Genomic DNA, 57671 nt, shown 5'->3' with positions numbered 1-57671 from the left:
CGAACAGGCCACCTATGGCTGCACCCACCCGGTGACCACCATCAACTGGCCGACCCTGGACCCATTGGCCCATCCGTCGGAGTCCACCTATGAGGAGGGGCTCATCCGCCAGGGCTTCCAGGTGAACGTGGACGTCTGCAACGAGGACGAGGACGTGGAGACGTTCGATCCCGCGCGCATCGTCTCACGGCAGGGGGCGGGGTTCTTTGCCACCTATCACGTCTATCCCTACTATCCCGACTTTCTCAACAACGACTTCCTGGATGTCGACAATCCCTACCGGGAGTATCTGACGCGGCTCAGGCGTCACCATGGCCGGCAGCCCATCGTTATCGCCGAGTTCGGGGTGCCGTCGAGCCGCGAAGCGACCCACTGGCAGCGTGACGGCTGGCACCACGGCGGCCATGACGAGGAGTCGCAGGGAAGAATCAACGGCCTCATGATGGAGGCTATCCGCGACGCGGGCCTGGCCGGTGGGATGCTCTTCAGTTGGTTTGACGAGTGGTTCAAGCGGAACTGGGTCTTTCTCCCCTATGAACTCCCGGCCGAACGCAATCCCTTTTGGTTCAATCACCAGGATGCCGAGCAGACCTACGGTCTCATGGCCGCCTATCCCGGTTATCCCGGCAAGGTCGTGACCCTGGCCGGGCGACGTGAAGAATGGCATGACGCCACGCTTCTCCAGGAGAAAAGGGGAGGCGCCCCCCTGCACCGCTTCGGCGACGGCCGCGACGGGGCGCGGACCCTCGTGCGGCTTTCAGCACGGCATGACGAAGGATATCTCTATCTCTGCCTCGAAACGGCCGAACCGGTCGATTTCAGCGCGGCCCACTACCTGATCGGACTCGATACCTGTGGGGCAAAGGCGGGAGAGACGCTTCTCCCCTTTGCCACCAACGCCCGGAGCCCGCTGGGGCTCACCTTCCTGATCCATCTGGCCGGCGAGGGCACGAGCCGCATCCTGGTGAGCCGTTTCTACGACAAATATCTCAATGAGGGGCTGCCGGTCCGCCCCGTGCCGTCCGACACGGGGGAGTGGGTCGTCATGCAGAACATCACCAACCACCGCCGCATCAGCAAGGACGGCACCCGGTTCTACCCCTCCCGGGTCTTCTCCATGAGCGGGCTGCGCTTCGGCAGTCTCGACCCGCGGAGTTCCCGCTTCGACTCCCTGGCCGACTGGCATGTCTCGGGTACCCTGGTGGAGCTTCGGCTGCCCTGGGGGCTCCTGAACGTCACCGATCCCAGTTCCCGGCAGGTCCTCTGGATGGCGGAACAAGGGACCAAGACCCGCACCACCGACGGCGTCGCCGCCATCGCCTGCTCCTATCGCCCGTCGGGTGAGGGGCTCTCTGCCCTTCCCACGGGCGGGCGAACCAATCTGGCCGACGCCCTGCCCGCCGGTCTCGGCCCGGATGCCATTCGGCGCTATCAATGGGAGGGGTGGAACCACCCCCTGTACCACACCTATCTCAAGCGGAGCTACTACCTCTACCGGGACGTGCTCGGCCGGATGCCGGAGTGATGCCGTGAACGTCAGCCGCAGGCAATTTCTGATCATCGGGGGCGCGGCGCTGGCCGCCATGGCCGTGCCACTGCCGGTGTCGGCCCGGAAGGAGACGGTGGTGCCGGTGCTCATGTACCATGATGTCTCCAACCATTTTCGCGACCCCTTCACCATTTCTCCAGCGCTCTTTGCCGCTCACATGGAATGGCTCCATGCAGCCGGCTACCGGGCCGTGACAGTGGGGGAAGCCCTGGCCGCACGGGGAGCAACTGCCGACAGAATGGTGGTTATCACGTTTGACGACGGCTATGCCTCGTTCCTGGACTATGTCCATCCGCTTCTGCTTCAGTATGGCTTCTCGGCCGCCATCTCGGTCATCGGCAGTCATGTGGGGACCTGGCTGGAGCGGGATGGACGCCGGCCCATGCTGAGTTGGGACGAGTACCGTTATCTTGCGGCACGGGGTGTGGAGGTGGGGTGCCATGCCCATCACCTCCATGCCATCGAGCGACTGCGGCGTGCCTCGGCCAGCGAGCTGGCAGCAGACCTGGAACTTTTCCAGCAGACCGTGGCGCGCGAGATGGGCCGGCGGGCCACGATCCTTGCCTGGCCCTACGGCATTTATACGGCCGAGCGGATTCACATTGCCCGGCAGGCAGGATTTGTGCACATTCTCACCTCCAACGAGGGGTATGTGGACGGCGGCACCGATCCGGCGGCGATCCCGCGGCTCAATGTCGACAATCGGCTCGACCTGGTTTCGTTCAGTAACTATCTCAGGGGGGAGTGAAGAATGATGAAGAGGATCATCCCGGCTGTCATGCTCGTGGCGATGCCCTGCACGGCACTGGCCACGGCGCCGGCCGACCTGTTCCGCGGCGGAAAGGTGGACGAGGCGGTGACGGCCTACCGCGTCGCCATGGGCCAGACCTCAGCGGCCCGGGAAAAGGCGCTGCTCCACAAGGAGTTGGGCGATCTCTATGCGGAAAAGGATCAGTACGCCGAAGCAGCCGATGAGTACGTCGCGGCCCTGGCGCTCGACCGCGGTATCCCCGTGACGGAGCGGATCAGGATGGCAGTGGCCGTCTCCTGGGCCAACCGGCTCGACGATGCGATCTTCGCGCTGCGCGCCGTGGTTGCCGACGAGCCGGACAACACCGCAGCCCGGACCCACCTGGCCCGAACCCTATCCTGGCGCGGCGACCAGCCCGATGCCATCACCGAGGCCGACCGTGTCCTGGCCGCCCGGCCCGGAGACCGGGATGCGCTCCTGGTCAAGGCCAACGCCCTCCGTTGGCAGGGCAACAGCAGCCAGGCCCTGCCGCTCTATCAACAGATTCTGGCGGGGAGTGACGACTTCGATGCCCGCCTGGGCCTTGCCTTTGCCCAACTCCAGACCGGCAACAAACAGGAGGCGGCCGCCAATGCCGCCATCCTCAAACCCCGCTTTCCCTACCAGGAGCGGGACCTTAAGAGGCTCCGGGAGGAAATCGAAAACACCACCGCCAATACGGTCGAGGCGTCCTACACCCGCTATGGCGATTCGGACGACAACAAGGCGGACCGTTTCGGCGTTGCCTACACCTATCGCCAGGGTGACTGGAGCCTTTCCGGCTCCTACCGCCACTTCACGGTAAACGATACCATCGGCGACACCTATGCCGACATCCTCGATGCGGGCGGCTATCTGCGCCTGGCCGGCCGCTACGGTGTCGGCGCCGGTATCGGCGTGGCCCGTTTGGACGGCGGCTCATCCGACATGAACCTGACCTGGCGCCTCAACGCCGATGCCGATGTGGCGCGGGGCGGTGTAAGTCTTTCCCTGCGCAGGGATGTTCTCACCGACACCGCATCCCTGGTGGAGAACCGGATCAGATACCTCTCCGCCGGCATCAGCGCCAGCCAGCGCATCACCCAGCGCGTTACCCTGTTCGGCGGTTACTCCTGGCGCGACTACTCCGACGACAACAGCGCCCATGACCTGCTTATCGCTCCGTCCTATACCCTTTACGCCGGCGACCCCACGGTGCGGACCGGCTATCGCTTCCGATACCTCACTTTCGACCGCCAGAGCTTTGGCGGCTATTTTGATCCGAACGACTTCATATCTCACCAACTCTTCGTCTCTGTCGACTGGCAACTCGACCGCATCTTCCTCTATGCGGAGCCCTACGGCGGGTTCCAGTCCTTCGACCGCTACGGCGATCACACCGACGATATCTTCGGCGGCTTCAGCGGCACCCTCGGCTACCGCTTCACCAAGCGCCTCACGGGTGAGGTGAACGGAGAGCTCGGCAACTACGCCCTCGGCGCCACCTCCGGTTTCGAGTACTACTCCGTCGGAACCCGCTTCGCCTATTCTTTCTGATCAGCCGGTTGGACATGCCCCGTTCGGACCTCCGGACGGGGCACGATTTCTTGACTTTTCGCCGACTGTCCGGCTACTATGCCCCGTTATGAAAGCCAAGACGAGACAGATCCGGGTGGGGAACGTACCGGTGGGCGGCGATGCCCCCTGCGCGGTGCAATCCATGTGCAACACCGATACGCGGGATGCGGCCGCCACCTTGGCCCAGATCGACGCCCTGGCGGCTGCGGGCTGTGAAATCGTCCGCTGCGCCGTCCCCGACATGGCAGCCGCCGAGGCCCTGGGCGCCATCAAGCGCCAAAGCCCCATCCCAGTCATTGCCGACATCCACTTCGACTACAAACTCGCCCTGAAGGTGCTGGAGGGGGGAATTGACGGCCTGCGCCTCAATCCCGGCAATATCGGTGAACGGTGGAAGGTGGAAGAGGTGGTGGCAGCGGCCCGGGAACGGCTGGTACCCATCCGCATCGGCGTCAACGCCGGTTCCCTGGAAAAGGAGCTTCTCCAGAAATACGGCCACCCGACCGCCGAGGCCATGGTCGAGTCGGCCCTCGGCCACGTGCGCATCCTCGAAGAACTCGGCTACGATCAGATCAAGATCTCCCTCAAGGCATCGGATGTACCCAAGACCGTGGCGGCTTACCGGCTCCTGGCCCAGCGGGTCGACTACCCGCTCCACATCGGCATTACCGAGGCGGGCACTATGTTCTCCGGGACCATCAAGTCAGCCGTGGGGCTCGGTATCCTGCTCGCCGACGGCATCGGCGACACCATGCGGGTATCCCTGACCGGCGATCCGGTGGACGAGGTGCGGGTCGGTTTCGAGATCCTCAAGGCGCTCAATCTGAGGCAAAAGGGGATCAATCTCGTTTCCTGCCCCACCTGCGGCCGCTGCCAGATCAACCTCATCGGGGTGGCCGAAGAGGTTGAGAAGCGTCTCGCCGGCATCGACGCACACCTCACCGTAGCGGTCATGGGATGCGTCGTGAACGGACCCGGCGAGGCCCGCGAGGCCGATGTGGGGGTAGCCGGCGGACGGGGCGAGGGGCTCCTGTTCCGCAACGGGGAAATCGTCCGCAAGGTGCCGGAGGCCGACATGGCCGATGCACTGATTGCGGAAGTCGAAAAGATTATCGCTGAAAAACACTAATTTTCGAGGTTAGTCGATGCGTTACACCAACTGCTTCATCCCCACCCTCAAGGAGACCCCGTCCGACGCCGAGGTGGTCTCCCACCAGCTCATGCTCCGTGCCGGCATGATCCGTAAGCTGGCTGCGGGCATTTACAATTATCTGCCGCTGGGGCTGCGTTCCATTCGCAAAGTGGAAACGATCGTGCGCGAGGAGATGGACCGCGCCGGCGCCATCGAGCTGCTGATGCCGAGCGTACAGCCGGCCGAGCTCTGGCAGGAATCCACCCGGTGGGAACAGTATGGCAAGGAACTTCTCCGCTTCAAGGACCGCAAGGACGCGGAATTCTGCCTCGGACCCACCCATGAGGAAGTGGTCACCGACATTGTCCGCCGCGAGGTCAAAAGCTACCGGCAGATGCCCTTCAACCTCTACCAGATCCAGACCAAGTTCCGGGACGAGATCCGCCCCCGGTTCGGCCTCATGCGCGGGCGCGAGTTCATCATGAAGGACGCCTATTCCTTCGACGTCGACAGCTCCGCTTCGGATCTTTCCTATGACAAGATGTACCAGGCCTATCGCCGGATTTTCCAGCGCTGTGGCCTCAGATTCAGGGCAGTGGAGGCAGATACCGGCTCCATCGGCGGCTCGTCGTCCCACGAATTCATGGTACTCGCCGATTCGGGCGAGGATGCCATTGTCTCGTGCACCCAATGCGAGTATGCCGCCAACGTGGAAAAGGCCGAGGCCCGTCCCGCCCCTGCCGAGCATGCCGAGCCGCGCCCTCTGGAAAAGGTGGAGACACCGGCCAAGCGGAGCGTCGAAGAGGTGACCGCCTTCCTCGGCATACCCTCGTCCGCCCTGGTGAAGACGCTGCTGGTGGTGGCAGACGGCACGCCCGTGGCCGCTCTCGTGCGCGGCGATCACGACCTGAACGAGATCAAGCTCAAACACCTGCTGGGGTGCGAGACTCTGGAAATGGCCAACGAGGAAATGGTGACCAGGGTGACCGGCGCTCCCGTGGGCTTTGCCGGCCCGGTGGGGCTGAACATCAAAATCGTTGCCGATCTGGCCGTCCAGGGGATGAAGAACTTCGTTACCGGAGCCAATGCCGGCGATCTGCACCTGAAAAACGTCACCATCGGCCGTGACGTTACCCCGACCCAGTATGCCGACATCCGCAACGTGGTCCACGGCGACCCGTGCCCCCGTTGCGAGGCGGGGCACCTCGAACTGTGGCGAGGCATCGAAGTGGGGCACGTCTTCAAGCTGGGCACCAAGTATTCTGAGGCCCTGCGCGCCACCTACCTGGACGCCGACGGCAAGGAGCAGACCATCTTCATGGGATGCTACGGCATCGGCATCAGCCGGACCGTGGCCGCCTGCATCGAGCAGAACCATGATGCCGACGGCATCATTTTCCCCATTCCCATTGCCCCGTTCCACTGCATCGTCTCGGCGGTCAACACCAAGGACGCCGAGGTCATGGCCGCCTGCGAATCGCTCTATCGCGACCTGGGCGCCGCAGGGGTGGAGGTGCTCTTCGACGACCGCGACGAGCGTCCCGGCATCAAGTTCAAGGACGCCGATCTCATCGGCATACCTTTGCGCCTGGTGGTCGGCTCCAAGAATTTGGCCGACGGCAAGGTGGAGCTCAAGACCCGCAGGACCGGCGAAGTGGAGTTGCTTCCGCTGGCTGACGCGGTGGAGAAGATTCGGAGCATCGTGGCCGAAGCCCTCGGCCGGTAACCGTTCAAGGAGATATCACCAGTCATGACAAGAGATCAAGCGCGGGAGAAGGTCATCTTCGCCCTCGATTCCAACGAATTCGCCCATGTCCAGTACTGGGCCGAAACCCTGTCCGACCGGGTGGGCATGTTCAAGGTCGGCAAACAGCTTTTTACCGCCTGTGGGCCTGCCACGGTCCGGATGATCCAGAAGTTCGGCGGAGAGGTCTTTCTGGACCTCAAGTTCCACGACATTCCCAACACCGTTGCCATGGCCTCACTTGAGGCAGCCCGCCTGGGAGTAAAGCTCTTCAATCTCCATGCCCTGGGTGGGTACGAGATGATGGCCCGCACGGTGGAGGCGCTGGACAAGGAATTCAAGGGTGGTGAGAGAGCGAAGGTGCTGGCCGTTACCATCCTCACCTCTTCGACCGAAGAGACCCTGCGTCAGGTGGGGATCGAATCGCCGGTGGAGGAGATGGTCGTGCGGCTCGCCACCCTGGCCAGAAAGGCCGGCATCGACGGCGTGGTCGCTTCGCCGCGGGAGATCCCTCTCATCCGCGAGGCGTGCGGTCCTGATTTCCTCATCGTCACGCCGGGGGTACGCCCGGCTTTTGCCGCCCTCAACGACCAGAAGCGGGTCATGACTCCCGCCGAAGCGGTCAGGGCAGGGGGTGATTACCTCGTTATCGGCCGCCCCATCGGCGACGCCCCTGACCCGGCCGGCGCAGCCGAAATGATTCTCGACGAGATCATGGCCGGCTGAGGGAAAAAGGAACCACAGCGTGAAAGAAGAAATTCTGTACGGAATCAACAGTGTGATGGAGGCCCTGCGCGGATCGCGGAGGGCCTTCGAACTTTTCGTTTCCCGGGAGACCCACGACCGGCGCACGGAGAAACTGCTCGCGTTTGCCGCTGAAAGGGGGGTGCCGGTCCGAACGCGCGACAAGCGCGACCTTGCCCGTCTCTGCGGTACAGACCACCATCAGGGTGTTGCCCTGCGGGTCGAAGGGTTTGCGTACGCCGCTCTGGAAGACATTATCGCCTCATGGCGATCCTCTGGGGAGCCGGGACTCATCCTTGTGCTGGATGGCATTCAGGACCCGCACAATCTGGGCGCGCTCATCCGAAGCGCCGCCTGTGCCGGAGCCCATGGCGTCATTATCCCCAAGGACCGGGCAGCCGGCGTAACCGCTTCGGTTGAAAAGATTTCTGCCGGCGCAACAGAGACGATTCCGGTGGCCCAGGTGACGAATGTCGTCCAGGCGCTGGAAACTCTCAAAGAAGAAGGGCTCTGGGCATTCGGCACTGCCGACAGTGCGGCCTCGTCACTCTACAGCCATGACTTGACCGGCAATGTCGTCATCGTAATCGGCGGTGAAGGAGAGGGGGTCAGGCCCCTTGTGCGGAAGAAATGCGATTTTCTCGTGGCCATTCCCCTGAAAGGAGGGGTCAGCTCGCTCAATGCCTCAGTGGCAGGAGGGGTAGTCCTCTTCGAAGTGGTGAGACAGCGCCAGTCCTGACGCTGTGTGTGCGTGCCTGAACGGGAAAAGGGTTTGTGTTAAATTGTGTCAATTCGGCTGTGGATAAGGTTGTGGATAAAAAAAGGGCTCCCCATCGGGAAGCCCCTATTGTAGCTGGTGCCGGAGGTCGGAATCGAACCGACATGGGGTTGCCCCCGGCGGATTTTGAATCCGCTGCGTCTACCAGTTTCACCACTCCGGCAAAAGTGTCCGGATTATAGATGCAAGGTCGGTGGAGCGTCAAGGGGAAATGCCCTCTGCCCGGGCGATAAAAAAATATGTTGACACCCCGTGGCCTGTTTGGTATAAGTCAGGTCTCTTTTGAACGGGGCTGTAGCTCAGCTGGGAGAGCGCTTGAATGGCATTCAAGAGGTCGTCAGTTCGATCCTGATCAGCTCCACCAAAAAACAGAAGGGGTTGGCCGAAAGGCCAACCCCTTTTTGCGTTTTGTCGTGCATTTCAATGAGCTTTTCCTCGTGTGTCCGCAGTCTATTATTCCTTGAAGAAGATTCGCGCTTTCAGTATACTTGTCCGGTTTTTCAAGTGACGAGACAGGAGGTTTTTACCGATGACCGATATGCTTGGCGACTGGAAACGATCTCACCTCTGTGGAACCCTGACCAAAGCCGATGTGGGCAAACAGGTGACGCTCATGGGCTGGGTGATGCGCCGTCGTGACCACGGCGGACTCATTTTTGTCGATCTTCGCGACCGGGAAGGGCTTGCCCAGGTTGTTTTCGATCCCGCCCGGGCGCCGGAGGCCCATCGGGAGGCCGAGACCGTCCGCAACGAGTATGTCGTGGCCGTCAAGGGCGAGGTCATTCCGCGCCCCGAGGGAACCGTCAATCCGAACATGAAAACGGGCGAAGTGGAGGTTCTCGTCACGGAATGCAAGGTGCTGAACCGTTCCAAGGCCCTTCCCTTTACGCTGGATGATTATGTCGATGTGGCCGAGAACCTGCGCCTCAAGCATCGCTATCTCGATCTGCGCCGTACTCCACTTCAGCAAAACCTGATCCTTCGTTCCCGGGTCAGCCAGGTTACCCGTCAGTATCTGACCGAAAACGGTTTTCTGGAGATTGAAACACCATTCCTCACCAAGTCGACCCCCGAAGGTGCCAGGGACTTCCTCGTGCCGTCCCGGATCAATCAAGGCAACTTTTACGCTCTCCCCCAATCGCCCCAGATCTTCAAGCAGATTCTCATGATTTCTGGTTTTGATCGCTACTTCCAGGTCGTGCGCTGCTTCCGGGACGAAGACCTGCGGGCCGATCGTCAGCCTGAGTTTACGCAGATCGACTGTGAGCTTTCCTTTGTTGACCGCGATGATGTCATTGCCGTGATGGAGGGCTTGATCGCTCGGATTTTCATGGAGGCCAAGGGGGTTGACGTCCAGCTTCCGATCCCGCGCATGACCTATGCCGAGGCGATCCGCCGCTACGGAGTTGATAACCCCGATGTCCGTTTCGGCCTTGAATTGGTGGAGCTGACCGACATCGTCAAGGGTTCCGGCTTCAAGGTGTTCGCCGATGTGGCCGCTGGCGGGGGCATCATCAAGGGGCTCAACGCCAAGGGATGCGCACGCTTCTCCCGCAAGGAGATCGACGATCTCACCGAATTCGTCAAGATTTACGGGGCCAAGGGACTCGCCTATGTCAAAATTGAAGGGGGAGAGTGGCATTCTCCCATTGCCAAGTTCTTTACCGCTCAGGAAATTGCCGACATGAACGCGGCTTTCGGTGCCGAGGAGGGGGATCTGCTCCTCTTTGTGGCCGACAAGCCGAAGGTCGTCAATGATTCGCTGGGCAAGCTTCGCAATCAACTGGCCCAGATTCTCGGTCTCGTTGACAAGAATACCTTCAAGTTTGTCTGGATTACCGACTTCCCGCTGCTGGAGTGGGACGAGGAGGAGAAGCGCTGGGCCGCTGTTCATCACCCCTTCACCGCTCCCATGGACGAGGATCTCGACAAGGTCGAGTCAGATCCTGGAGCCTGCCGTGCCAAGGCCTACGACCTGGTTCTCAACGGCAACGAGATCGGCGGCGGCAGTATCAGGATCCATCAGCAGCACATCCAGTCGCTGATGTTCAGGATGCTCGGCCTGTCCGAGGAAGAGGCCCGCGCTAAATTCGGCTTCCTTCTGGATGCCCTTGAATTCGGCACACCTCCGCACGGAGGCATAGCGTTCGGCATGGACCGTCTCATCATGCTCCTTACCGGCAGCGACTCCATCCGCGACGTTATTGCGTTCCCCAAAACGCAGAAGGGGGCTTGTCTCATGTCTGACGCACCGTCGCCGGTTGATTCGAAGCAGCTCAGGGAGTTGGCCATCAAGGTGACGGTCAAGCAGTGATCGGGGATTTCCTATGAAGGTCCGTGCCGGTATCGCCGCACTAGTGACCATTGCAGTTCTTGCGGGGTGTGCCTCTCGTCTGCCGGTCCACCGGGTTGACGCACTCACCAGATTTTCTGCGGTAAGGATGATGGGGGCGGAGAAGTATGCAGCTCCGGAATTGGCTAGTCTCCAGCAGGCCATTGAGGCGGGAGACGCGCTCATGCAGAGTGGTGAGCATGAGATGGCCGACAGCTATTATCTGCTGGCCATTCGCAAAAGCGAGGTCGTGGAGCGGAGTATCGCCCGTGAGCGTGAACGGGAACGGGAGATGCAGGTGCAGAGTGAGAATGAGCGGCTTGCTCACGAGCGCCAAAAGGCACTTGAAGTGCTGAAACGGGAGATTGCCGAGAAGGAACGGGAAGAGAAAAAGCGGACCGAAAAGACACCTCAGCCTGTCCGCGACAAGGAAAAGGAAAAAGAGGCAAGGTCATTGCCGCTGCACCATACGGTAAAGCGTGGAGAAAGCCTTCCTCAGATTGCCGCACAACCTGACGTTTACGGCGATGCAGCTCTCTGGCCTCTCTTGTACCGTGCCAACCGTGATCAGATCCGTGACCCCGGCAGGATATGGCCGGGCCAAGTCCTTAGAATCCCTCGAAATATTTCGCGTGACGACTTGGCGGAAGCGAGGCGTTACGCGCAGGAGCGGCCAACACCCTGATCACATGCGAAGAGACAGAAAGCCGGGATTTTCCCGGCTTTTTTGCATCTAGTCCGGGGGCTTTTCCGGCGCATCCTAAAAAGGATTTTTTCTTGACAGCAACTAACGCTTTGTATACTGTATACAAACTGATTTTGGAGTAAGTTAGGTTTGCTTCATGTAGGCTGGTTGAGCTGGCAGGGCTGTAGATCGCTGCGTATGGATGTAAGGCTGTGGCGGCTGAATTGGCCATGGTGGAAATCTGTGGATGGTTTGTCATTAGGCCTCAGGCGATGTTAGTAAAAAAACCAAGGAGAGAACATGGCAACGCACAAGATTATCTGGACTGAAATTGATGAAGCGCCCGCACTGGCAACGTACTCATTGCTCCCGATTGTTCAGGCATTCACCAAGGGAACGGGTGTAGAGGTTGAAACCAGGGACATCTCTCTTGCAGGCAGAATCATTGCCAACTTCCCGGAAAGTCTGACCGACGCGCAAAAAATTCCCGATTACCTGACGCAATTGGGTGATCTTACCCAGAGCCCGGAAGCGAACATTATCAAACTTCCCAATATCAGTGCCTCCGTTCCCCAGCTTAAAGAGGCCATCAAGGAGTTGCAGGATCAAGGGTACAATGTTCCTGATTATCCGGAAGATCCCAAGAACGATGCGGAAAAGGAGATCAAGGAGCGCTACGCCAAGGTGTTGGGCAGCGCCGTCAACCCCGTTCTGCGTGAAGGTAACTCCGATCGGCGCGCCCCGCTTTCGGTCAAGAATTTCTCCAAGAAAAATCCGCACAAGCTGTCCCCTTGGAGTTCCGATTCCACGGCCCATGTGGCTCACATGACCGACGGCGATTTCTATGGCAATGAAAAATCTGTGACCGTGGAAAACGGCGGTGATTTCAAGATCGAGTTTGTCGACAAGAATGGGAAGGTGACCGCGTTCAAGGAAAAGCTGACCGCCTCCAAGGGTGAAATCCTTGATGGCACTTTCATGAGCAAAAAGGCTCTGCGTCAGTTTTACGCCGAGCAGATTGAAGACGCCAAGAATAAGGACCTGCTGCTCTCCCTGCACCTGAAGGCCACCATGATGAAGGTGTCCGACCCCATCATGTTCGGTCACGCTGTCTCCGTGTTCTACAAGGACGTGTTCGAGAAGCACGCAGACACCTTCAAGCAACTGGGTGTCAATCCCAATATGGGTCTTGGTGATCTTTACAAGAAAATCGAGTCCCTGCCGGAGGCCAAGCGGGCCGAGATCGAAGCCGATATCGCCGCTGTGTACGGCAAGCGTCCGAAACTGGCGATGGTTGACTCCGACAAAGGTATTACCAACCTGCATGTGCCTAACGACATTATTGTCGATGCGTCCATGCCGGTCGTGGTGCGCGACGGCGGCAAGATGTGGGGCCCCGACGGCCAACTGCATGATACCAAGGCCATGATTCCGGACCGTTGCTACGCCACGATGTATCGTGAAATTGTCGAAGACTGCCAGAAGCATGGCGCCTTCAATCCCGCCACCATGGGTTCGGTGCCCAACGTCGGCCTTATGGCCCAGAAGGCGGAAGAGTACGGGTCACACCCCACCACCTTTGAAATTCCCGCCGACGGAACGGTCCGCGTAGTCACTGCCGACGGCACGCTGCTGATGGAGCACCAGGTGGAAGAGGGTGACATCTGGCGGATGTCCCGTGTGAAAGATATCCCGATTCAGGACTGGGTCAAGCTGGCCGTGAACCGCGCCCGCGCCACCGGTGCACATGCCGTTTTCTGGCTGGACAAAAACCGGGCTCACGATGCACAGGTCATTGCGAAGGTTGAGAAGTATCTCAAGAATCACGACACGGCCGGACTTGAGATCAAGATCCTGCCGCCGGTTGAAGCCATGCGTTATTCGCTGGAGCGCATCCGCAAGGGTCTGGACACCATTTCCGTTACCGGTAACGTTCTTCGGGACTACCTGACCGACCTCTTCCCCATTCTTGAACTCGGCACCAGTGCCAAAATGCTTTCCATCGTGCCTCTGCTGGCGGGCGGCGGTCTGTTCGAAACCGGCGCGGGGGGCTCGGCTCCGAAGCACGTTCAGCAGTTCGTCAAGGAAGGGTACCTGCGGTGGGATTCTCTTGGTGAATTCTCGGCCCTTACTGCCTCCCTCGAGCATATCGGCGCCACCTTCAAGAACGACAAGTCCCTCGTGCTGGCCGAAACCCTTGATCAGGCCATCGCCAAGTTCCTTGACAACAACAAGTCGCCTGCCCGCAAGGTCGGTCAGATCGACAACCGCGGCAGCCACTTCTATCTCGCCATGTACTGGGCGGAGGCTTTGGCTGCTCAGACCAAGGATGCGGAACTCCAGGCTAAATTCGCTCCCATTGCGAAGCAGCTCCAGGAGAACGAGACCAAGATCAACGAGGAACTGATCGGCGCCCAGGGCAAGCCGGTCGATATGGGCGGCTACTATCACCCGGATGCAGCGAAGGTGGCCAGGGCTATGCGTCCGAGTGCCACCCTCAATGCGATTATCGACGCTATCTAGTGACGTAGGAAGTACACAATACCTGCTAAAGGAGGAAGATCAGTATGGCACGTAAGAAGATTGCTCTCATTGGTGGTGGCCAGATCGGTGGTGTGCTTGCTCAGCTCTGCGCTCTCCGTGAACTTGGCGACGTCGTCCTGTTCGATATCGTTGAAGGCCTTCCCCAGGGGAAATGCCTGGATATCGCCGAAGCTTCTCCTGTTGACGGTTTCGACGTCTGCCTGAAGGGTACCAACAGCTACGAAGACATTGCCGGAGCCGATGTTGTCATCGTGACAGCGGGCCTTCCCCGTAAGCCCGGCATGAGCCGCGACGACCTCATCGAAGTCAACTCCAAGATCATGACGTCGGTTGCCGAAGGGATCAAGCAGTACGCACCCAATGCCTTCGTGATCGTAATCTCCAACCCTCTGGACGCCATGGTTACCCTCTGCCAGAAGGTTACCGGTTTCCCCTACAGCCGCGTTATCGGTCAGGCCGGAGTACTCGACTCCGCCCGCTTTGCCACCTTCATCGCCTGGGAACTGGGCGTGTCCGTAAAGGACGTCACCGCCATGACTCTCGGCGGCCACGGGGACGACATGGTGCCGCTGGTTCGCTACGCCAGTGTCAACGGCATCCCGGTCATGGAACTCCTTGAGCGCAAGTATGGCAGCAAGGAGAAGGCCAAGGAAGTTATGGACGCCATGGTTAACCGCACGCGTCTGGCAGGCGGCGAAGTCGTTGCCCTCCTCAAGACCGGCTCCGCCTTCTACAGCCCCGCATCCAGCGCCATTGCCATGGCCGAGTCGATCCTCAAGGACCAGAAGCGGGTTCTCCCGACCTGCGCCTACCTCCAGGGCGAGTTCGGCGTCAATGGCTACTATGTTGGCGTCCCCTGTGTGCTCGGTGAGAAGGGTATCGAGAAGATCATCGAGTTCTCTCTCGATGCCGAAGAGCAGGCGATGATGGACAAGTCTGTCGCAGCGGTCAAGAGCCTCGTCGACAGTCTCAAGTAAGGCTTGGCACCCATTGATGCAGCAAGGCAAAGAAGGGCCCTGTGCCCTTCTTTTGCCTTATGGGGAGATGTTTGTGCATTCAGGCCGATTCCCCGTAGCAAGATAGATATGAAGAGTTGAAGTCGTATACGGTGTATGTTATATACGTATGAATTTTGTGCCGGTAACGGCCCCACTTCAGTAAAGGAGCGTATCTAGATGGAAAAACAGCTTCCAACGATTGAGATCATTGAGAAGTACTGCAAGGGGTGTCACATCTGTGTTGAATTTTGCCCCACAAAGGTACTGGAGATGAAAGGGTTCGTCGTGGCGGTAAAGAACCTTGAAGCTTGCATCAAGTGCATGCAGTGCGAACTGCGGTGTCCCGATTTCGCCATTAAGGTGACCCCTTAACTATTCTCGAGGAGGTAAGTGACGTGGCAAAAAAAGTAGCATTTCTACAGGGTAACGAAGCGGCCGCGCATGGCGCCATATACGCTGGGTGCAAATTCTTCGGTGGTTACCCGATCACTCCGTCGACCGAGGTCGCCGAGGTGATGTCGGCAGAACTTCCTAAAGTGGGTGGCAAGTTCATTCAGATGGAAGACGAAATCGGAGCCATGGCCGCCGTGATCGGCGCCTCCCTGACCGGTGTCAAGGTACTCACTGCAACTTCGGGTCCCGGTCTCTCCCTCAAGCAGGAGAACATCGGTTATGCATGCATTACCGAAGTACCCTGCGTCATCATTGACGTTATGCGTGGCGGTCCCTCCACCGGTATGCCTACCGGTCCTTCCCAGTCGGACATCATGTGTGCCAAATGGGGAACACACGGAGACCATGCCACCATCGCGCTCATGCCCGCTTCGGTTCAGGAGTGCTTTGAAATGACCGTCAAGGCATTCAACCTTGCCGAAAAATACCGCGTACCCGTTTTCGTCATGCCCGATGAGATCGTTGGTCACATGCGCGAGCGTATTGAGTTCCCCGAGCCGGGCGAACTGGAGGTGATTGACCGCGCTGCCCCGACCGTGCCGCCCGAGCAGTACAAGCCCTACGATACCCAGTTCGGCGATGTTCCTCCCCTGGCTGCGTTTGGGTCCGACTATCGCTTCCACGTGACCGGTCTCAACAAGATGGCTGATGGTTTCCCCACCACCAAGGCTTCTATCGTTCAGGCCGAGGAAGAGCGCCAGGTGCGCAAGGTTGAAGCAAACAAGAACGAAATCATGGAGTGGGAAGAGTTCATGTGTGATGACGCAGACGTGATCGTCGTCGCCTTCGGCTCAACCTCCCGGTCCGCACGTTTCGCCGTGAACGAGGCACGTAAGGAAGGCATCAAGGCAGGTCTTTTCCGCCTCAAGACCTTCTGGCCGTTCCCCGAGGAGCGGTTGCTCGAACTTTCCAAAAAGGTAAAGGCCTTCATTACTCCCGAGATGAGCCTTGGCATGTGCAATGGCGTCGTCAAGGGGTGCATCGAAGGCAACGCTCCTGTCCTCGGCATCTACCATGTGGATGGCGAACCGGTCAATCCCGGCGAAATCCTCAGCAAGATTAAGGAGGTCAAGTAATAATGGCTTTCAATTATGAGAAATACATCCGTCCGGGGAAACTGCCTCACATCTGGTGTCCCGGCTGTGGTCACGGCATCGTCATGAAGGGCCTCATCAGGGCCATGGATACACTCGGTCTCGATAAGAACAATACGGCGATCGTTTCCGGTATCGGTTGCGCTTCCCGTCTTCCCGGCTACATGGATTGCTGCACCCTCCACACCGCCCATGGCCGTGCTGCGGCATTTGCCACCGGCGTAAAGATGTCCAAGCCGGAAATGACCGTCTTCTGCGTTGGCGGCGACGGCGACGGCGTTGCCATCGGCGGCAACCACTTCATCCATGCCTGCCGTCGTAACATTGACATGACGTATATTCTGATGAACAACAAAATTTACGGCATGACCGGCGGGCAGTTCTCGCCGGCCACTCCGCACATGGCGAAAGCTTCCACCACCCCCTACGGCAACCCCGACCCGTCTTTCGACATCGCCAAGCTTGCCATCGGTGCCGGTGCAACCTTCGTGGCCCGCGGTACCGCGTTCCACGCCAACCAAATCGACAAGCTGATTGTCGAAGCCGTACAGCACAAGGGGATGTCGGTCGTTGAAATCCTCGACGACTGCCCCACCTGCTTCGGCCGTCGGAACAAGTACCGGTCGGTTGTCGAGATGATGAACCACCTCAAGGAAGTTGCCGTACCGGTCAAGGCCGCTGAGAAGATGACGCCCGAGCAGCTTCAGGGCAAGGTTCTCACGGGCGTTCTGTACAAGGAAGACAAACCCGAGTACTGCGAAGAGTATCGGAAAGTCATCGAGCGCGCCCAGGGCGGTGCCAAGTAAACCGAGCATAAAAGGAGATAGATACATGTCTGGAAGATATGAAATCAGGTTTTCCGGTGCCGGCGGCCAAGGGCTCATTCTTGCCGGGGTGATCATGGCCGAGGCGGCCTCCATCTACGACGGCAAGCAGGCTGTCCAGTCCCAGAGCTATGGCCCTGAGGCACGGGGAGGCGCTTCCAAGTCTGAAGTCATCATCTCGGATGGTCCGGTCGACTATCCGAAGGCTACGAAGTGCGATGCTCTGCTGGCTCTTACCCAGGAGGCATGTGACAAGTACTCCGCCGACCTTAAGGAAGGTGGGGTTCTTCTGATAGATTCCGACCTCGTCACCAAGCTGCCGCCGGGCAACTATCAAACGACTGCGTTCAATATCATCAATACTGCAAAGAACGATGTCGGTCGTGAAATCGTTGCCAATATCGTTGCTCTGGGCGCCATGGTTGCCCTGACCGGCGTCGTGTCCAAGGAAGCGGCCGAGAAGGCTGTTCTCTCGCGTGTTCCCGAGGCCTTTGTCGAGCTGAACAGAAAAGCGTTCCAGTTGGGCTTTGAGAAGGCACTGTCTGCAAAAAAATAGTATTTGTCCATGAGTGAACGACAAAGGCCCGGCGCGCGCGTCGGGCCTTTGTCGTTCATGGTCAAATCCCCATAATCCCTTGCGGGGCAAGACATTATGAGGTATAACGTACGCTAAATGACGGCGCGTTGACCTTTCTTGCCAGGAGTCCTCCATGACGCTGGAACTCTGCCGATTGTCGTTGCAGCAGACGCAGGAGCTCCTGAGACTCACTGATGCCACGCTCAAGGACATATGCTGCCGCAGGTTTTCCGGGGAAGAGCTCTACTCGGAGGCGATACGTCGGGTTCTCGGTGGCGGCGGCAAGCGCGGGCCGGAACGTATCTTTCTCCTCCTCGCCGGTTTTGGCGGCACGAGCCGAGGCTGGATATTTCAGCTTCAAGCCGGTGAGCTGGTAAGAACCTCCGATGAAATTCTCATGGACGCCGACTCGGTTTATTCACTGGGCCGCCTCGGTAGCGAGGTTCTCGTGTCGAACTGGCGCGAGAGCTTCGAATCGATTGAGCGCTATCAGGTAATCTTTCATCCCGACATTGTCAAGCGTATAGCCAAGCCCATCAGGAACTTTGTCGCGTGCCAGATCAGCGGTGAAAGCAATGGTGCGCTCTTTGCATTTAATTATGCCGGGGAAGCCACTGAGTACGACGGTGATGTGCTCCGCGGACTGTCGGTTGTCATCGGCTCCCTTGTCACGCTGTCGGCGATGGTCCGCGAAACCGAGCACGCCTTCATTTATACCATCGAGGCACTGGCGCGGGCATGCGAGGCGGCTGAGGAGAGTACGGGCGATCATATCGTGCGCGTGAATCGCTATGCTGGAGCCCTTGCCGCCCATATGGATCTTTCCCCCGACTTTGTTGAAGTGATTTCCTATTCGGCCCAGATGCACGACGTGGGAAAGATTCGGGTTCCGACGGCAATTCTTCTCAAACCCGGTCCCCTCGATGAGGCTGAGGAGCGCGTTATGCGGCTCCATCCGGAATTCGGGGAGCAGATTCTCGGTGATTCTCCCCGCTTGAGCGTGGCACGGGAGATTGCCCTGACTCACCATGAGAATTGGGACGGCAGCGGGTATCCCGGGGGCTTGCGCGGCGAAGCCATCCCGCTGGCCGGGCGAATCGTGAAGCTTGCGGATGTCTATGATGCACTCCGTTCCAGGCGCAGTTACAAAAATGCCTTAACCCACGCAGAAGCACGCAGTGTCTTCTTGAACGGCGATGAACGGATCACGCCGCGTAGTCATTTCGACCCGCGGGTTCTTGAGACGTTTTTCCGCATAGAGCATCTCTTTGAGCGAATCTACGAGAGTTCGCGCGACCCGCAAGCATAGGTTGCGCTGTTATTAACGTAACGCCGCACGTGCGTTTCTGGACCTCGAAACTTTAGCACGACAAAGGAGATCGGAATGTTTCTTCTTCCCAAAGGGAATCCGTTGTACGAGAACATTGCGGCGTCCAAGGTCAAGATTCCCGACATGTTTGAGAAGCTGAAAGGCAGCTCTTTTACCGGCTATCTCAATTTCACGTTTCCTTCTTCCATTGCCATTCTTTTTTTCGAGGCCGGAAAGCTGATCAGTGCCATGCTTGAGCAGGATGGGAAGAGACTCACCGGCTTCGAAGCCATTGCCGGCGTGTGCAACCAGATTTTCGGCGGCGGCGGCTCCTTGAGCGTGTATAAGCTCTCCAGGGATCTCACCATGTGTCTCCATGCGATGCTCCATGGAGATGTGCTGTACCAGGGGCAGGAGCTCAAGCTGATCGACATCAAGGGCTTGCTCGAAAAGATGAAGGCACAGCGTCTCAACGGTTGTTTGAGGATCTATACCGAGGACCGGACCGCCCTTATCTTTTACAAGGAGGGGGCGCCCCTCGGTTTTTTCCACGATGGTTCCCATGATATCGAGACATCCGCTTCCGAGTCACAGAAAATCGCCGGCCTGCCCGGGGCAAAGATTGATGTGTTGTCGACCAAGAGTGCTGAAGAGCTCATGCATTACGACCTTCTGGAAATGGTCAACATAGCCAAGCTCTGGGAATCGACCACTGCCCGTTTTTCATCCGAGCGGGAAAAGATCCGGAAAGAAGCGGAGGTTGTCGGTCAGCAGCATGCGGATGACGCGTTGAAGGAACTTGAAGACGATCTCAAGGAAGTGGCCATGGCCTACGTTGGCAAAATGGGGGCTTCGCTCGTGGAGAAGGAATTGAATGACCGCGGCGGACGCCGCGCCCTCACGGACGGTTCCCGGGCCGGTGCATTTCTTGCCGGCGTTGAAAAAGGGGCAAAGCTTCTGACCAGCATATCCAAGACCAGGGAGATGCTGGAGACCATGAAGAACGAGATCGCGGAACGGACGAAATCACTGCTGTGACAAGGCAATCGTTGGAGCGCTCGAGAGGGAACGATGGCAAACATATCAACCGTTGACCTGGTTCAGATCATCTTCTGGCTTCTGGCTGGATGCGTCAGCTTTTACTTCAGCATCGACAATGCCCGGGTCTGGACCAGTATCTCCATGGGCTTTTTCCTCATTTTCCTGAGCCAGCTCTATGTGGTCGAGAAGGCGCTGGATGCTCCCTGGACAGCGTATACCCAGTTGGAGGCAATCCATTATATCATCGGTACCGTCGCCATCATGGTCATGACCCATGGGTTTCAGGAGTATTATATCTTCAGCCGGACCCTTGAATTGGGAGGGAGCAAGCATGTCGTCTACCTGTCCATTCTCGGCGTACTCGCGGGATCGGTGGCCTTTGTCCTCATCAACCCCGAACCCCAGTATCCGGTGCTGCGCAACATCGCCATGATCGAAAACAGCACGTGGGTCTTCCTGTCGCTGGTAAATATCGACATGATCCGCAAGATTTACCTGCAGATTCGCGATTCGGTGATTGCCAACGGTTTTATCGCCTTTGGCGTTGTCTTTGCCGCACTCTTTCTGTGGAAGGGATCCGAATTGTACCTGCAGGTCTACAACTGGGACTATGACTGGCAGATCATCATGCAGAACCTGGGCATCACGTTGCCGGAGCAATTCATGGGGCGCCGCCAGTTTTCCCTGATGGTTCATGATGCGGCAGGGCTTGTCTCGGGGCTGACTGCCGGCGGCACGTTTTTGTACCTTCTCAGGCTGTTGCGCTGATCGTTGCTTCTGGCATTACCTGGAGAAAAGGGCTGGCAAAGCCCTTTTTTCTTGTGCGGGCAGCGTTACGGCGCGGGAATGCATGATACACTCCTCTCGGAGGCTGCGTGCAGGAATTCCTCGGCCAATACCTGGCAACCTACGGTTACGGAGTGCTCTTTGTCTGGACCTTCCTTGAGGGCGAGGCAGGGCTCATTCTTGCGGGCTTTCTTGCGTTCCAGGGGTATCTGGATATCGGGGGCGTCATCCTGACCGCCCTTGGGGGCGCGTTTGCCGGGGATCAGTTCTACTTTTACCTGGGGCGCTGGAAAGGGCCCTGGCTGTTGAAGGCGTTCACCCTAATCGCCCGCAAGTTCCGCAAGGCCCTCCGGCTCATTGAGCGCTACGGTACCTTTGTTGCCTTTGTTTCGCGTTACACCTACGGCTTCAGGATCATCCTGCCGATCATCCTCGGCATGACCACGTTTCCCGCCCGGCGGTTCCTCTGGCTGAACCTCTGCAGTGCTTCTCTCTGGGCCGTTGTATTTTCCTTGGCGGGTTATTTTTTCGGCAAGAGCGCTTCGCTCTTCGTGGAGGATGTGAGCCGGTATGAGTCGCATCTGCTGGCACTTCTGGCAGGGTTTGTCTTCTGCATGTGGCTGTTTCATCTGATCCATGCCCGCATGAGAAGAAGACCCGCCCGTGAACGGCTCAGGCGAATGAGGCAACGGGAGCTCGATTGATGGGAGGAATGAAGAACGATGTCGGATCATGAAGTGACCGGGGGCGTTTCCCTGAAAGAGCGGGTCGCCATAGTACTGGTGGAGCCGCAGAGCCCCGGCAATGTGGGTATGGTATGTCGCGCCATGAAGAACATGGGGCTCGGTGAGTTGCGTATCGTAAAGGGGTGTCGTCTCGATCACCCGGAAGCACTCAAGTTTGCCGTTTCCGCCCGGGACCTGCTGGAGCGGGCCAGAGTGTTCGAGTCCCTTGAGGATGCCCTCTCCGATACGGAACTGTCCGTGGCCACGACCCGCCGCCACGGCAAATACCGCCAGGAGATCTTTTCACCCAAGGAGATCGTGTCGAAGTTTGGCGCCAATCTTGCGGGGAACCGCGCCGCCCTCGTCTTCGGCCGGGAAGATAACGGCCTGACCACCGACGAGCTTTCCCTGTGCCGCTGGCACGCCACGATTCCCTCGTCAGAGGAGTACGGCTCCCTGAATCTGTCCCAGGCCGTGATGGTATTCTGCTACGAACTGTTCACCTCCCTGGGGGGCCGGACAGCGGTCGGCGAAGACCGTCCCCTTGCGGGGTTGGCCGAAACGGAACCCCTGTTCGAGCACATGGAGCGCACCCTGATGCGCATCGGGTATCTCAATCCCCAGAATCCCGCCCACCTGATGCGTTCACTGCGGCGCATCTTTGCGCGCTCCGAGCTGGATAGCCGCGAGGTGGCCATCCTGCGCGGGATGATGACCCAGATCGACTGGGCGGCCGACCAGTTCAAGGGAAAGAAGGGGGCATGACTGTCACGACCCTGCTTGGACTTACGGCGGGAATCCTCACGAGCGTGGCCGCCATCCCCCAGGTGATCAGAGCTTTCAGGACCAAACGGGTGCGCGACATTTCGATCTGGCAACCGGTGCTTCTTGTTACCGGCCTGTTCCTGTGGCTCGGGTATGGTCTGCTCCTGCGCGATCTCCCGCTCATTGCCGCCAATATCGTTTCGATCATCTGCAACAGCGCCGTGATCGTCATGAAAATGAGCTATGGGGGGGATGACAACCGGCCGGCTGATGATTATCCTTGAGAGTGGCATTATTCCAGGATGGTGGAGGACCCATGAAACGACTGGTGATGATGGTGACAGCGCTGCTCGGATTGTCGCTGCTTTCGGGCTGCGGCTACAACGTGATGCAGGCCAACGAAGAGGCGGTATTTGCCGCGTGGGGCGACGTGGAGGCGGCGTACCAGCGGCGGGCCGATCTCATTCCCAATCTGGTGGAGGTGGTCAAGGGGTACGCGAAGCATGAAGCTGAAACCCTGACGGCGGTGACCGAAGCCCGGGCCAAGGTCGGGTCCATGCAGGTGACCCGTGATGCCGTGAACAATCCGGAAACCCTGGCCAGGTTCCAGCAGGCCCAGGGGGAGCTCTCCAGCGCGCTCTCGCGGCTCATGGTCGTGGTGGAACGGTATCCGGACCTGAAGGCCAACCAGAATTTCCTCGATCTCCAGAACCAGCTCGAGGGTACCGAGAACCGGATCAATGTAGCCCGGACCCGCTACAACAAGGCGGTACAGGACTTCAATACCAGCATCAGAACCTTCCCCAACAGTCTTACGAACAAGCTGCTGCTCCACCTGGAGCGCAAGGAGCCGTTCAAAGCCGACGAAGGCGCCAAGGCCGCGCCTAAAGTGAAATTTTGACGAGGTCCCGGATCTCCGGTCTGAACATGAAGCGCCTGCTTCTCGCCATATGCATCATTCTGTTCCCGACGCTCGTTGCAGCACGCGACGTGCCGCAACTGCGCGGGTACGTGAACGATTACGCCGGACTCCTGTCTCCGCAGGGAGCACAACGGGTGGAGCAGATCCTGGCCGATCTCGAACGGAGCGATTCGACCCAGATCGTCGTGCTGACGGTACCCTCCCTGGAGGGCGACAACCTTGAGGAATTTTCCATCCGGGTGGCGGATGCCTGGCGGATCGGACAGAAAGGTACGGACAATGGTGCCATTCTTCTGGTTGCCCGGGCCGAGCGGAAGGTGAGGATCGAGGTGGGGCGGGGGCTCGAAGGGCGCCTGACCGACCTTGTCTCCGGACGGATCATCCGGGGCGAGATTACTCCCTATTTCAGACAAGGGGATTACGACGGCGGAATTCTGGCCGGCGTGTCCGCCATGGCAGCCGCGGTGAAGGGGGAGTATGCCGACGTTCCGCGCGACCTCAGGCAGGGGAAGAGGAGTGCTCCACCCATCATGGGACTGCTCATTTTCGTGGGGGTTGCCTGCGTCTTTCTCGGAGCGTTTTCCCGTATCCTCGGCGGTCTTGCCGGAGCTGTCGGGTTGCCGCTGGTTACCCTGCTTACCGTGCCGGGGCTTGGCCTTGTCTTGCTTGCCGGCCTTGCGGTGGCAGGATTCGTGGCAGGCCTCGCGCTCACCTCGCTGTTCGGCGGCGGTGGCAGGGGCGGAGGAGGCTTTGGCGGCGGCCCGTACCTCGGAGGTGGCTTTGGGGGAGGGTATGGCGGAGGCTGGTCGTCGGGGGGCGGTTTTTCCGGCGGCGGTGGCGGATTCGGCGGCGGCGGAGCATCGGGCGACTGGTGACGCGGGGTAATCAGGCATGAAGGCTGAAACGTTTTTTACGTCCGAGGAAAAGGAGCGAATCCGCCACGCCGTGGCATCAGCGGAAGCGGCCACCTCAGGCGAAATTGCGACCATGGTGGCGACTGACAGCGACAGCTACCGTGAGGCGGAAACACTTGGCGCAGTCCTTCTGGCCGGACTGGTGTCGATTGCCGTTGCCATGGGGCTCCACCATGTAACCATCTGGACGTATATCCCCCTTGTTTTCATTCTGTTTCCGGCTGCTCGGGCAGTCATGCGCCGGATACCGCGCCTGAAACTTCCCTTTGTCGGCAGGGCCCGCCTTGCCGAGGCCGTGCGTGAGCGGGCCGTGCGCGCGTTCTATGAGCGCGGGCTCTACCGGACCCGGGAAGAAACCGGCATCCTCATTTTCATATCGCTCCTCGAACGCAAGGTCTGGATCCTGGGAGACCGGGGGATCAACGCAAAGATACCGCCGGGCTTCTGGGAGGGGCTGGCCGCTGAATTGGCCCGGGGGATACGGCAGGGAAGGGGCTGTGATGCCCTCTGCGCCGCTGTTGCCGGGTGCGGGGCCGAACTGGCCCGGCATTTCCCGCGCCGGGCCGATGATGTGAACGAACTGGCGGATGACCTGATGACGTGAGGGTGGTCAAAGCATCTCCGCGGATTCGCCCGTGTGGCGCGGGCGCCGCAGAAGCAGCAGGAAAGGGATCACGCTGAGAAAGGCGATCCCCACGATCCAGAAGATCCGGTTGTAGGCCAGCATCCCCGCCTGTTTCTGAATCACACCGTAGAGTGCCCCAAGAGCAGCTTTCCCGGCGCTCACCCCATCCATTCCCCGGAGTTTCATCCCCTCCGTCAACATGCTGAGCCGTTGCTGTGCCGCAGGATTGTACGGTGTTACCTGTTCCACCAGGACGTTCTGGTAAAACTGGTGATACCGGGCGATGAGGGTGGCGGCAACGGCGATGCCCACGCTGCCGCCGATGTTGCGCATCAGGTTGAGCATGCCGGTGGCGTTGCCCATCTCTTCCCTGGGAATCGGCATGAGGGTCACGGTATTGAGGGGGACGAACAGCATGGCGAGCCCCACGCCGAGGACCACGCGCGGCCAGACGAAGTCCCAGTAGGATGCCTCCAGGGTGAACCGCTGCATGAGGAACATGGCGGTTGCTCCGATCAGAAGCCCTGCCAGAACCACCTTCCGGCCGTCGTAGCGTGAGATGACCGCCCCCACGAACGGCATGGTCAGCAGGGTGGCCACCCCGCCCGGGGCCAGGACCATCCCCGCCAGGGTTGCATCGTAGCCCATGAGCGTCTGGAGGAAGAGCGGGATCAGCATGATGGAGCTGTAGAGGCAGAACCCGATCATGAACATGATGAGATTGCCGGCGGAAAAGGAAATGTCCTTGAACAGGCGCAGGTTGACGATGGGGTGCTCGTGCCTGAGCTCCACATAGACGAGGAGCAACAGCGCACCTGCCGAGACGATGGATGCGCCGGTGATGAAGGATGAGTTGAACCAGTCGTCCTGCTGCCCCTTGTCGAGCACGATCTGCAGCGCCCCGAGCCCGACGGTCAGCAACCCCAGCCCCCACCAGTCGATGGACAGCTTCGAGCGGCGGAGATAGGGAGGGTCGAAGATGAAGTAGACCGCCATGATCACCGCCAGGATGCCGATGGGGATGTTGATGTAGAAGATCCAGCGCCAGTTCAGGTTGTCGGTGATCCAGCCCCCCAGGGCCGGGCCGATGATGGGGCCGAACATGGCGCCGATGCCGAAGATGGCATTGGCCATTCCCCGTTCCCTGGGCGGGAATGTTTCCATGAGAATCGCCTGGCTGCTTGGGATCAGGGCTCCACCCGCAGCGCCCTGGACTATCCTGAAGAAGATGAGGCTTGCCAGGTTGGGCGCGGCGCCGCAGAGAAACGAGGCAATGGTGAAGAGGGTGATGCAGGAGATGAGGAACCGCTTCCTGCCGAAGAGTCGCGAGAACCAGCCGGTCATGGGGAGGACCACGGCGTTGCTCACCAGGTAGGAGGTGAGCACCCAGGTGATTTCGTCGGTGCCGGCATTGAGGCTCCCCTGCATGTGGGGAAGCGCCACGTTCGCCACGGAGGTGTCGACGATCTCCATGATGGTCGGCAGCATCACCGTGATGGTGATGAGCCACTTGTTGACGGTTTTCGTGTCCGGTTCCACGTCTCCTGCCTTCTAGAACGGCCAGAGTCCGTGGAGGATGTCGCCCAGGGAGCGCTCCACATCCACCGACGGCACCACGCTCATGCCCACCCGCAACAGGTGGCCGGGATCGCTTGCCCTGTCCACGGCGATCTTGACCGGAACCCGCTGGACGACCTTCACGTAGTTGCCCGTGGCATTTTCAGGCGGCAAGAGCGAGAAGGCCGCGCCGGTTCCGGCCATGATGCTGTCGATCCTGCCCGAGAAGGTGCGGCCGGGATAGGCGTCAACCGTAAAGGTCACCTTCTGGCCCGGCTTCATGTGGGTAAGCTGGCTCTCCTTGTAGTTGGCAGTGATCCAGACGTCATCCAGGTCGACCACGGCCATGAGGGGCTGGCCCGCCTGGATCGTGTTGCCCGGCTCCACTGATTTGCGCGTGACGTAACCGTTGGCGGGCGCCAGGATTTTCGTGTAGGAAAGGTTGAGGGACGCCGTGGCGAGCTGGGCATCGCGCAGCGCCACCCGGGCTTCACGGCTGCCGTTCCCGGACAGGCCGATTTCGGCCTGTGCCTTGCGCATCTGCTCCTCTGCCTCGCGCACCTGGGCCGCCGCCACCCGCTTCGCCGTTTCGAGCCGGTCGAACTGTTCGCGGGGGATGACCTCCTTTGCCAGCAAAGCCGTGCCGCGTGTCAGGTCCAAGTCGGCCTGGGCCAGGCGCGCCCGGGCATGGTCGACCGCGGCACGCGCCGCTTCCACCTGGGCATAGTCGCCCGAGGTCTCGTTGCGGGCCATGGCAAGGGCTGCCGTGGCCTCGCTGACCCGGGTCCGGTAGTCGCTGGGATCCAGTTCCGCAAGGATATCTCCTTTTTTCACGGCCTGGTTGTCAGTGACATACACCACGGCGACCGTACCCGGCACCCGGGAGGACACCGCATGGATGTGGGATTCCACGAAGGCGTTGTCCGTGGCTAGGTACGTCATGCCGTGGACGAGCCAGCGCAGGCCGATCACCGCTCCAACCACGAACAGTATGAGCAGGACAATGCCCGCCCGTCTCCGCTTGCCGCCGCTCCCCTTGCTCTGTGGCGCCGGCTGGGCCGACGGGATTTCCCGGGTTTCTCCCCGGTCCGGTAGTTCCTGTTCCGTTGTCATGCCTACAGTTCTCCCATTGCTTTGCTGACACGGGCCTTGGCGACCTGGAAGTCGAAGACGGCCCGGTGATAATCGGTCTTGATCTGGGTAAGCAGTGTCTGGGCGTCGAGCACATCGGTGGCCGTGCCGACCTGGGCCTGGTAGCGGTCCCGGTTGATCCTCAGGTTTTCTTCTCCTTGGCGGATTGCCGTTTCAACGCTCTTGATCCGCTGTTCCGCCACCCGGGCATCGTTCAGGGCAGTGGCAAGCTCGAGCCGGACCTGTTCCCGCGCCAGTCGCAACGCATCGCGGCTTCTGGTGAGGCGTTCGACTGACTGCCGGTGTCTGGATTCCGTGGAGAACCCTTCGAAGAGGTTGATCTTCAGCCCCACGGTTGCGGCATAGATTGCCTGTTCGCGCACCTTGCTGTTCTCCACGTAGTCGATGCCCGCCTTGGCATAGAGCTCGGGGTAGTAACCGCTCCTGGCCTCGGAAACTTCCGCATCGGCGGCGTCCGCGCTTCGCGCCAGGGCAGCCAGTTCGGGACGGGTGGCAAAGGCGCGTTCCTCGGCCCCGGCAGTATCGGGCATGGCGGATTCGGTCCCCTCCTCAAGCTCGTCCCGCCGGTCGAGCGGTCTTCCGGTCAGGTGATTGAGGTACATCCAGCGGTTTTCGAGCCGGTTGGCCGCCACCAGGCGCTTCTGGGTGCTTTCCGCCAGTCTGACCTGGGCCTGGAGGAGGTCGTTGCGGGTGACCACCCCCTGTTCAAAGAGATTGGTGGCGATCCGCAAATGATCGGTGCGCTGGGCCACTTCCTCCTCGGCGGTGCCGAGGAGGCGCCGTGCTTCGAGGATGCCGAAATAGGCCTCGACAACCTGGAGGAATACGTCTTTTTCGGCCCCGGCGTACTGCTGGACAGCCGCCTCGTGGAGGAGGGACGCCCGCTGCCGGCGCGAGGCGGTGCGGCCGAAGTCATAGATGGTCTGGGTCACGGAGAGGTTGAAGAATCCATAGGTTCCGTCCTGGGTCTCGATGCTGCCCCTCTCGCCGAAATTGACCGCCTGGGGCTTTGCCTGGAGGGTGTACCCGCCCTGGAAGTCCACGCGCGGGAGGAAGCCGCTCCGGGCCTGGGTGATCGCCTCCTGCGCGATGAGGCGGTCGGAGGCCGTTACGGCCAGGGAGTAGTTGTCGGCCGCGGCCAGATTCAGGCATTCCGTGAGTGAAAGCGCGCCGGCCGTGCCCGGAGTCGCTGTCCAGAGCGCAAGGATCAGGAGAGGAATGCTACGGATTGGTAGTGGTTTCATGGCGATTCTCCGGGGCGGTCCTGATTTTTTCCAGGAGATGATGCAGACTGTTCCGTTCGTCTTCCGATAGGGGAGCGAGAAAGAGGGCAAGCACCTCCGCCGCAGTGGCGCAGAGTTCGCGTTCGAGTGTCATGCCCCGTTGGGTGAGGCAGATGCGATAGGCGCGGCGGTCTTCGGGGTGGGGCTGCCGCTTGACCAGACCGAGCTTTTCGAGCCGGTCAACGAGACCGCCGATGGTGGTCCGGTCAATGAGGGTCTTCTGGGACAGGGCCGTCTGGGATTGGCCATCTTCTTTCCAGAGAAAGGCAAGGACGCTGAACTGCGGAGGGGTCAGGCCGTAGGGATCCAGTTGGTCCTTGAACAACGCAAAGCCCCGCTGATAAGCCTTGGCAAGGTGGAAGCCGATACTGTTCTCAATGTCGTACATGCTGGCATCCGATCGCTGCGTACAATGACAATCATTGTACAGATAATCAGTATACTGTCAATGCGTGCCTGGGCTGTCGATGTCTGCTTGGCAGTGCAGGGGAAGGCTGTTAAGGCTGTTGCCGAACCGGTGCAGTCAGGGCTGAGGCTTCGGGTGGGCTGGCCAGTGCCGCAGTTGGCGGCGCATTATTGGTCGGGGCTGGTTGGGGCGGTTCCGGTGCGCTGACCGGGGGAAGAAGTGCAAGGGCCGGTGCGGCAGGACGGTAGAGCCTGCGGTATATCTCCGCAAATGTCAGGACTTTTTTTACGTACTCGCGGGTTTCGTAGTAGGGAATGTTCTCGATGAATTCGTCTTCGCGCAGGCCGGCAAGGGAGCGCCGCCACCGGTCCACCGGCCTGGAGCCCGCATTGTAGGCCGCCACGGCGGAAACCACATTGCCGTTGTACTGCTTGAGCAGGTCTTTCAGGTGTCTGACTCCGAGGCCGACATTGAAGGCTGGGTCGGTGAGGCGCAGGGAAATACCGGTGGAGGTGGACGAACCATTGACCATGCCCTTGGCAGTGGACGGCATGAGCTGCATGAGTCCCACCGCGCCGACCGGCGAGAGGGCAACGGGAGAGAAGCCGCTTTCGGCCTTGATGAGACCGAAGATCAATTCTTCAGGGATAGTGTGGCGGTTTGCCTCGGCTGCGACCGACTCACTGAAGCCGCGGGGGTAGAGCAGCCCCCAGGTGGTCGCCGTATCGCCGTCCATGCGGCGGGGCTGCTCCCCGCGCAGGGCCGCTGCCGCGGACGAATAATCATCCATCTCCAGGTAGAGGCGGGCGATGCCCAGGAGCCCCTTGCCCCGCAACGAGCCGTTTTTGCGGGCAATGGAGAGTTCGCTCCTGGCCTGATCATGGAGTCCCATGGCGATAAGTGCTCGTGCCCGTTCGTGTCCGGCAGGCGGGGCGATGATCTGGCGCGGGTCGTGCACTATCAGGGGCATTGCCTCTTCCTGCGGTGCCGGGGCGGTCGCCGTGAAGGTGTAAAAGGAAAAGGGGAATTCCTCTGCAAGCATGGCAAGACTTTGCCGGGCCACGGCCTCTTCGCCCATGCGCTGCAGGGAACGTCCGTGCCAGTAGAGTGCCCGTTCGCGGTAGTCGGCAGAGGCGGTCAGAAGCCGGAATGACTCCGCGGCGGAGCGATAGTCTCCGGTATTGTAGCGGGCCCAGGCAGCTTCCCACAATGCCCGCGGCTTGAGTTTCGTCCCGGGGTAGGTTGTCAGCAGTTTTTCCAGGACTGCCAGTTGATCGGCGTACCGCCCCTGGAATTTGCGGACAAATGCCGCCTCCAGCAGCGCATTGTCCGCAAACTCCGACGAGGGGGCCGACTCCGTCAGCTTGAGAAAGCCGAGAAATGCCTCGTCATCGTTACCGGCTTTGTCCTGGGCCCGGGCGAGCAGGAAACGGGCTTCGTCGGCAATCTCCCGTTTCGGCTCGCGCTCGATGAGGCCGGAGAACGTGCGTGCAGCATCTTTGTACCGTCTCAGTTTCAAGAGAGTCTCACCCGTCTTCAGTGCCACGCGGTCGTTGAAAGCGGCGGGCTGCTCCTTGGAGGGGATGGCACTGAAGACGGCAAGGGCGCGTTCGTACTTGCCGAGATTGTAGAGCGTAGTCCCCCGCTTGAGGAGTTCGTCGGGCGTTGGCGGAACGGCAGGGAATCCGAGCGCTTCGAGTCGCTTGAGTTCCTGTTCCGCGGTTTCAGCCACGGGCGATGCCGGATAGGCAAGCCAGATGGCGCGCAACTCCTGGACCGCCCGGCGTGGGTCGTCAAGTCCTTCGCGGCACAGGGCCGCTTTCAGGGTGGCGGTGACTGAGTCGGTTCCCGATGGGTACAGCTCAATGAATCGTATATACGAGGCAAGGGCCTGCCGGTACTCTTTGCGGGCGAACAGGGCATCCGCGAGGAGCATCCGCGCCTTCCGCAGGGTCGGGCTTTCGGGCCAGGTGCCCACGAGCCGTTGCAGCGCTTCTCCTGCCTCGTCGTAGCGGGCCGCGGCCATGAGCGCCTCCGCCTGCCAGAACAGTGCGTAATCGGCCAGCAGTGGAAGATCCTGTGCCGCAGCGCCAAGAAGTTCCGAGGCTTCGGGCCACTGTTCCAGACGACGGGCTGCCACGCCGTCCAGGAAGGTCCGCTCGGGTGATGGCGGGACGGTGCGCAGCTCGTCGCGCACACCGCGATAATCTTTATCCTTCATGCGAAGTGCTGCATTGCGGAGCGGTGCATCAGGGGCCGGAGCCATTGGTTGCGCAAAAGCTGACACCGCTAATACGAGACAAGCGAGGGGAGCAATAAGGAGTCTGGTGTACATATCCTGCAAACCTCGTGGGGCACGGCGGACAGGTGGCGCCACGCCGGTGAGTGGCATGAAAAACGCCGGCCCCGAACCGCCGGCCGGCGTCAACGGATTAAATAGTACCCGCAAGGGGGCGGAAAATGCAAAGGGTTTTTCAGTGATTGCGCCCGTATACGGATTGACTTTGCCGTGAAACTGCATGCATAGTAGCCGTGGCGTACAGCCCGGAGAGGGGACGGATGATGAAACGGAAACGGGAGGAGGTCCTCGCGTTCATCCGCGAGCAGGGGGGCAGCACCCCCTTCAGGGACATGATGCAGGCCTTCGGCGTGACCAAGGCCCATCGGCTGGGATTCAAGCAGTTCGTGGACCAACTGGTGTCGGCGGGCGATCTGGTGAAACAGCGCGGCAACCGCTACGCCGTACCGTCGGAGGAAACCGTCGTCCGGGGGCGCCTCGTCACCCACCGCGAGGGATACGGCTTCGTGGCCCCCGAGGGGGGAGGAGACGACGTCTACGTCCCGGCCCGATACCTGGGGGGAAACCTCCACGGGGATGTGGTTGAAGTCCGGGTTGAATCCTTTAAGCGTGGAGGGAAGAAGGAAGGGCGGATTATCCGGACCATCGAACGGGGACTCAAGCGGATCGTCGGCCGATTCGACACCGCCGGCGGGGTGGGGTTCGTTCAGCCGGACGACACCCGCATTACCCGGGATATCGCGGTTCCCCAAAAAGCATGGGCAGGAGCCCGTAGTGGGCAGGTGGTAGTGGCGGAGCTTACGGCCTGGCCCACGGAGCGGAAAAAAGCGGAGGGGCGCATCGTGGAGGTGTTGGGCTTTCCCGACGACCCCGAGGTGGAGGTCCTCACCATCATCCGCAAGCATGACCTTCCCTTTGAATTTCCCGTAGACGTACTGACCGAGGCCCGTTCCACGCCCCAGCAGGTGCGCAGGGGGGACCTGGCCAAACGGGTGGATCTGCGGGAGCGGCTTACCGTCACCATTGACGGTGAAACGGCCCGGGATTTCGACGACGCGGTATCCGTGCAGCGGGAAAAGGGGGGCGACATCCGGCTCTGGGTCTCCATCGCCGATGTGTCCCACTACGTGAAACCGGGATCTGCCCTGGACCGTGAAGCCTACCTGCGGGGAACCTCTGTCTATTTCCCGGACCGCTGTATCCCCATGCTGCCCGAGGAACTTTCCAACGGCATCTGTTCGCTCAATCCCCAGGTGGAGCGCCTGACGCTCACGGCCGAGATGCTGTTTACCCGCAACGGGGCCATGAAAGCTTCGTCGTTCTACCCGAGCGTGGTCAGGAGCGCCGCACGGCTCACCTATACGACGGTCCGCAAGGTGCTCGTGGACGGCGATCCGGAGGCAATCAGGGCCAACCGCCACCTGGTAGACGACCTGGAAGTAATGAAGGAGTTGGCGCTACGCCTCATGGAAAAGCGGAAGAAACGCGGCAGCATTGATTTCGATCTGCCCGAGCCGCAGATCGTCCTGGATCTCCAGGGGGAGATGGTGGATATCGTCCGGTCCGAGCGCAACCTGGCCCACCGGATCATTGAAGAGTTCATGCTGGCGGCCAACGAGGCGGTGGCGTCCCATATCGAGGAGCGGGGTGTTCCCTCCCTCTATCGGGTTCACGAGCCGCCCGACCCGGCCAAGCTGACCGATTTCCAGGAGTTCATCTTCAATTTCGGCTATGTCTTCCGGATGGATGGCGACCGGGTCGACCCCCACGAACTCCAGCGGCTCATCGACGAAGCCGAAGGAAAGCCCGAGGAGCGGATGATCAACGAGGTGCTCCTGCGGTGCATGAAGCAGGCCCGCTACAGCCACGAAAACCTGGGGCATTTCGGCTTGGCGGCCCGTTGCTACACCCATTTCACCTCCCCCATCCGCCGTTATCCCGATCTGGTTGTGCACCGCATTCTCAAGGACATTCTCGCCGGGGCCGTGACTGAGAAGGAACAGGAACGCCTGGCCGCCGCCCTGCCGGAGACGGCCGAGCAGACGAGTCGCCGGGAGCGTCTCGCCATGGAGGCTGAGCGGGAGATCGTGGCGCTCAAGAAGGCCCAGTTCATGAAAGAGCGGGTCGGCGAAACCTTTGAGGGCTATATCACCGGGGTGAGTTCCTTCGGATTTTTCGTAGAACTGATCGATCTGTTTGTCGAGGGGATGGTTCATGTCTCTACCCTGGCCAACGACTTTTACCGTTACGAGGAGAAACGGCATTCGCTGGTGGGGGAACGGACAAAGGAGACCTTCCGGATCGGCGACAGGGTAAGTGTTCTGGTGGCCGCGGTGAGCATTGAGCGGCGGCAGGTGGAGTTCGTTCTCGCGGGGCTGCACGAAGCCCGGCCGGGCTCGGCGGCAAGGGCGCCGGCAACGGAGGAGTATCCACGGATACCGGTCAGGGGGAAGCGGCCCAAGGCCGGTCAGGTTTCCCGGGGCTCGGGGGGGGCGGCCGGCCGTGGCGCCGGGGAGAAGCGTACCGGGGGCAAAGGCGGACGGCGCAAGCGGTGACATTTCCCGGACATGCCATCCGTCCGCTTTACTCACGTTGTCACGCTGTGCTACTGTCTATCGGTTACACCACGCACGTCAAGGTAGAGGTGACATGTCAGAAGATAATCAGAAGGTCCTGCCGTTCCTCGAGCATCTGGTGGAACTGCGCAAGCGGCTTATCATCATCATTGTGGCGGTTGTGGTGGGCATGGGGTTCGCCTGGAACCTCTCGAACGGCCTCCTCCATTTTGTTACAAAGCCGATCACCGGCGAAACCTACCTGACCGATATCAAGAAGCAGGTTTATCAGGAGGTGGGCAAGCGTTTTCCGGCCGCATACAAGCAGTTCGAGCTGGAAAAGGCGATGAACGCGGCACCCAAGGAGCGCAAGCTCAATTACAGCGCCCCCCTTGAGCCCTTTTTCGTCCAGTGCAAGATATCGGTTATTGCCGGATTCATCCTTGCGCTACCCGTTGTGTTTTACCAGCTCTGGCTTTTCATCGCACCGGGGCTCACCCGGAAGGAAAAGCGGATGGTGGTGCCCTTCGTGACCGTAAGTACGGTGAGTTTCTGCGTGGGAGCGCTCTTTTTCCTGGTGGTCATCTGGCCGGTCATCATCAATTTTTCCCTGTCCTATGAAGCGGAGGGGCTCAACAGCCTCTTCAACATGAGCGCGTACATCAACTTCTGCCTCCGGCTGATCCTGATGTTCGGCCTCATCTTCGAGTTGCCGATCCTGATGCTGCTTCTGTCGCGCTTCGGGGTCGTCACCTATGCGTTCCTTGCCCGCAACCGCCGCTACGCCCTTCTGGCAAGCTCCATTGTGGCCGCCTTCCACGCCGACCTCATCACCATGTTCGTCATCATGGTGCCTCTCTACCTGATGTATGAAATCAGCGTCTGGCTCGTTCTTCTCTTCGGCAAGAAAAAGCCGGTGGAGGCAGTGGCCGGCGAGGGGCCGACCGGCGCCGCATCATGAAGATCTTCCGGAGCATTGACGAAATTCACGCGTCACTGCCGAACCCGGTGGTGACCATTGGCAACTTCGACGGCGTTCACCTCGGGCACCGCGAGATATTCCGGCGGGTCAAGCGTGAGGCTGCGCGGCTGGGCGGGGTTTCCATGGTGATCACCTTTACTCCCCACCCCCTCAAGGTCCTGGGACTCCGGAAAGAACTGCGCCTCATCAATACCTATGCCGAGAAGGAGCTTCTCATCGAAGCGTCAGGGATCGATTGTCTTCTGACGATCCCCTTTACCGCCGAATTCGCCGCCATCAGCGCCGAACGGTTCGTGGGCGAAATCCTCGTGGGACGGATCGGGGTGAAGAAGCTCGTCATCGGCTATGATTATGCCTTTGGCAGGAACCGTGAAGGCGATGTGGCCATGCTCCGGAGGATGGGCGAAGCGCACGGCTTCGAGGTGGACGTGCTCGATCAGATCGCCAGCGGCGGGACGGTATACAGCAGCAGCGCCGTACGGCGCGTGATCGCGGCGGGCAATGTCCGTGAGGTGGTCAGCCTGATCGGCCGGCACTATTCAGTGGGAGGAACGGTGGTTCACGGCCGCCGGCGCGGGAAGGACCTGGGGTTCCCCACGGCCAATCTCCTGACCGAAAAGGAATTGATCCCCGCCGCCGGGGTCTACGCCGTCAAGGTGCGAGTGGACGATACCATCCGGGACGGGGCCTGCAACATCGGCAATAATCCCACCTTCGGCAATGAAGAGGTGACCATCGAGGTTCATATCCTCGACTTCGACGGCGACCTCTACGGCAAGGAAATCCGCGTGTATTTCGTGGATCGGGTCCGTGAGGAGCTGCGCTATCCCGATCTCAATGCCCTCAAGGAGGGAATCAGCAGGGATGTGGCCCGGTGTCGCGAGATCCTGGCCGGCGTCTCCATCATCGAATACCGCGACTATCTCGGCGGTGATGCGGCGTGAGAAGGGTGCCGGGCGACCGACGTTTCTGGCTCGGAATCGGGATCAGTGTGTTTTTTGTGGCGCTGCTGGTGCGCTCGGTGGATGGGCATGAGCTTCTGCGTGCGTTCCGGGGCATCCATGCCGGCTACGTGGTCGCGGCGGTGGCCGTTACGCTCCTGAGCTACCTCGTCCGTGCCCTGCGCTGGAAGTATCTCCTCTCTCCCCTGGGCGAAACCCGCTTCGCCAACCTGTGTTCCGCCACCCTCATCGGTTACATGGCCAACAACCTGCTGCCGGCGCGACTGGGAGAGTTCATCCGGGCCTGGGTGCTGGCCAGGCGTGAGGAAATGGAGCCGGGATCGGTGTTCGCCACCCTGGTTCTCGATCGCCTGACGGATGGCTTCACGGTGCTTCTCTTTCTGCTCGCAACCCTGTTCACGCTTCAGCTTCCGGCGGGAAGCGAGGCAATCGGGCAGGGGCTCGTGATCGGCGGGTACATGATGCTCGGCCTGTACGCTGTGGTGGTTGTGGCGCTCGTGCTGCTCAAAAGGAAGACCGCGGCATCGCTCCGGTTTCTCGAGCGACTGCTCCGCCCCTTTCCGGCACGGTTGGCGGAACGGGTCATTCCGCTGGTCGGCTCCTTTCTCGGCGGGGTAAGGATTTCGCCCCGTCCGCGGGAGTGGTGGGCGGTGGGGAGCACATCCGTGGCCATCTGGGTCCTGGCGGTAATCCCCGTGGACCTGGTCCTGCGAGCCTTCGGCTTTTCCTTCCCGTTCGCCGTTTCCCTGTTCATCCTGGTCCTGCTGGTCTTTGCGGTCATGGTGCCGGCGTCGCCGGGATATGTGGGAACGTACCACGCCGCGTGCGTCTATGGCCTGCTGGCCTTCGGAGTTCCCCGCGAGACGGCCTTGAGCGCGGCCATCGTGATTCACGGCATCAACTATGTTCCGGTCATTGCCGTGGGTATTGCCTTTCTCTGGAGGGAAGGCCTTTCCCTCAAGGCGCTGCGGTGCAGTGGGCCCTTGCCGGGGGCCGGGACCCCTTCAGGGGGGAAATGAGATTCATGGAGAGGTTCTGATGCGCGCATCCCAATCCGCCATTTTTCGTCGGATCGACCCCTTTGCCGTCCTGTCGTTCACCATACCTCTTGCCGTTTATTTGCTGACTCTCGCCCCGTCAGTGACGTTTTTTGACAGCGGCGAGTTCATAACGGCCATCCATTCCCTGGGCACGGCCCATTCGCCCGGCTATCCCCTGTTCGTCAATTACGGCAAACCATTCACCTGGCTTCCCTTCGGCACTATCGCTTTCCGGGTCAATATCGCCACGGCCGTTTCCGCGTCAGCGGCCTGCTTTGCCGTCTATTTCCTTACGCGTCATCTGCTGAAGCGGGAAGAGCTGGTTCCGGATCTGCGTTTTTCGGATACCTTTGCCAGGGGGTGCGCACTGGCCGCGGCCCTTGCCTTTGCCTTTTCCGCGCGGCTCTGGCTCCAGTCGAACCACGACAAGCCCTATCCCCTGGTTGCCTTCATGGCAGCCATGGTCTTTTATCTTCTCGTCACCTGGCGCGAGCGCTACGATGAGGGAGAGATGCGGCCGTCCCACATCTACCTGGGGGCATTCATCTGCGGTCTCGCCACGGGCGCCCATCAGACCATAGTGCTCATGCTGCCGGCCTATGCGTGGCTGATCCTTTCCAAAAACTGGCGTTTGGCGGCAAGGGTGAAGGAGCTTGCTCTCACGGTCGCCTTTGGTCTCATGGGGTTTGCCATTCAGCTCCACATGCCGATCCGTGCCCTGCGCAACCCCCTGCTCAACTGGGGAGATCCCCGGACTCTCGACCTGTTTCTCTGGAATTTTCTCCGCAAGGGATATCCGGTGGAGCCGCCGGCCCGGAACTTGGCCCTTGCCTGGCAGCAGCTTTCCGCTTTCAACCTCCCGCGGGAGTTCACGTGGGTCGGGCTTGCGCTGTTGCTGGTGGGGCTTTTTGCCTTTCTCATGCGGCGCCGGGACGAAATCATCGCCTACCTGCTCGCCATTGCCTGTTCGCTGCTGGTTATTGTCGGCTATTTCAATACGCCCGGCGATCTCATCTTTCTCACCGAGGAGTTCTTCACCCCGATCTACCTCCTTTCGGCCGTGTTCATCGGCCTGGGGCTCTTTACGCTGCTGCGGCTGGCGCTCAGGAACAATCCGGTGGAGAAACTGCGATCGGTGCCGATAAAGCTTATGGCGGGACTGCTGCTCCTTGTGCTCCCCTCGGCCATCTGCGCCATGAACTACTACGAGAACGATCAGCACGAGAATTATGTGGCCTTCGATTACGCCACCAATACCCTGCGCTCCCTCTCGCCGGACGCGGTTCTCTTCACATGGGGCGACAGCGGTGCCTTTCCCCTCTGGTACCTTCAGGGAGTGGAGCGGATGCGCGAGGATCTGGACCTCCTGCACACGCCCCACCTGGTTTTTGATTGGTATCTTGACGCCTTTCCCCACCTGTTCGGCAGGAGCGTGCTCCGGACCGTGCCGGAGGGAAAGCAGTCGGCTGAAGCGGCTCTCAAGCTGGCCGTGGCGGAACAGATTGCCAGCAGGCCGATATTTATAGATTTTTCAACGCGTTACTCCCTGCCGTTTGCCGAATACGGCCTGAAGCAGCGCGGCATCTGTTATCAACTGATCAATGACGGCGGATCCGTCCTCCGGCCGCCCGATCTGTCAGTGTGGAGGCTCTATGCCTCACGGGGATACACGAGCCAGATGGGCTTCAGGGACCTGGACACGGGCAAGGCGATCCTCATTTACGCCAGTTGCCGCATGGAGGCCGGAGAAATACTGCTACGCATGGGCTACCGCCAACAGGGAGCGGAGGAGTTGCGGGCCGCCGCGGCCATAGCCCCCGAGTTGCGGGCACAGGTGGAACAGGTGCTTGCGGCCTATGGAGCGAGGTAATCATGCCATTTACGGGTGCTACCAGGGTACTGGGGATTATCGGTCGGCCGGTGTCCCATTCGCTTTCGCCTCTCATGCAGAATGCGGCGCTGCAAGCCATGGGGCTCGATTACGCCTACGTTCCCTTTGCCGTTGAGGAGGACCGCCTGGCCGACGCGGTGAGGGGATTGGCGGCACTGGGCGTTGTCGGCTTCAACGTGACCATTCCCCACAAATCAGCCATCCTGCCGTTGTTGAACCGGCTCTCGCCGGAAGCCGGGCTGATCGGCGCCGTCAATGTCGTAAAACGCGAAGGGAGCGAGCTGGTCGGATACAACACCGACGGAACGGGCTTTATTCACTCCCTGCGCCAGGATCTCGGTTTTGATCCGGCCGGGTGTCGGATTCTCGTCATGGGGGCAGGTGGCGCCGCCCGGGCCGCAGTTGCATCGTTGGCCGGTGCAGGGGCGGCATCGGTGGTTATCGCCAACCGGAGCATCGCCAGGGGGGAAGAACTGGCGGAGGCGTTCGGGCGGCACTTTGTCGGCACACAATTTGCTGCAATTTCCCTCGACCCTGAGAACCTGAATCGGTGCGTTCAAAATTTTGACCTGCTGGTGAATACCTCTTCCGTGGGCATGGGGGGGACCGCTTTCCCGGGCATGGATCTCTCCCGCATGGGTTCCCACGGTGCCGTGTACGACATGGTCTATGTCCCCGCTGTCACCCCCCTGCTCGCCGAGGCTGAGCGTTGCGGCATACGCTGCGCCAACGGCATCGGCATGCTGGCGTCCCAGGGGGAGTGCGCACTGGAAATCTGGACCGGAGTGCGGCCTCCCGAGGGGCTCATGAAAGGGTGTCTCATGGCGGCGTTGATGGACTAACTACTTATTGACATTGGATTTTTAACGACCTATGATAGTTTTTTTGCCAATGTGCCGGAGAGTCTATGCAGGCTAGCAGACTGGGAGAACTCCTGGTTCGAAATAACATCATCACCAAGGAACAACTTGCCAAGGCACTGGACGAGCAGCGAACCTCCGGCGGCCAGCAGCGCCTTGGTTCCATCCTCGTCAAGAACGGCCTTGTCACCGAGCCCGATCTCACCACGTTTCTCTCCAAGCAGTACGGCGTTCCCTCCATAAACCTGAGCGAATTCGAAGCCGACATGGCAGTGGTGAAGATCATCCCCGCTGACGTGGCCCAGAAGTATCAGATCGTCCCGGTGAACAGGGCCGGCTCGACCCTGATCATCGCCATGGCTGACCCGTCGAACATCTTTGCCATCGACGACATCAAGTTCATGACCGGCTACAACGTGGAGGTGGTCGTCGCTTCCGAGTCGTCCATCAAGACCGCCATCGACAAGCACTATGACCAGTCCGCGTCCCTGGCGGACGTCATGAGCGACCTGGAGATGGACGATCTGGAGGTCGTCGGCGAAGACGAGGAGGTGGACGTCTCCTCCCTCGAACGGGCCACCGAGGATGCGCCGGTCGTAAAGCTCGTGAACCTGATCCTCACCGACGCGATCAAGAAGAAGGCGAGCGATATCCATATCGAGCCCTACGAGCGGACCTTCCGGGTGCGCTACCGGATCGACGGCGTCCTCTACGAAGTCATGAAGCCCCCCCTGAAGCTGAAGAACGCCATCACGTCGCGGATCAAGATCATGGCCGATCTGGATATCGCCGAACGGCGGCTTCCCCAGGACGGCCGCATCAAGATCAAAATGGGTGGCGGACAGGACATGGACTACCGGGTGTCGGTCCTGCCGACCCTGTTCGGTGAGAAAGTGGTTCTGCGGCTCCTGGACAAGTCGAACCTCCAGCTCGACATGACCAAGCTGGGCTACGAGCCCACCGCGCTGAGCTACTTCAAGGATGCGATTCACAAGCCCTTCGGCATGGTGCTGGTGACCGGACCCACGGGGAGCGGCAAGACGGTTTCTCTCTATTCGGCGCTTGCCGAACTCAACAAGACCACTGAGAACATCTCCACTGCCGAGGACCCGGTGGAGTTCAACTTCGCCGGCATCAACCAGGTGCAGATGCACGAAGATATCGGTCTCACCTTTGCCGCCGCGCTCCGCTCGTTCCTGCGCCAGGACCCGGACATCATCATGATCGGAGAGATCCGGGACTTCGAAACGGCCGAGATCGCCATCAAGGCAGCTCTCACCGGCCACCTGGTCCTCTCGACCCTCCACACCAACGACGCCCCGGCCACCATCAACCGGCTGTTGAACATGGGGGTCGAGCCGTTTCTGGTGGCCTCGGCGGTGAACCTGATTACCGCCCAGCGCCTCGCCCGTCGGGTCTGCTCCGAGTGCAAGGCGGTGGAGGAGATTCCGGTTCAGGCCCTGATCGATGCGGGCGTTCCTCCCGAGGAAGCTCCCGAATACGTCTGCTATCACGGCGCCGGTTGTGCCAAGTGCAACAACACCGGCTACAAGGGACGTGTCGGTTTCTATCAGGTCATGCCCATGCTGGAGGAAATCAGGGAGCTGATTCTCAACGGTGCCAACACGGCCGAGATCAAACGCGAATCCATGCGCCTGGGCATCAAGACCATGCGCCAATCGGGTCTTACCAAGCTCAAGGAGGGGGTCACCTCCTTCGAAGAGGTGCTGCGGGTTACCGTGGCCGACGATTAGGAGACTTCACGATGGCCAATATGCATCAACTGCTGACCGAACTGGTCGGCCGTGGGGGCTCGGACCTTCACATCACCACCAATTCGCCTCCCCAGATCCGGGTCGACGGTCAGTTGATCCCCCTCGAGATGCCGCCGCTCAATGCAGTGGACACCAAACAGCTCTGCTACAGCATCCTCACCGAGCAGCAGAAGCACAAATTCGAGGAAGCCAACGAGCTTGACCTTTCCTTCGGCATCAAGGGGCTTTCCCGTTTCCGGGGGAACGTGTTCATTCAACGGGGGGCCGTTGCCGGCGTGTTCCGGGTGATCCCTTACAAAATTCTCACCTTTGAGGAACTGGGTCTGCCGCCAGTGGTGAAGGAACTGGCGGAGAAGCCGCGGGGGCTGATCCTCGTTACCGGCCCCACCGGCAGCGGCAAGTCGACCACCCTGGCCGCCATCATCGACAAGATCAACACCGAGCGGCACGATCATATCGTGACCATCGAGGATCCCATCGAGTACCTCCATCCCCACAAGAGTTGCGTGGTGAACCAGCGCGAGGTGGGGGCCGACACCAAAAGCTTCAAGAACGCCCTGAAATACATCCTGCGCCAGGACCCGGACGTGGTCCTCGTGGGCGAGCTCCGGGACCTGGAAACCATCGAGGCGGCCCTGACCCTTGCCGAAACCGGGCACCTCTGCCTTGCCACACTCCATACGAACTCGGCGGTGCAGACCATAAACCGGATCGTGGACGTATTCCCCCCCTACCAGCAGCCCCAGGTTCGCGCCCAGCTTTCCTTCGTCCTGGAGGGGGTCATATCCCAGACCCTGCTCCCGAACGTGTCGGGCAAGGGGAGGGTGCTGGCCCTGGAGGTGATGGTGCCCAATCCGGCCATCCGCAACCTGATCCGCGAGGACAAGATCCACCAGATCTATTCCCAGATGCAGGTGGGGCAGGAAAAGTTCGGCATGCAGACCATGAACCAGTCCCTGTTCAGTCTGCTGCAGAAGCGACGGATCTCGCTTGACGTGGGCATGGCCCGTTCGTCCGATCCCGACGAGCTCAAGCAGATGCTGGCCAGCGGCCAGCGGCCGTCGGGTCCGCGCCCTCAAATGAGGTAACCGCCGTCGGGTCGATCCGTACACAGGAGGAGAAAGATGCCCAAGTTCAACTGGGAAGCGAGAAGCAGGACCGGCACCGTCCAGAAGGGGGTCATGGAGGCGGCCAGCGCCGCCGCCGTGGAGGCCCAGCTCAAAAAATACGGGTTCGGCAGCATTTCCGTGAAGGAGGAGGGGAAAGGCCTCTCCATGGAGATCAAGCTTCCCGGCTTTGCCCCCAAGGTGGAAACCAAGGATCTCGTGGTATTCACGCGGCAGTTCGCCACCATGATCGACTCTGGCCTGCCCCTGGTGCAATGCCTCGACATCCTCTCCAGCCAGCAGGAAAATAAAACCTTCAAGGACGTTCTCATCAGGGTGAAGGAGTCGGTGGAGGGGGGGTCCACCTTTGCCGATGCCCTGTCCAAGCATCCCAAGGTCTTTGACCAGCTCTACGTGAACCTGGTTGCAGCCGGCGAGGTCGGCGGCATCCTCGACACGATCCTGAACCGTCTTGCCGCCTATATCGAAAAAGCGATGAAACTCAGGAAGCAGGTCAAGGGGGCCATGGTCTATCCGACAACGATCATGGCAATTGCCGTTATCGTTGTCGGCGTCATTCTGGTGTTCGTCATTCCGACCTTTGCCAAGATGTTCCAGGAATTCGGCGGAGATCTGCCGGGACCAACCAAATTCGTCATCAATCTCAGTAACTTTGTGGTTAAATACATTCTCTTGATCATAGGCCTTGTCTTTGCCCTTGTGATTGGCTTCAAAAAGTACTACGCAACGGTAGGCGGCAGAAAAAAGATAGACGCTCTTGCCCTCAAGGCGCCCGTTGCCGGACCAATCATCAAAAAGGTGGCCGTTGCCCGGTTCACCCGAACCCTGGGGACCCTCATCTCCAGCGGGGTGCCGATCATGGACGGGCTGGAGATCGTTGCCAAGACCGCCGGCAACAAGGTGGTGGAGGAGGCGGTGTTCAAGGTTCGTCAGGCCATCTCCGAAGGCAAGACCATGGCCGAGCCGCTCCAGGAATGCGGCGTCTTTCCCCCCATGGTCGTGCAGATGATCTCCGTGGGCGAGGCCACCGGGGCCATGGATGCCATGCTGAGCAAGATCGCCGATTTCTACGATGACGAAGTGGACGAGGCCGTGAGCGCCATGACCGCCCTGATGGAGCCGATGCTGATGGTGTTTCTCGGCACCACCGTCGGCGGGCTCGTCATTGCCATGTACCTGCCGATCTTCAAACTTGCGGGAACCGTTGGCGGCTAAGCGATGAAGGAAAACCGGCGCGTCGCCTGGTTCATCCTCGCCCGGATGATCGTGGTCTCACTGTTTCTGGCGTCCACCATCATCCTGAGAATGAAGGGGACCGGTCCCCTGGGCGAATATGCCCTTGAGGGAATCACCAAAATCGTAGTGGCCACCTATGGCTTCTCGATCGTTTCCCTTGTATTTCTCAGGGTTACCGCGCGCTACGATCAGACCGTCACCTATTTCCAGATCATCTGGGACATCCTTTTCGTGACGTTGCTGATCCTTTTTACCGGCGGCGTCACGAGCCCCTTTTCCTTCCTGTATCTGCTCGCCATAACCAGCGCCAGCGTACTGCTCGCCCGCCGGGAAGCCCTCTATACGGCTTCCCTCTGCGCCATCATTTATGGCGCCATTATGGACCTGCAGTATTTCGGCAGGCTGGTTGGCCTGGGGCTCAGCCCCGTACCGGCGCAGAAACTGGGCACCACCTACATCTTTTATACGATTTTCCTCAACATCATCGCCTTTTGCTCCACCGCGCTCCTCACCGGCTACCTGGCGGAACGGGCGCGTCGCAGCGAAACCGAGCTTGAACAGAAGGCCATTGATTACGACGAACTCGAACGCCTCAACAGCACCATCGTCTCGAATCTCAACAGCGGGCTCATTACCGTAACGGGCAAGGGAAGGATCCGGGTTTTCAACCGGTACGCCGAGGCGCTCACCGGCATCGGCCTTGCCGAGGCCTATGACCGTCATCTGTTCGACGTGCTGCCGGGATTTCGTGTCTACGCTGACGGGCTTGCCAACGTGAAGAGGGGTGAATTCGAGTTCATTGCCAAGATGGGACGAAAGCTCACCATCGGCTTCAGCAGTGTGCCGCTGATGTTGAAAGACAGCGATGCAGCCGGTATCCTACTGAATTTTCAGGATGTAACTCAGGTCAGGAGGATGGAGGAGAGCCTCAAGAAGTCCGACCGGTTGGCGGCCATTGGCGAGCTTTCCGCCCGGATTGCCCACGAGATCCGCAACCCCCTGGCCGCCATCAGCGGGGCGACCCAGCTCATTGCCCAGGGCGGAGCCGTGTCCGATCCTGACCGGCGCCTCTTCGACATCGTCCTGAGGGAAACGGATCGGCTCAACGGCCTGATCAGCGATTTTCTCGCCTATGCCCGCCCCAACCAGCCTGAGCCGCGGCCGGTCGATTTCCGTGCACTCGTGGCGGAGTTGGCGGCGCTCGTCACGTCCGACGAGCGATTCGAGGGAGTTGTGATCGACAACCGGGTTGACAACCATTTTCGGCCGTTGCTGGACCCGGACCAGTTTCGCCAGGTTCTCTGGAATCTGATGGGCAATGCCGCAGGCGCCATGCCCGGAGGCGGGACTATCACGGTTGAGGCCGGCCAGTCCGACGAGATACGCGGCAGCGGGCAGCGACGCATCACCTATCACATCTCGGTTGCCGATACCGGCCTCGGCATGGACGAGACCACCGCAGCTCGCATCTTCGAGCCGTTTTTCACTACCAAGTCCACCGGTACCGGCCTTGGTCTCGCAACCGTTCACCGGATCGTGGAGGCCCATGGCGGCAGGATTGCCGTTGAGAGTATGCCGGGCAAAGGAACGATGTTTGTCATCTTTCTGCCGACTCCCCCATCCAGCGGAGAGTCGACAGTCAGTCAGTAACCGCCAGAAGGGACTATCATGGAAATTCATGTTCTCGTAGTGGATGATGAACTGAGCATGCGCGAATTCCTCGCCATCCTGCTCGACCGGGAGGGGTACACCGTCGACCAGGCCGCCAGCGCGGAAGAGGCGTTGGCCTGTCTTGAACGCAAGACCTATGACCTGGTCATCTCCGACGTAAAAATGCCGGGGCTCGACGGCATTACCCTCCTGGGACGCATCAAGGAGGTGGCGCCCGACACGGCCGTCCTCCTCATGACCGCCTTTTCCACTGCCGAGCAGGCCGTGGAAGCCATGAAGCTCGGGGCGTACGACTACATCGCCAAGCCCTTCAAGGTGGAAGAGGTCAAGATTCTCGCCCGTAACGCCCTGGAAAAGAGAGATCTCAAGCGGGAGAACCTGCGACTGCGCCAGGAGGTGCAGGAGCGGTACAGCTTCAGCGGCCTGATCGGCAAGAGCAAGAAGATGCGCGAGGTTTATTCCCTGATCGAAAAGGTGGCGCCGAGCACCGCAAATGTCCTCATTCTCGGCGAGAGTGGCACCGGCAAGGAACTGGTGGCCCGGGCGATCCACTACAACAGCCAGCGCAAGGGAAAACCCTTTGTTGCGGTCAACTGTGGCGCCATTCCCGAAACCCTCATGGAGAGCGAATTCTTCGGTCACAAGAAGGGGGCCTTCACCGGCGCCGTCGGTGATCGTCCCGGCCTTTTCGAGCAGGCCGAGGGGGGCACCCTCTTTCTGGATGAAATCGGAGAGGTGTCGCTCCAGCTTCAGGCGAAACTCCTTCGGGCCATCCAGGAAAAGGAATTCCGCAGGGTAGGGGGAACCCTTGACCAGAAGGCCGACGTACGGCTGGTGGCCGCCTCCAATCGCGATTTGGAAGAGCAGGTGAAGGAAGGGAGTTTCCGGGAAGATCTCTTTTATCGCCTCAACGTGGTCCAGGTCAAAATGCCCCCACTCCGTGAGCGTGGAGACGATATCCCAATTCTGGTTGAACACTTTTACAAAAAGTACGTCCAGCCCCCCTACAGTGACCGCATCATAACTCAGGGGGCACTGAAGCTCCTCATGTCATACGGATTTCCGGGCAACGTCCGGGAACTGGAGAACTTGGTCGAACGCTGCTCCGTGCTCGGCAACCGGGAAATTTCGGAAGAATGCCTCCCTCCGCAACTCCACGCGGGCAAGCGCCCCGAATGTGGTGCGGCCGCCGAGTGTGAACTGCCTGAAGAGGGCATGGATCTCGAAGCCTACCTGGACGGCATTGAAAAGCGGATTTTGCTCCAGGCCCTGGAGCGCAGTGGCGGCGTTAAAAAGAAAGCAGCCGAATTGCTGAGGCTTACGTTTCGGTCCTTCAGGTACCGCTTGGCGAAATTCGGGATGGATGAGGAGTGATCTTCTTGCGGGTGACGAAAAACGTCAGACGAAAGTGACGAAATAGGTGGGAAAGGGGTAGGCTGTTTATGGGGTTTATGGTAACATGCCGGAATGACTGGAGTAGGTGAGTTGGTTCGGCTTTTGCTATATTCACGATAACGTTTAAGGATTAAACGGATAATTGGCCAATTACCCCCATACCCCAACACAAGCAGCAAAAGAAGAAAGGAGATGCACATGCTACAGAAACTCAGAAACAGGAAAGGCTTCACCCTCATCGAGCTGCTGATCGTCGTTGCGATCATCGGTATCCTTGCTGCAATCGCGATCCCGCAGTTCTCGGCGTATCGTGAAAAGGCGTACAACTCTGCTGCCAACTCGGATTTGAAGAACGTTAAGACCGGTATGGAGTCGTTTATGGCCGATAATCAAGAATATCCCGGCAAAGTTGATTACGCTCAGTAAATCGTAAACTGTTTGAAAGGAGATTATAATGAAAAAGATTACCTTTACTATTTCGCTACTTGCTCTTTCTGCCTCTGTGGCGCTTGCTGCAGAGCCTACAGGACTGGATAAGACCAAGACTGGGCTTAGCCTCTATGGACTGAAAGGTACTACTGGTACTGTTCCTACTACTGATCAGTCACGAATTGCCAAAAGTTCTACAGGGGTTATGTTGGCAGTGACAACCAGCGCAGTTGGCTATTCAGTTGCTACCCAACATGTAAATGGAACCAAGGCATACGGCTCAGCACATGACAGTACCTCCATTTATGTTAAAGATGTCACTACTAAGGGAACGGGTGAAAGTATCACGTATAAAACTGGCAAAGACACCTTTGACGGCGTAGAGGGTTGGACTACGATGTAGCCAGCGATGCTTGATCTCAAGGCGGGATGTTACGACATCCCGCCTTTTTTGTTAAAGCACTCATGAAAACTCATCTTTCCTTGCGAACATCTATCCTGTTTCTTATCTTTATAGTGCTGGGTATCAATTACCCCGTGCTCTTTGCTCCGCTTAATTCCGTAGATGACATTGATATGTACGGCTATTTTCTCAATGCAGATGGATTGACGTTGAGGGATATCTTTACGCCAAGTGGCGGGCAGTACTACCGGCCACTTCTGGCCTTAACCTTTTATCTGGACCAGAAACTCTGGGGATTGGAACAGAGCTTCATGCATCTGGATAATGTTCTATTTCATTTAGTAAATGTATTACTGATTTTTGCCATCGCACATAAATTATGGACGCTATACGAGGGGCGTGATTCTTTGGCGCCACTGGCCGTAGCGCTTCTTTTCGCGCTTCACCCTCTAAATGTTGAGTCGGTTGCTTGGGTTTCAGGCCGAACTGACCTGATTGCCGGTATATTCATCTTTCTCGCTGTTTATCTCATGTTTTTTGTGGATAAACGCCCCCTGCCGTTAGGATATTCCATTGCTGTTGCAGGCTCTATTTTACTTGCGTGTCTTGCTAAAGAAACAGCAGTTTTCTTTCTGCCAGCAGCATTTATATTCCCTTTCTTTTCATTAAATAAGAATAGCGATACTCCGAAGGTGGCAGCAAGCGTACGTAATGGATGGCTCCATTGTCTTGTATTACTTGCTTCAGGAATCGGGTATGTTCTGGTGAGGACCGGTGCTTTCAGTACGAGTGACGAGGGAGTCGCCACGATTGCGGCTAGTCTCGGGGGCGGAGAGAAGGTCGGCCTGTTGGAAAATGGTCGATTGATTGTGAAAGCTGCCGGATTTTATCTGAAAAAACTGTTTTTACCCTTCCCTCTCAATTTCGGCATTATCCATGTTTCTGACTTCTATATTCTACTTGGATTTCTGCTAGTACCACTGTGTATTTGGTGGCTCTATCGGCGGGATCTGCCATCATATTTTTTTGTCTGCTCTGTTTCGGTCGGCATCTCTGCCATGATGATTCCTGTGCTTCGTATGACATGGACACCAATTGCCGAGCGATACATGTATCTTCCCTCTGCCTTTTTTTTACTTGCAACAACGCTTCTAGTAGACCGGAGAATTGCGCTGTATCCCCGTAAGAATATTGTCATTGTTTGTGTTGTTGCTATCTGTGTAGTAGCAGCTTATGGAACTGCGTCCCGTAATCTTGTCTGGCAGGACAATCTAACCCTCTATCAGGATACGGTGCGGAAATCACCAGATTTCATCCCAGCGCAAAACGAACTTGCAAATGCCTTGGTAGGCCATGGTAGGCTTGATGAAGCGCGAGCAATCTTAAACTCCATGGAGCTTTCCGACGATCTTAATAATGTTCAGATTGGTCATGTCAATCGGGCAATGATGTTGACTGAGCAGGGAGATTTTGAAGGGGCACGGCGTTTTTTAAAAAAAGTGCTTGAAAAGCCCGGACGTCATAAGGTTATGATTCTTGGCAAATTGATCAAAGTATACGACAAGGAATTGATGGTGGTAGGAAAGGACAGTGGTAAATTGCTTAGTGATATGGCTCCATTGTTGGAGCAGCTCAGGACTCTTACTGGGGATCCATTTTATTCCTATCGTCTTGGGCTGGTATATCTTCAACTCCACGATAATGCCAAGGCACGATCCGCCTTTCTTGATGCAGCTAAGCGGGCTCCTGTAAATGCCCATTATCGGGATGCCGCACGACGGTTGGCAGAAAAATTCGATGATTGTGTTCAGAATGAGGAGACTTGGTAATGTTTAACATGGCGGTGGTAACGTTGAAGGGGATTTTTCGCGACCGTGTATTCCACGGAATTATAGTAGTTGGAATAATTTTTTTGCTGATACCATCAGTATGTTCCCTTTCGATGAGGCAGGTAACTGAACTTTCAATAACACTATCACTGTCATTGCTATCCTTTATTCTGTTGTTGCTGGCGGTGTTTCTTGGTGGCACTTCGCTCTGGAAAGATATCGAACGTAGATACACGTTCAGTGTTCTCAGTTTGCCTATCGATCGCTGGTCATATTTGTTCGGAAAATTTATGGGTGTTGCGCTTTTTATGACTATGACGGCCTGCGTCCTTGGCGGAATTGCACTGCTTATTGTGTGGCTGGTTTCTGGGACATATCCGCCGGATCGGCCAGTAGTTTGGTCCTATTTGGTTGCAGCAATAGCATTTGATGTCTTCAAATATCTCCTTTTGATTGCAATTGCTATTTTATTTTCCACAGTAAGTACTTCGTTCTTTTTGCCAGTATTCGGTACAATTTGTATTTTTATAGTTGGCTGTGCTTCGCAACAGGTCTATGATTACTTGCATTCATCGACTTCAGTGGATATCGCTCCATATGTAAAAAAAGTAGCAACGGTTCTATATTACGTTCTGCCTAATTTTTCTGCCTTTGATTTGAAAGTCAACGCCATTTACGCCATTGCACCGGATGGCAAGGGATTGGTTTTGACTGTTCTATACTGTTTTGTTTACACGTCTTTGATTTTGATCAGCGCTGCTTTGCTATTTTTACATCGTGAAATGAAGTAATAGACCATGAATAAGACATCCCCAAAATTTATTGTTATATTGCTGGTTTTTTGCTTGCTCTGTTATGGTTTGCTGTTGCAACCATTTACCGACTATCTTCACAAGAAGCCGTTTGTGGAAAGACTAGGCTACACACCCAATGCTGACCTGTTGAAAGCAGTTGTAGCTGATCAGAAAGAGTCCGTGGCAGCAGCTCTCATTTTTAAGGTAATAGTCTATTACGGCACACTGGTGGAGAAAGCTCGTGGTAAGATTGAACTCCCTGCTGACTACCGTGCCATGTCTCGAACCATCCATTCAGGCGTAAAGCTGGATCCCTACAATATGGATGGGTATTATTTTGCGCAGGCAATTTTGGCTTGGGATGTCGGTAAAATCGACGTTGCGAACGCACTTCTCGATTATGGTATGAAGTTCCGGAATTGGGACTTTCAACTGCCGTATTTCGCAGGTTTCAATTGTGCTTACTTTCAGGAGGATTATGCCAATGCTGCTAAATATTTTCAACGTGCTGCGGAGTTGTCTGGCAACGATCTTTTTGTTAGTCTGACAGGCCGCTATTTGCAAGAGTCTGGGCAGACAAACCTTGCGATCGATTATTTGGCTGCCATGGCGAAGGAAGCTCGAAACCCAGATATTCGAAACAGTTTTCAGTTGCGCCTAGAAGCATTCCGGCAAGTCCTGAAGGTTGAACAGGCGAGGGATGGATTTGTCGCGGTAAACGGTCGCCTCCCTGTGTCAATTGATGAGTTGTTGGTTACTGGATTTTTAGTATCTCTACCTCAAGATCCATATGGCGGAACTTTTTTCCTGGAGGCTGACGGCAAGATTCGTACTACAAGCAAATTTGCATTAAAAAGAACTCCAACGTCATCAGGAGAATAATCACATGCAGGCCGTCGAAATATCTAATTTGAGCAAGATCTATCGGGGAAAGCGTGGCGTTTGTGTTGAGGCGCTCCGGGACCTTTCACTCTCAATTGATCAAGGCGAAGTGTTCGGCTTTCTCGGCCCGAACGGGGCAGGGAAAAGCACAACTATTAAAATCATTATGGGATTAGTCAAGGCGACTCATGGCAGTACCAGCATTATGGGAAAAGACAGTACAGTTGGTGTGGCCCGTGAGGCGGTTGGTTATCTTCCTGAGAATCCCGCATTCTACGATTATTTGAATGCACTTGAATACCTACGATTTGTCGGGGGAATGTTCAAAATGCCGTCTGAACCCTTAGAACCACGGATTGAACAAACTCTTAAGTTGTTGGAGTTATGGGACGCCCGAAAGCGACCCATGCGCAGCTACAGCAAGGGGATGGTTCAACGGGTTGGGCTTGCACAGGTGCTGGTGCATGATCCAGATGTATATATTCTTGATGAGCCCATGAGCGGCCTTGACCCAGTTGGTAGGGCGTTGGTGAAAGATATAATTCTCGATTTGCGACGTCGAGGAAAGACAGTTTTCTTCAGTTCTCACATTGTTAACGATGTTGAAAAAATTTGTGATCGGGTAGCGATTATCTTGAATGGTGAATTGCAATGTGTCGTCCGCGTAGATCAGATTATGAGTGAAGGAGTTATTGGCTACCAAGTGCGATCTCGCCGCTCAGGAAGAGGTGATTCCTCTGACTACGATGTCTCAAAGGAAGAGTTAACAGAACTTCTCGACCGACTCAGGATTGAGGGAGAAGAGATTTTGTTGGTTGAGCCTCGCAGGCGACACCTTGAGGATTTTTTTCTTTCAATTGTGGAGGGAAAATCCAAGATTTGATTTGTCAGTCCTTAAATCTAGTTCCCAATCAACATGAAAAATTACCCGAGAATTTTAAGACCTACCCAATGGCTCAAGAACCTGATGCTTTTTTTCCCTCCCTTCCTTTCCGGGGCAATTCTTGCCCCGGAAGTCGCAGTCAAGGGAATACCTGCTTTCAGTGCCTTTTGTCTCGCCTCCAGCGCCGGCTACATACTCAATGACATTATGGATAGTGAGCAGGACCGGCTCCATCCGACGAAGCGGTTCCGTCCCCTGCCTTCCGGTGTAGTGAGTCCTGCCGTGGCAACTGCCCTTGCCGGTTTTCTGGTTTTAGCAGGAATCGGGGTTGCGGCAATAACCCAGTCCCCGCGCTTTTTGTTGTTCCTGCTGCTCTATCTCCTGGTCACGGCAATTTATTCCCTGAAGGTCAAAGATATACCCCTGCTTGACGTGTTTTGTGTGGCAACAGGCTTCATCATCCGCCTTGAGGCCGGTGGCGAGGCTTTTGCAGTACCGATATCGAGCTGGCTCTTCCTCAGTGTGTTTCTCCTGGCGCTCTTCCTGAGCATCGGCAAACGCCTTACCGAGAAGCACAACCTGGGAGACGGGGCAGGACTCCATCGCAAGAGTCTGGCCGGCTACCCCGACGGTTTTTTGGAGGGAGCCATGTATTTGACGGGAGGGGCGGTACTTGTCACGTACAGCATGTACACCCTTTCCCGTAGTCATTTGTTTTATACCGTTCCTCTCTGCTGTTTCGGGCTCTTACGGTATATTTTGAGGGTGAAATCAGGTCAGAGCGGGGATCCGACCGAATCGCTCTTGAAAGACATCCCGCTGCTGCTGGTAAGCTTGGCCTGGGCTGCCATCATCGGCTGGCGCCTCTATTTCTAGGAGTTCAATGCGGACTGCGTTGCTACAAAACCTTTTCAGCCTTTTCCCCTTTGACCTGCACGGGGACTGCGATGTGCCGCCGGCGCGGGACGGTATCAGGGTGTCCTGCATCATCAATTTCTACGGGCGCCTGAACGTTCTTGCCGGTATTCTCTGGTCCCTTGCCCAGCAGGATTTCCCTCGGTCGGCCTTTGAGGTGATCTTGGTCGAAGATCGCGGAGGCAGCGATGAGGGGAGGGCGCTGGCCGAGGAATTTTCCTCACGCTTGCCCATTGTCTATGCTCCTCTCGACAAACAGTATGGCCTCATGGGGTACTCAAGAAACTTCGGGCTTGAGCGATCGCGGGGAGAATTCATTCTTTTTCTCGACGATGACACCATAATCCTGCAGGACGATTTTCTGAAAACGATGGTGGCCTATTTTGACGCGCAGCCCGGCGTTTCGGCCATCATGCCCCACGGTGAGGCCAGTTTCGCCTTTGTGGACGACCGCTATGATTTTCACGACCCGTTTTTCATGACGAGCCGTTGTACGGCCTATCGCCGCACAGTGCTTGCCTCTCTGGGCGGGTTCATGTCGTCATTCATCGGCCAGGAGGATGTTGAGTTCGTCATCCGTTTCCATGCGGCCGGCAATCGTTGCGCTGCCGTACCGCAACTGGCCTACCGGCATCCGCCGCTCTATGTCACGAACCTCGGCAAACCAATGGCGGTGGGGTCTTCTTTTTATGGGATCAGAAAACGCTATCCGCTGGTTACATGGTTATTGGCGGTGGTCAACTGTTCACGCCATCTGCCGCTGGTGCTGGCGCCATCCCGCAAGTACCGCGAAATGGGTCGCTTTGGGCTCGGATTTCTGTGGGGTGTGCTGACGGCCCCCTTTCGCAGCGGTAGCCTTAACTATCGATAGGTCATGCAGATGAACCCAGGGACAGGGAGTCAGGCACAAGAAGAGATCATTATCGAGGCGGGGCGGACTGAAGTCCGCTACTGGAGCGATGTCTGGCGCTATCGCGAGTTGTTTTACTTTCTTGCGTGGCGCGACATTCTCGTCCGGTACAAGCAGACAGCCATCGGCATTGCATGGAGCGTACTGCGCCCTCTGGCAACCATGGTTGTCTTTACGCTTGTCTTCGGGACATTTGCCGGTCTTCCCTCTCAGGGTGCACCCTACCCGGTCATGGTTTTCGCTGCCATGCTCCCCTGGCAATTCTTTGCCACAGCCCTCGCCGAATGCAGCAATTCGCTGGTAGTCAACAGCAACCTACTTTCAAAGGTCTACTTCCCCCGACTGATAGTTCCCTCAAGCGCAATAATTGTCTGCGTCGTGGATTTCATCATCTCGCTTGTCCTGCTTTTCCTGCTCATGAGTTGGTATGGCGTGTGGCCTGACTGGCGCATGCTGACGCTGCCGCTGTTCTTCCTGCTGGCGCTGCTCTGCGCTCTGGGGAGCGGTTTGTGGCTGGCTGCCCTCAATGTCAAATACCGCGATTTCCGCTACGTGGTGCCCTTTATCGTACAGTTCGGCCTGTATATCTCGCCGGTGGGGTTCAGCAGTTCAGTGGTGCCGGAGCGCTGGCGACTGATCTATTCTCTGAATCCCATGGTGGGCGTGATCGACGGGTTTCGCTGGGCGATTCTTGGTGAAGGGCAGAAACTGAGCTGGGACAGGCTTGCATTGGCGGTCGCCGGCACTGCTGTGCTTCTCGTGCTTGGCATTCGATACTTCAGACAAACTGAACGCGCCTTCGCCGATATTATCTGAAAGACTATGAGCAACGTCATTTCGGTCGAGAATCTCGGGAAGAAATACCTCATCAGCCACCAGGGCAGGGAACCCTACACGGCCCTGCGCGACGTGCTTGCCGATGGGGCGCGTGCGTTCTGCCGCCGGATGTTTACGCCCGGAACGAGCCAAGTGGTCGCACATGCCGAAGAGTTTTGGGCTTTGAAGGATGTTTCGTTCGAGGTGAAGCAGGGTGATCGAATTGGTATCATCGGCCGCAACGGTGCGGGGAAGTCGACGTTGCTCAAGATACTAAGCCGTATTACCGAGCCGACAGAGGGGCGCGTCAGGATCAAGGGACGCGTTGCGAGCCTCCTGGAAGTTGGGACCGGCTTTCACCCTGAACTGACCGGACGGGAAAATATTTTTCTGAACGGGGCCATACTCGGTATGAATCGGGCGGAGATCGCCCGCAAGTTTGATGAGATTGTTGCTTTTGCGGAGATTGAGAAGTTCCTCGATACGCCGGTGAAGAGATATTCTTCGGGTATGTATGTACGGTTGGCGTTTGCAGTAGCAGCGCATCTGGAACCAGAGATCCTAATTGTTGATGAGGTGCTGGCGGTGGGTGATGCACAGTTTCAAAAAAAGTGTCTGGGTAAAATGGAAGAGGTGGGTAAGGAAGGACGTACGGTTTTGTTTGTGAGTCATAACATGGGTGCGATCCACACCTTGACGCAGAACTGTGCTTTCCTCGGCAAGGGGAAACTGCTCTTCTTCGGTGAAACGCTTGAGGCGGTAGGCAAGTATCTAAGTGAGTCAGTGGGAAGTGAAAACGAAAAAAGATATAACCTTGATTTTTATAGACGTGAATACGTGGAAAAGGCTTACGAAGACAATGTGAAGGTTCGCTATACTGATATTTGGGTTGAAAAGGATGGAGAACGAATATCAGAGCTGGTGATGGGTGATAGATTAGATATTTTTTTTGAACTGGAAGTTTATTCTCAAATACATGGTGCAAACCTATCTTTTTCCATTCTGAATGCTGAAGCACAGTTTGTAAGCGTTATATTTTCATGGGACAATGACTATTATATTGACTTGCCTCCTGGTAAGCATGTCATTAAATTGGAAATAGAGGACTTTGTGCTTACACCTGGACAATATTTAATAATTTCAGGCATAAATCAGACAGCAGTGACTACTCCATGGGACGCAATTTTCCACTACCCACTGTTTGAGGTCGTAAACTGCGGTAAGATAGTTCACTGGTTACATCGACCGTGGGGTGTTGTTCATTGCGATCGTGTACAATGGAGCAAAGAATAATACCTAGTATAATTAAATTATAATTATGGATTATTTATTTAATACAAAAAATAGTTGCTTTGATCCTAAGTTATGTGCTCGGTATCTAGCAGGGTCTTGAAAAACTCCCTGTTTTTGCCCCCATGACCTCCAGGAGAGATTTTTCGGGACGGCTCAGTTTGATTTTGTTGTTTGTTCTGCGGTTATCTTGCTCTTTGAAACTCTTTTTGGCCGATTATTCGGCCCGGTTTCGCCTTGTGGGCGGTTTTCTCCCCACTTTATGCGGTACCAACCCCCAAGTTTCGCATTCGGACCAGGTTGTAAGCGGTTACCGCCAGGGTGAAGTACCAGTTGATTTTGGTCACTCCCCGATAGCGGGTCTGCCGAAACTGGCCGGTAGTCTTGAGCCAGCCGAATACTTCTTCGATGCGCTTACGGAATTTCTGGCTCACTGCATACCCACTGTGCCGGGTGGTGCGTCCGTCAATGGCTGAACCACCGTTGCGTTCTGTATTCTGGGCAACATGGGGCGTCGCCTTCATGGTACGAGCTGCTTTGACGAATCCCTTGGTGTCGTAGTTCTTGTCGGCAGCCACCGTGATGCGCCGCTTGCCATTGACAACGCTGCCAAGCATCTTTTCTGCGGCATCGCGTTCGGCAAAGCCATCGGCTTCGGTGACGGTGCTGACCATGACCAGCCCATTTCTGTTCTCGGTCAGGACATGGGCCGCAAACGACAGCTTGGCCTCATGGGTGCTGCTCTTGCGATACAGCTTTGCTTCCGGGTCGGTGGTCGAGGCATGAGTATCGTTGACCAGTTTCTCACCCCGGAAGTCACGGGTCGGATTCTTTCCCGCTGGCGGCTCCTGATCGTCATCTCGGGGTTTGAAACTCTTGATGGAGGCCCATGCCTGGATCAGGGTACCGTCAACACTGAAGTGATCTTTTGACAGCAGCTTCTTGCCTCTGGCCTGCTCAAGGATCGCTGCCAGGAACTTTGTGGCAACATCGGTCTCAATCAGGCGCTCCTGGTTCTTGCTGAAACTGGAGTGATCCCAAACTGGCTCATCAAGACCGAGACCGAGGAACCAGCGGAACAGGATGCTGAAGTGAATCTGTTCCACCAGCTTGACGTTGCTGGGAATCGAGTACAGCACCTGCAGCAGCATTGCCTTGAGCAATTGCTCTGGCGGAACCGATGGCCGGCCGGTGTGGGAGTACATCTGACAGAAAACCGGAGACAGATCATCAAGGGCCACATCAACCATCTGCCGGATGGGCCGCAAGGGATGATCCTTGGGCACAAAGGATTCCGGCGAGATGTAGACGAACAGAGCATCAGATTGCTGCTCAAAACCGCGCATACTGTTTCTCCTGTAATATCAGTGAGATATGCGCGGCATCATAACACAAAACCGAATCAAATTGTACGTAAATACAGTGAGTTTTTCAAAGACCT

General features: G+C 58.1%; 51 protein-coding genes and 2 tRNA genes (1 of these 53 running past the window's edge). 46 read left to right on the top strand and 7 right to left on the bottom strand.

All coding sequences use genetic code 11. The annotated features are described in order from the left end of the window. From AC6CDK_RS01240 to rlmB, 7 genes are all read left to right on the top strand, one after another. Nucleotides 1-1525, top strand: partial view of a tetratricopeptide repeat protein gene (locus AC6CDK_RS01240; protein WP_039645229.1) — the 3' portion only. Its footprint begins 893 nt before the window's first position; the window shows 1525 of its 2418 coding nt (coding positions 894-2418); its start codon lies off the left edge, out of view; its stop codon occupies nt 1523-1525. Nucleotides 1526-1529: 4 nt separating this feature from the next. Then, a complete protein-coding gene (locus AC6CDK_RS01235; protein WP_039645227.1) occupies nt 1530-2297 on the top strand; it encodes a polysaccharide deacetylase family protein in 768 nt (255 codons plus the stop codon). 3 nt (nt 2298-2300) lie between these two features. Further along, on the top strand, nt 2301-3875 hold the full coding sequence (locus AC6CDK_RS01230; protein ID WP_066357538.1) for a tetratricopeptide repeat protein: 1575 nt from the start codon (nt 2301-2303) through the stop codon (nt 3873-3875). A gap of 88 nt (nt 3876-3963) precedes the next feature. Then, entirely contained in the window at nt 3964-5025 is a 1062-nt protein-coding gene (ispG, locus tag AC6CDK_RS01225; RefSeq protein WP_039645223.1) for a flavodoxin-dependent (E)-4-hydroxy-3-methylbut-2-enyl-diphosphate synthase, read from the top strand. A 16-nt stretch (nt 5026-5041) separates the two neighbouring features. After that, nucleotides 5042-6754 carry a proline--tRNA ligase gene (locus AC6CDK_RS01220; protein ID WP_066357536.1) on the top strand — a complete coding sequence of 571 codons (1713 nt, stop codon included), beginning with the start codon at nt 5042-5044 and terminating at the stop codon, nt 6752-6754. 24 nt (nt 6755-6778) lie between these two features. Continuing rightward, a complete protein-coding gene (pyrF, locus tag AC6CDK_RS01215; protein WP_066357534.1) occupies nt 6779-7498 on the top strand; it encodes an orotidine-5'-phosphate decarboxylase in 720 nt (239 codons plus the stop codon). Nucleotides 7499-7517: 19 nt separating this feature from the next. Continuing rightward, nucleotides 7518-8255 carry a 23S rRNA (guanosine(2251)-2'-O)-methyltransferase RlmB gene (rlmB, locus tag AC6CDK_RS01210; protein ID WP_192905308.1) on the top strand — a complete coding sequence of 246 codons (738 nt, stop codon included), beginning with the start codon at nt 7518-7520 and terminating at the stop codon, nt 8253-8255. A gap of 115 nt (nt 8256-8370) precedes the next feature. On the opposite strand, the gene AC6CDK_RS01205 is transcribed toward rlmB, so the two are convergent. After that, a tRNA-Leu gene (locus AC6CDK_RS01205) sits at nt 8371-8457 on the bottom strand. A gap of 125 nt (nt 8458-8582) precedes the next feature. Here AC6CDK_RS01205 and AC6CDK_RS01200 point away from each other — a divergent pair. The 18 genes from AC6CDK_RS01200 (at nt 8583) to AC6CDK_RS01115 (ending at nt 24867) form a co-directional block, all read left to right on the top strand. Further along, a tRNA-Ala gene (locus tag AC6CDK_RS01200) sits at nt 8583-8658 on the top strand. A gap of 165 nt (nt 8659-8823) precedes the next feature. Then, nucleotides 8824-10608, top strand: a complete 1785-nt coding sequence (aspS, locus tag AC6CDK_RS01195) for an aspartate--tRNA ligase (RefSeq protein WP_192905307.1) — start codon at nt 8824-8826, stop codon at nt 10606-10608. Nucleotides 10609-10621: 13 nt separating this feature from the next. Further along, nucleotides 10622-11311 carry a DUF4398 domain-containing protein gene (locus AC6CDK_RS01190; RefSeq protein WP_192905306.1) on the top strand — a complete coding sequence of 230 codons (690 nt, stop codon included), beginning with the start codon at nt 10622-10624 and terminating at the stop codon, nt 11309-11311. A gap of 300 nt (nt 11312-11611) precedes the next feature. After that, nucleotides 11612-13834, top strand: coding sequence for an NADP-dependent isocitrate dehydrogenase (locus tag AC6CDK_RS01185; RefSeq protein WP_192905305.1), 2223 nt, complete (start codon nt 11612-11614; stop codon nt 13832-13834). Nucleotides 13835-13878: 44 nt separating this feature from the next. After that, nucleotides 13879-14832, top strand: a complete 954-nt coding sequence (gene mdh, locus AC6CDK_RS01180) for a malate dehydrogenase (RefSeq protein WP_039645209.1) — start codon at nt 13879-13881, stop codon at nt 14830-14832. A gap of 198 nt (nt 14833-15030) precedes the next feature. Beyond that, nucleotides 15031-15225, top strand: coding sequence for a 4Fe-4S binding protein (locus AC6CDK_RS01175; protein ID WP_010942113.1), 195 nt, complete (start codon nt 15031-15033; stop codon nt 15223-15225). Nucleotides 15226-15248: 23 nt separating this feature from the next. Beyond that, the gene (locus tag AC6CDK_RS01170; protein WP_039645208.1) at nt 15249-16382 is read left to right on the top strand and encodes a 2-oxoacid:acceptor oxidoreductase subunit alpha; all 1134 of its coding nucleotides are present in this window, start codon (nt 15249-15251) and stop codon (nt 16380-16382) included. A gap of 2 nt (nt 16383-16384) precedes the next feature. Beyond that, nucleotides 16385-17206: a 2-oxoacid:ferredoxin oxidoreductase subunit beta gene (locus tag AC6CDK_RS01165; RefSeq protein ID WP_039645206.1), complete on the top strand. Its 822-nt coding sequence runs from the start codon at nt 16385-16387 to the stop codon at nt 17204-17206. Nucleotides 17207-17231: 25 nt separating this feature from the next. Then, nucleotides 17232-17780 carry a 2-oxoacid:acceptor oxidoreductase family protein gene (locus AC6CDK_RS01160; protein ID WP_039645204.1) on the top strand — a complete coding sequence of 183 codons (549 nt, stop codon included), beginning with the start codon at nt 17232-17234 and terminating at the stop codon, nt 17778-17780. Between the two features lie 154 nt (nt 17781-17934). Continuing rightward, nucleotides 17935-19110 carry an HD-GYP domain-containing protein gene (locus AC6CDK_RS01155; protein ID WP_039645203.1) on the top strand — a complete coding sequence of 392 codons (1176 nt, stop codon included), beginning with the start codon at nt 17935-17937 and terminating at the stop codon, nt 19108-19110. Between the two features lie 75 nt (nt 19111-19185). Continuing rightward, a complete protein-coding gene (locus AC6CDK_RS01150; RefSeq protein WP_066357528.1) occupies nt 19186-20148 on the top strand; it encodes a DUF2226 domain-containing protein in 963 nt (320 codons plus the stop codon). 33 nt (nt 20149-20181) lie between these two features. Then, nucleotides 20182-20919 (top strand): hypothetical protein, encoded by a 738-nt coding sequence (locus tag AC6CDK_RS01145; RefSeq protein ID WP_039645199.1) that lies wholly within the window; start codon nt 20182-20184, stop codon nt 20917-20919. Nucleotides 20920-21026: 107 nt separating this feature from the next. Further along, nucleotides 21027-21641, top strand: a complete 615-nt coding sequence (locus AC6CDK_RS01140; protein WP_039645197.1) for a DedA family protein — start codon at nt 21027-21029, stop codon at nt 21639-21641. 18 nt (nt 21642-21659) lie between these two features. Continuing rightward, nucleotides 21660-22427 (top strand): RNA methyltransferase, encoded by a 768-nt coding sequence (locus AC6CDK_RS01135; protein ID WP_066357527.1) that lies wholly within the window; start codon nt 21660-21662, stop codon nt 22425-22427. Continuing rightward, a complete protein-coding gene (locus AC6CDK_RS01130) occupies nt 22424-22711 on the top strand; it encodes a SemiSWEET family sugar transporter (RefSeq protein WP_039645193.1) in 288 nt (95 codons plus the stop codon). Before AC6CDK_RS01135 ends, AC6CDK_RS01130 begins: the two co-directional genes overlap by 4 nt. A 32-nt stretch (nt 22712-22743) precedes the next feature. Beyond that, the gene (locus AC6CDK_RS01125) at nt 22744-23328 is read left to right on the top strand and encodes a LemA family protein (protein WP_039645191.1); all 585 of its coding nucleotides are present in this window, start codon (nt 22744-22746) and stop codon (nt 23326-23328) included. 26 nt (nt 23329-23354) lie between these two features. After that, nucleotides 23355-24224: a TPM domain-containing protein gene (locus AC6CDK_RS01120; protein ID WP_039645189.1), complete on the top strand. Its 870-nt coding sequence runs from the start codon at nt 23355-23357 to the stop codon at nt 24222-24224. Nucleotides 24225-24240: 16 nt separating this feature from the next. Next, complete coding sequence (locus AC6CDK_RS01115) at nt 24241-24867, top strand: TPM domain-containing protein (protein ID WP_039645187.1); 627 nt, start codon at nt 24241-24243, stop codon at nt 24865-24867. A 6-nt stretch (nt 24868-24873) separates the two neighbouring features. On the opposite strand, the gene AC6CDK_RS01110 is transcribed toward AC6CDK_RS01115, so the two are convergent. From AC6CDK_RS01110 to AC6CDK_RS01090, 5 genes are all read right to left on the bottom strand, one after another. After that, complete coding sequence (locus AC6CDK_RS01110) at nt 24874-26376, bottom strand: MDR family MFS transporter (protein WP_192905334.1); 1503 nt, start codon at nt 26374-26376, stop codon at nt 24874-24876. A 63-nt stretch (nt 26377-26439) separates the two neighbouring features. After that, nucleotides 26440-27558, bottom strand: coding sequence for an HlyD family secretion protein (locus AC6CDK_RS01105; protein WP_039645183.1), 1119 nt, complete (start codon nt 27556-27558; stop codon nt 26440-26442). Between the two features lie 2 nt (nt 27559-27560). Continuing rightward, on the bottom strand, nt 27561-28841 hold the full coding sequence (locus AC6CDK_RS01100) for a TolC family protein (RefSeq protein ID WP_192905304.1): 1281 nt from the start codon (nt 28839-28841) through the stop codon (nt 27561-27563). Then, nucleotides 28819-29268, bottom strand: a complete 450-nt coding sequence (locus AC6CDK_RS01095) for a MarR family winged helix-turn-helix transcriptional regulator (protein WP_066357525.1) — start codon at nt 29266-29268, stop codon at nt 28819-28821. The genes AC6CDK_RS01100 and AC6CDK_RS01095 overlap by 23 nt, the downstream gene beginning before the upstream one ends. Nucleotides 29269-29377: 109 nt before the next feature. Then, nucleotides 29378-31507 (bottom strand): tetratricopeptide repeat protein, encoded by a 2130-nt coding sequence (locus tag AC6CDK_RS01090; RefSeq protein WP_226048287.1) that lies wholly within the window; start codon nt 31505-31507, stop codon nt 29378-29380. 341 nt (nt 31508-31848) lie between these two features. On the opposite strand from AC6CDK_RS01090, the gene rnr reads away from it, so the two are divergent. The 21 genes from rnr to AC6CDK_RS00985 all read left to right on the top strand — a co-directional run bounded on the left by rnr (nt 31849) and on the right by AC6CDK_RS00985 (nt 56233). Beyond that, a complete protein-coding gene (gene rnr, locus AC6CDK_RS01085; protein WP_192905333.1) occupies nt 31849-34140 on the top strand; it encodes a ribonuclease R in 2292 nt (763 codons plus the stop codon). A gap of 94 nt (nt 34141-34234) precedes the next feature. Then, the gene (gene tatC / locus AC6CDK_RS01080; RefSeq protein ID WP_192905303.1) at nt 34235-35101 is read left to right on the top strand and encodes a twin-arginine translocase subunit TatC; all 867 of its coding nucleotides are present in this window, start codon (nt 34235-34237) and stop codon (nt 35099-35101) included. Then, a complete protein-coding gene (locus tag AC6CDK_RS01075) occupies nt 35098-36066 on the top strand; it encodes a bifunctional riboflavin kinase/FAD synthetase (RefSeq protein WP_039645173.1) in 969 nt (322 codons plus the stop codon). The genes tatC and AC6CDK_RS01075 overlap by 4 nt, the downstream gene beginning before the upstream one ends. Continuing rightward, nucleotides 36063-37103, top strand: coding sequence for a lysylphosphatidylglycerol synthase transmembrane domain-containing protein (locus tag AC6CDK_RS01070; RefSeq protein WP_039645171.1), 1041 nt, complete (start codon nt 36063-36065; stop codon nt 37101-37103). Before AC6CDK_RS01075 ends, AC6CDK_RS01070 begins: the two co-directional genes overlap by 4 nt. 19 nt (nt 37104-37122) lie before the next feature. Then, the gene (locus tag AC6CDK_RS01065; protein WP_039645168.1) at nt 37123-38994 is read left to right on the top strand and encodes a glycosyltransferase family 117 protein; all 1872 of its coding nucleotides are present in this window, start codon (nt 37123-37125) and stop codon (nt 38992-38994) included. A 2-nt stretch (nt 38995-38996) separates the two neighbouring features. Further along, nucleotides 38997-39857, top strand: a complete 861-nt coding sequence (gene aroE, locus AC6CDK_RS01060; RefSeq protein ID WP_039645166.1) for a shikimate dehydrogenase — start codon at nt 38997-38999, stop codon at nt 39855-39857. A gap of 65 nt (nt 39858-39922) precedes the next feature. Further along, nucleotides 39923-41629, top strand: a complete 1707-nt coding sequence (gene pilB, locus AC6CDK_RS01055) for a type IV-A pilus assembly ATPase PilB (RefSeq protein WP_039645164.1) — start codon at nt 39923-39925, stop codon at nt 41627-41629. Between the two features lie 11 nt (nt 41630-41640). Continuing rightward, nucleotides 41641-42738 carry a type IV pilus twitching motility protein PilT gene (locus AC6CDK_RS01050; protein ID WP_039645162.1) on the top strand — a complete coding sequence of 366 codons (1098 nt, stop codon included), beginning with the start codon at nt 41641-41643 and terminating at the stop codon, nt 42736-42738. A gap of 36 nt (nt 42739-42774) precedes the next feature. Next, nucleotides 42775-43992 carry a type II secretion system F family protein gene (locus tag AC6CDK_RS01045; RefSeq protein ID WP_039645160.1) on the top strand — a complete coding sequence of 406 codons (1218 nt, stop codon included), beginning with the start codon at nt 42775-42777 and terminating at the stop codon, nt 43990-43992. Nucleotides 43993-43995: 3 nt separating this feature from the next. Beyond that, nucleotides 43996-45663, top strand: coding sequence for a two-component system sensor histidine kinase NtrB (locus AC6CDK_RS01040; protein WP_066357521.1), 1668 nt, complete (start codon nt 43996-43998; stop codon nt 45661-45663). 18 nt (nt 45664-45681) lie between these two features. Then, nucleotides 45682-47058 carry a sigma-54-dependent transcriptional regulator gene (locus tag AC6CDK_RS01035; RefSeq protein WP_039645156.1) on the top strand — a complete coding sequence of 459 codons (1377 nt, stop codon included), beginning with the start codon at nt 45682-45684 and terminating at the stop codon, nt 47056-47058. Between the two features lie 219 nt (nt 47059-47277). Then, a complete protein-coding gene (locus AC6CDK_RS01030) occupies nt 47278-47505 on the top strand; it encodes a type IV pilin protein (RefSeq protein WP_039645155.1) in 228 nt (75 codons plus the stop codon). A 28-nt stretch (nt 47506-47533) separates the two neighbouring features. Next, complete coding sequence (locus AC6CDK_RS01025; RefSeq protein WP_145915404.1) at nt 47534-47911, top strand: hypothetical protein; 378 nt, start codon at nt 47534-47536, stop codon at nt 47909-47911. Between the two features lie 26 nt (nt 47912-47937). Then, entirely contained in the window at nt 47938-49740 is a 1803-nt protein-coding gene (locus AC6CDK_RS01020) for a tetratricopeptide repeat protein (RefSeq protein ID WP_066357519.1), read from the top strand. After that, nucleotides 49740-50531 carry an ABC transporter permease gene (locus AC6CDK_RS01015; RefSeq protein ID WP_039645151.1) on the top strand — a complete coding sequence of 264 codons (792 nt, stop codon included), beginning with the start codon at nt 49740-49742 and terminating at the stop codon, nt 50529-50531. Before AC6CDK_RS01020 ends, AC6CDK_RS01015 begins: the two co-directional genes overlap by 1 nt. A 6-nt stretch (nt 50532-50537) precedes the next feature. Beyond that, nucleotides 50538-51416 (top strand): tetratricopeptide repeat protein, encoded by an 879-nt coding sequence (locus AC6CDK_RS01010; RefSeq protein ID WP_039645149.1) that lies wholly within the window; start codon nt 50538-50540, stop codon nt 51414-51416. 4 nt (nt 51417-51420) lie between these two features. After that, nucleotides 51421-52299 (top strand): ABC transporter ATP-binding protein, encoded by an 879-nt coding sequence (locus AC6CDK_RS01005; protein ID WP_039645147.1) that lies wholly within the window; start codon nt 51421-51423, stop codon nt 52297-52299. 33 nt (nt 52300-52332) lie between these two features. Next, nucleotides 52333-53175: a decaprenyl-phosphate phosphoribosyltransferase gene (locus AC6CDK_RS01000; protein WP_192906039.1), complete on the top strand. Its 843-nt coding sequence runs from the start codon at nt 52333-52335 to the stop codon at nt 53173-53175. Nucleotides 53176-53182: 7 nt separating this feature from the next. Then, on the top strand, nt 53183-54085 hold the full coding sequence (locus tag AC6CDK_RS00995) for a glycosyltransferase family 2 protein (protein ID WP_010942149.1): 903 nt from the start codon (nt 53183-53185) through the stop codon (nt 54083-54085). A gap of 3 nt (nt 54086-54088) precedes the next feature. After that, complete coding sequence (locus AC6CDK_RS00990; protein ID WP_192906038.1) at nt 54089-54940, top strand: ABC transporter permease; 852 nt, start codon at nt 54089-54091, stop codon at nt 54938-54940. 6 nt (nt 54941-54946) lie between these two features. Then, entirely contained in the window at nt 54947-56233 is a 1287-nt protein-coding gene (locus AC6CDK_RS00985; RefSeq protein WP_226048571.1) for an ABC transporter ATP-binding protein, read from the top strand. A 257-nt stretch (nt 56234-56490) separates the two neighbouring features. On the opposite strand, the gene AC6CDK_RS00980 is transcribed toward AC6CDK_RS00985, so the two are convergent. Then, the gene (locus AC6CDK_RS00980) at nt 56491-57576 is read right to left on the bottom strand and encodes an IS5 family transposase (RefSeq protein WP_192905150.1); all 1086 of its coding nucleotides are present in this window, start codon (nt 57574-57576) and stop codon (nt 56491-56493) included. Nucleotides 57577-57671: the final 95 nt, after the last annotated feature.

The sequence above is a fragment of the Geobacter sp. PheSNFMC genome, assembly GCF_059620965.1.
The sequence above is the reverse complement of the archived record's forward strand: the minus strand, read 5'-3'. Positions and strand labels throughout refer to the sequence as shown.

Bases quoted from the DNA above. Each gene is read 5' to 3' on its own strand.
- AC6CDK_RS01230 (WP_066357538.1), top strand. From the start codon at position 2,301: ATGATGAAGAGGATCATCCCGGCTGTCATGCTCGTGGCGATGCCCTGC.
- ispG (WP_039645223.1), top strand. From the start codon at position 3,964: ATGAAAGCCAAGACGAGACAGATCCGGGTGGGGAACGTACCGGTGGGC.
- AC6CDK_RS01220 (WP_066357536.1), top strand. From the start codon at position 5,042: ATGCGTTACACCAACTGCTTCATCCCCACCCTCAAGGAGACCCCGTCC.
- pyrF (WP_066357534.1), top strand. From the start codon at position 6,779: ATGACAAGAGATCAAGCGCGGGAGAAGGTCATCTTCGCCCTCGATTCC.
- aspS (WP_192905307.1), top strand. From the start codon at position 8,824: ATGACCGATATGCTTGGCGACTGGAAACGATCTCACCTCTGTGGAACC.
- AC6CDK_RS01190 (WP_192905306.1), top strand. From the start codon at position 10,622: ATGAAGGTCCGTGCCGGTATCGCCGCACTAGTGACCATTGCAGTTCTT.
- AC6CDK_RS01185 (WP_192905305.1), top strand. From the start codon at position 11,612: ATGGCAACGCACAAGATTATCTGGACTGAAATTGATGAAGCGCCCGCA.
- mdh (WP_039645209.1), top strand. From the start codon at position 13,879: ATGGCACGTAAGAAGATTGCTCTCATTGGTGGTGGCCAGATCGGTGGT.
- AC6CDK_RS01175 (WP_010942113.1), top strand. From the start codon at position 15,031: ATGGAAAAACAGCTTCCAACGATTGAGATCATTGAGAAGTACTGCAAG.
- AC6CDK_RS01165 (WP_039645206.1), top strand. From the start codon at position 16,385: ATGGCTTTCAATTATGAGAAATACATCCGTCCGGGGAAACTGCCTCAC.
- AC6CDK_RS01160 (WP_039645204.1), top strand. From the start codon at position 17,232: ATGTCTGGAAGATATGAAATCAGGTTTTCCGGTGCCGGCGGCCAAGGG.
- AC6CDK_RS01155 (WP_039645203.1), top strand. From the start codon at position 17,935: ATGACGCTGGAACTCTGCCGATTGTCGTTGCAGCAGACGCAGGAGCTC.
- AC6CDK_RS01150 (WP_066357528.1), top strand. From the start codon at position 19,186: ATGTTTCTTCTTCCCAAAGGGAATCCGTTGTACGAGAACATTGCGGCG.
- AC6CDK_RS01145 (WP_039645199.1), top strand. From the start codon at position 20,182: ATGGCAAACATATCAACCGTTGACCTGGTTCAGATCATCTTCTGGCTT.
- AC6CDK_RS01135 (WP_066357527.1), top strand. From the start codon at position 21,660: ATGTCGGATCATGAAGTGACCGGGGGCGTTTCCCTGAAAGAGCGGGTC.
- AC6CDK_RS01130 (WP_039645193.1), top strand. From the start codon at position 22,424: ATGACTGTCACGACCCTGCTTGGACTTACGGCGGGAATCCTCACGAGC.
- AC6CDK_RS01125 (WP_039645191.1), top strand. From the start codon at position 22,744: ATGAAACGACTGGTGATGATGGTGACAGCGCTGCTCGGATTGTCGCTG.
- AC6CDK_RS01120 (WP_039645189.1), top strand. From the start codon at position 23,355: ATGAAGCGCCTGCTTCTCGCCATATGCATCATTCTGTTCCCGACGCTC.
- AC6CDK_RS01115 (WP_039645187.1), top strand. From the start codon at position 24,241: ATGAAGGCTGAAACGTTTTTTACGTCCGAGGAAAAGGAGCGAATCCGC.
- AC6CDK_RS01110 (WP_192905334.1), bottom strand. From the start codon at position 26,376: ATGCTGCCGACCATCATGGAGATCGTCGACACCTCCGTGGCGAACGTG.
- AC6CDK_RS01105 (WP_039645183.1), bottom strand. From the start codon at position 27,558: ATGACAACGGAACAGGAACTACCGGACCGGGGAGAAACCCGGGAAATC.
- AC6CDK_RS01100 (WP_192905304.1), bottom strand. From the start codon at position 28,841: ATGAAACCACTACCAATCCGTAGCATTCCTCTCCTGATCCTTGCGCTC.
- AC6CDK_RS01095 (WP_066357525.1), bottom strand. From the start codon at position 29,268: ATGTACGACATTGAGAACAGTATCGGCTTCCACCTTGCCAAGGCTTAT.
- AC6CDK_RS01090 (WP_226048287.1), bottom strand. From the start codon at position 31,507: ATGAAGGATAAAGATTATCGCGGTGTGCGCGACGAGCTGCGCACCGTC.
- rnr (WP_192905333.1), top strand. From the start codon at position 31,849: ATGAAACGGAAACGGGAGGAGGTCCTCGCGTTCATCCGCGAGCAGGGG.
- tatC (WP_192905303.1), top strand. From the start codon at position 34,235: ATGTCAGAAGATAATCAGAAGGTCCTGCCGTTCCTCGAGCATCTGGTG.
- AC6CDK_RS01075 (WP_039645173.1), top strand. From the start codon at position 35,098: ATGAAGATCTTCCGGAGCATTGACGAAATTCACGCGTCACTGCCGAAC.
- AC6CDK_RS01065 (WP_039645168.1), top strand. From the start codon at position 37,123: ATGCGCGCATCCCAATCCGCCATTTTTCGTCGGATCGACCCCTTTGCC.
- aroE (WP_039645166.1), top strand. From the start codon at position 38,997: ATGCCATTTACGGGTGCTACCAGGGTACTGGGGATTATCGGTCGGCCG.
- pilB (WP_039645164.1), top strand. From the start codon at position 39,923: ATGCAGGCTAGCAGACTGGGAGAACTCCTGGTTCGAAATAACATCATC.
- AC6CDK_RS01050 (WP_039645162.1), top strand. From the start codon at position 41,641: ATGGCCAATATGCATCAACTGCTGACCGAACTGGTCGGCCGTGGGGGC.
- AC6CDK_RS01045 (WP_039645160.1), top strand. From the start codon at position 42,775: ATGCCCAAGTTCAACTGGGAAGCGAGAAGCAGGACCGGCACCGTCCAG.
- AC6CDK_RS01040 (WP_066357521.1), top strand. From the start codon at position 43,996: ATGAAGGAAAACCGGCGCGTCGCCTGGTTCATCCTCGCCCGGATGATC.
- AC6CDK_RS01035 (WP_039645156.1), top strand. From the start codon at position 45,682: ATGGAAATTCATGTTCTCGTAGTGGATGATGAACTGAGCATGCGCGAA.
- AC6CDK_RS01030 (WP_039645155.1), top strand. From the start codon at position 47,278: ATGCTACAGAAACTCAGAAACAGGAAAGGCTTCACCCTCATCGAGCTG.
- AC6CDK_RS01025 (WP_145915404.1), top strand. From the start codon at position 47,534: ATGAAAAAGATTACCTTTACTATTTCGCTACTTGCTCTTTCTGCCTCT.
- AC6CDK_RS01020 (WP_066357519.1), top strand. From the start codon at position 47,938: ATGTTACGACATCCCGCCTTTTTTGTTAAAGCACTCATGAAAACTCAT.
- AC6CDK_RS01015 (WP_039645151.1), top strand. From the start codon at position 49,740: ATGTTTAACATGGCGGTGGTAACGTTGAAGGGGATTTTTCGCGACCGT.
- AC6CDK_RS01010 (WP_039645149.1), top strand. From the start codon at position 50,538: ATGAATAAGACATCCCCAAAATTTATTGTTATATTGCTGGTTTTTTGC.
- AC6CDK_RS01005 (WP_039645147.1), top strand. From the start codon at position 51,421: ATGCAGGCCGTCGAAATATCTAATTTGAGCAAGATCTATCGGGGAAAG.
- AC6CDK_RS01000 (WP_192906039.1), top strand. From the start codon at position 52,333: ATGAAAAATTACCCGAGAATTTTAAGACCTACCCAATGGCTCAAGAAC.
- AC6CDK_RS00995 (WP_010942149.1), top strand. From the start codon at position 53,183: ATGCGGACTGCGTTGCTACAAAACCTTTTCAGCCTTTTCCCCTTTGAC.
- AC6CDK_RS00990 (WP_192906038.1), top strand. From the start codon at position 54,089: ATGCAGATGAACCCAGGGACAGGGAGTCAGGCACAAGAAGAGATCATT.
- AC6CDK_RS00985 (WP_226048571.1), top strand. From the start codon at position 54,947: ATGAGCAACGTCATTTCGGTCGAGAATCTCGGGAAGAAATACCTCATC.
- AC6CDK_RS00980 (WP_192905150.1), bottom strand. From the start codon at position 57,576: ATGCGCGGTTTTGAGCAGCAATCTGATGCTCTGTTCGTCTACATCTCG.